Here is a 56588-nt window from a genome sequence, read left to right as displayed (position 1 = left end):
ACGGGAAATCAAAGACTTGCTCGGACGACGGTGGCGACCACGAGACATGGGTGTGAGTCCTCTCCCACGCCTACGAGGTTAGCTGTCGGATTCGGACTGGAGTTGCCCGGCCTTCCCAGGTGTGCAAGGGCACTTCAAGAAAGGCTTCACCCCAAGCCGGACCACGGAAAACACGCGGTCGCGGCACTTACTCGGTTTCCCCGCTCCTGCCATGGTCGGCTGCGCTCCCTCCACCGGCCGGGCGGCAGGACTCGGCGTCCCGGTGGTGGAACCCCCGCCATGCGGCGGGGGCCAGGACACATAAACACAACCAATTCACCAGAGACAAGACGCCGGAGGAGCAAGGCCCTTCACGCTGTGACCGAGCCGTGAACCACGACCACGTTCCGCACAGGATCCTGGCCGGCCCACGGCGCCCCGGTGCGGTCGAGTGCGAGTCAAATCTCCGGGTGGCACGGAGAATCCGGGAGGCGGGAGAATTCGATCTTCTCTCGAAGGGCGAGCGGTGCAATCGAAACTGTGACTCCGAACACACTCCCGGAAAGAGAGTTCTTTACATCGCCTCTTTCCACGCCAAGCAGCTTTAAGGCCCAGGAGTTCACAAGGGTGCCGATTCGCCGGATTCCAGCCCGCGTTCACCGCACGGCCGGAGCACTCCCCGACACCCCGGGGTGCCACGGACCGGGCACCGGCACCGGCAGCCGGGCGCTGGATCCCCTTCACCGCCACGAGCACGGCACGAGTGAGGAGGGGACACACCCCACCGGGCTGTGAACCCCGGATCCGCCGCCCGTGCCGGTCTCGTTCCCGGTCAGACCCGCTCCAGCTCCGCCGCTCCGAACGAGACATCGAAGCGGTCGCACCAGATGCTCACGCTGGTGAAAGCATCCGGGTCGACATCGGCGGGCAGCGCGTAGTTCTGGTCCCCCTTGTTGCCCTTCAGCCTGCCGAGGCTGACGTACTCCCCGTCGTCGAAGACGCCCCAGCCGGCCCGGCCCTCCTTGACCGGCGCGTCGGTCAGCCAGACGTGCAGGTCGGGCCCGTTGCTGGTGTCGAGGTCCTCCAGGCGCACCACGTGGGAGCCGTCGGCCAGCCGGATCAGCCGCACCGTCCCCGACGTCGCGTGCTCATGGGAGATCAGATCACCGTTGGCCAGTGTCCGCGGCCGGGGCTGCGCGGGCGACGCGGAGGCGGTCTCCCGGTCGGCCGCCGACGGGGCGGACGCGCTCGGGACCGGGGGCAGCGACTCCCGCACGGTCTCGTCCTGCCACAGCTTCCACGGCTGGAACCAGTACAGCCCCACACCGGCCGCCACCACGGCCACCACCGCGACCGCCGACACCAGCGGTCTGCCCACCACAGCGCGCAACGCGCACACCCCCGTCCGCTCGGAAAGTCCGCCGCCCCTCATTCAACGCCAACAGCGACTCCGGCGCACCATCCGGGACCTGACGGAACGTCCACGACCGCGCGCCCGCCCCGCGGCATGGCGGGCGCGCGCACCGCGGGGCGCGGAACTGTGGTGTCCCACCACATACGCCCGCGACCTGCCCTTCCCTACGGTGTGGCGGCACACGAACGTCCCCGTCGAGTGTCAGGAAGTGGTGCCGATGCCGTCGCCCGCAAGCGCCCCGCCCGCTCCCTCCAACCTCAGGCGCGTGGTCACCGCGTCCCTGATCGGCACCACCATCGAGTGGTACGACTTCTTCCTCTACGGCTCCGCCGCCGCGCTCGTCTTCGACAAGCTGTTCTTCCCCGAGTCCGACCCGCTGGTCGGTACGCTGCTGGCCTTTGTGACGTACGCGGTCGGTTTCGTCGCCCGCCCCGTCGGCGCGCTGGTCTTCGGGCACTACGGCGACCGGCTGGGCCGCAAGAGGCTGCTGGTGATCAGTCTGCTGATGATGGGCGGCGCGACCTTCGCGATCGGGCTGCTGCCCACCCACGCCCAGCTGGGTTCCGCGGCGGCCGTTCTGCTGACCGTGCTGCGGCTGGTGCAGGGTTTCGCGCTCGGCGGTGAGTGGGGCGGCGCGGTGCTGCTGGTGTCGGAGCACGGCGACGCGCGTCGGCGCGGCTTCTGGGCGTCCTGGCCGCAGACCGGCGCTCCGGCGGGCCAGCTGCTGGCCACGGCCGTGCTCGCGGTGCTGACGGCGGTGCTGTCGGAGGACGCGTTCGTCTCCTGGGGCTGGCGTGTGCCGTTCCTGCTGTCCGGGGTGCTGGTGCTGGTGGGCCTGTGGATCCGGTTGTCGGTCGACGAGTCGCCGGTCTTCAAAGCCGCACTGGCGAAGGCCGAGGCGCGCAGGGCCGCCGAGAGCGCCGGGGCCTCGGCGGCGAGGGCGGAGACCATGCCGCTGCTGGCCGTGCTGCGCCACCACTGGCGCGACGTGCTGATCGCGATGGGCGCCCGGATGGCGGAGAACATCAGCTACTACGTCATCACCGCCTTCGTCCTGGTCTACGGCACCAAGCACCTGGACATGGACAGGCAGACGGTGCTCAACGCGGTGCTGGTCGCCTCCGCCGTCCACTTCGCGGCGATCCCGGTGTGGGGCGCGCTGTCGGACCGGTGGGGCCGCAAGCCGGTCTATCTGCTGGGCGCGGCGGGAATCGGCCTGTGGGCGTTCCCGTTCTTCTGGCTGATCGACACCGAGAGCTTCGGTGCGGTGCTGCTGGCGGTGACGGTCGGGCTGGTCCTCCACGGTGCGATGTACGCCCCGCAGGCGGCGTTCTTCTCCGAGCTGTTCGCCACCCGGGTGCGCTACTCCGGGGCCTCGATCGGCGCGCAGTTCTCGTCGGTCGCCGCCGGCGCCCCGGCACCGCTGATCGCCACCGCCCTGCTGGCGGACTTCGGCGGCTCGACGCCGGTGGCGCTGTACGTGATCGCCGCCGCGCTGCTCACCCTGCTCGCGGTCGGGGTGGCCAAGGAGACCCGGATGCGGGATCTGGAGCGGATCGGCGAGCCCGGGGAGCCGGGGGACTCCGGGAGGATCCCGGCTCCGCACGGCGGTTCGGTGTCCGCGGACGGTCCCTGACATCCGGCCGGGCAAGGCCGCTCGCGCCCGTCGCCCGCCGGCCGCCCGTTCCTCCGGGCGGTCAGCGGGCGACGGCGGCGGACATCCGGTACAGCCGCAGCGCGAGCTGCACCTCCAGGGCCCTCTCCGGGCACTGCCAGTCGCTCCCCAGCAGCCGTCCGACCCGCTCCAGCCGCTGGGCCACGGTGTTGACGTGGACGTGGAGCACGTCCTTGGTGCGGGCCGGGCTGGAGCCGGAGGCGAAGTACGCCTCCAGGGTGCCCACCAGATCCGTTCCGCGGCGCTCGTCGTACTCCAGGAGCGGGCCGAGGGTGCGGTGGACGAAGCCGTCGACGTCCCGGCCGTCGGCCAGCAGCAGCCCGAGGAAGCCCAGGTCCCCGGCCGCCGCGCCCTCGCCGAAGCGGCCCAGCAGCCGGAGGGTGTCCAGGCAGCGGCGGGCCTCGTCGCAGGCGGCGGCCACCTCCGCGGGGTCGGCGGCGGGTGCGGGCACCGGCGGGGAGGCGCCGACGGTGACGGAGGCGTGGACGGCCGCGCCGAGCTGGGCGGCGATTTGCCGGGCCGTTCCGCCCGGATCTCCCGGAGCCCCGTGCCCCCCGGTGCCCTCACCGCCGGCCAGCGGCAGCAGCAGGACGGTGCCGCCCTCACGGGCGACCGCCAGTCCGCGCCGGGTGGCGGCCAGATGGGAGGCGGCCGACCACAGCCGCTGCCGGTCGGTGGTCTCCCGCCGCCCCGTGCCGCCGTCGGTGTCCAGCCGGGCGGCGAGGACGACATGGGGGACGTCGAGGTCGGCGCCGAGCCGGGCGGCGCGCTCGCGCAGCAGCCGGGGGTCGCGGTCGGCGGCGTCCAGCAGGTCGTCCAGGAGTTCGCCGCGCACCCGCTGCTCGGCCTCGCCCGCCGAGCGGCGGGCCAGCAGCAGCAGTGAGGTGACCATGGCGGCGCGCTCCAGGGTGCGCTGGTCGGTGGGATCGAGTTCGCGGTGGCCGCGCAGCACCAGCGCGCCCAGCAGTTCGCCGCCCGCGGAGACGGCCGCCACCCAGGCGTCGCCGTCGCGCACCGCGTGACCGTCGCGGCGGGAGCGTTCGACGGCCCGGGCGGGCGTGCTCCCGCCTCCTTCGGGGAGTTGCGCGAACTCCACGTCGCCGTCGAGGACCTCGGAGACGGCGGCGGCCACGTCGTCCACGCCTCCACCGCGCAGGACCAGTTCGGTGAGCCGGTCGTGGACCTCCGAGGAGCGTTCGACGGCGGCGCTGCGGTCGCGGATGATGGCGTTGGCGGCCTCCAGTTCGGCCATCGCCTCGCGGGTCTCGGCCAGCAGCCGGGCGGTGTCGATGGCCACGGCCGCGTGGGCGGCGAAGGAGGCCAGCAGCGCGACCTGCTCGCGGTCGAAGACACGGGGGCGGCGGTCGGCCGCGAAGAGCACGCCGATCACCTCGCGGCCGAGCATCAGCGGTACCCCGAGGATCGCCACCAGGCCCTCGTCGCCGACCCCGGAGTCGATGTTGCGGGTGTGCAGGAAGCGCTCGTCGCGCATGTAGTCGTCGGTGACGTAAGGGCGGGCGGTCTGGGCGACCAGCCCGCCCAGCCCCTCCCCCATGCCCAGGCGGAGCTGCTGGAAGTTCGCGGAGACCGATCCCTCGGTGACGCGCATGTAGGTGTCGCCGGCCTCGGGGTCGTTGATGGTCATGTAGGCGACCTCGGTCCCCAGCAGGGAGCGGGCGCGCTGGACGATGGCGCGCAGCACGTCGTCCAGCTCCCGCACCCCCGCCAGGTCGTGCGCCGTGGCGAACAGCGCCGTCAGTTCCGCCTCGCGTCTGCGGCGCCCCTCCAGTTCGGAGCGCACCCGCAGGGCGAGGAGCCGGGCGCGGTCCGCCGCGGGGGAGCCGTCCGGTCGTCCGGGCCGCTCGTACTCCTCGGCGGGCGCGCCGCGGGCGAGCAGTTCCAGGAACGCCAGGGGCGCGGATTCGGCGGCGGGCGTGACGGCCGGTTCGGTGACCGGTCCGGTGGCCGGTTCCGCGGCCGGTTCTGCGGCCGGCTCGGCCGCGTGGTGCTCGGGCATGGGCACAGGGATACCTGCCGGTGGTACGGGCGCGCCAGGGGCGGTGCGCGGGCGTGTGCGCCCGGTGCGCCGGGGCGCGGATCGGCTGCGCCGGGGCGCGGGTCAGTGCGCCGTCCAGCCGCCGTCCATCACCAGGGACGCGCCGGTGACGAAGGACGCCTGCGGAGCACACAGGTAGGCGACGGCCTCGGCGACCTCCTCCGGCTCGATCAGCCGCTTGACGGCGGCGTCGGCGAGCATGACCTCGGAGACCACGCGGTCGGCGGGGATGCCGTGGGCCTCGGACTGGTCGGCGATCTGCCGCTCCACCAGCGGGGTGCGCACATAGGCGGGGTTGACGCAGTTGGAGGTGACGCCGTGCGCGGCCCCCTCCAGGGCGACGACCTTGGACAGTCCCTCCAGCCCGTGCTTGGCGCTGACGTAGGCGGACTTGTAGGCGGAGGCGCGCAGCCCGTGGACCGAGGAGATGTTGACGATCCGGCCCCAGCCCCGGCCGTACATGTGCGGCAGGGCGCCGCGCACCAGCCGGAAGGGGGCCTCCAGCATCACCGTCAGCACGGTGCGGAAGACCTCCGGCGGGAACTCATGGACGGGGCGCACCAGTTGGAGCCCGGCGTTGTTGACCAGCACATCGGTGCCGGCGGCGGCCCGTTCGGCGGCGTCGAGGTCGGTGAGGTCGAGGTGGACCGGCTCCAGGGCGCCGGGCAGGCCCTGTGCCCGCTCGGCCAGTCTTCGCAGTCCTTCGGCGTCCCGGTCCACCGCACGGACCTCGGCGCCGGCGGCGGCCAGCCGCAGGGCGCAGGCCCTGCCGATGCCTCCGGCCGCGCCGGTGACCAGGGCGGTGCGCCCGGCGAGGTCGAGCGGCACGGCGGGGGCGCCCGGGGCCGGCCCGAAGGCGGAGGGCGGGGGGACGGTACGCGGGGTTCGCGGCGCGGTCATGGCCAGCACCCTAGGCAGCGGCCGTTCCTCCACCGATGTGCGTCGCGCCCATACTTCACCGCCCCGAGGTGGTCTGGAACCACGTGGGAGCGTCCCTGCCCGCCCTCTCGATGCGCGTCAGCGCGAACTCCTCCAGCGGGGGCAGTTCGTCCGGGCCGAACCACCCCACTTCCAGGGATTCCTCGTCGTTGACCCGCGCCCGGCCGCCGACCGCCCGGCAGCGGAAGGACATGTCCACGAACTGGCAGACGTCACCGTTGGGGTAGCGGACCGGGGCCAGTGTCTGCACCAGCGCCAGCCGCTCGGGCACGGCCCGCACCGCGGTCTCCTCGTACACCTCGCGCACCACCGCGTCGGCCGGCTGCTCACCGGGCTCGGGGATGCCTCCGATGATCGACCAGTGGCCGGTGTCGGCCCGCCGTACGAGCAGGACGCGGCCCTCGTCGTCGAAGACGACGGCGCTGGTGCCGGGCAGGAAGAGCAGCCGTCGTCCCACGTCGGCGCGCAGGTCGCGGATGAAGTCGGGAGTCGCCATGCCGCGAGCCTACGGACCCGTCGCCACCCGGCGCGGGCGGCCGTGCGGGCCCGGGGCGGACGCGTTCCCGCCGGGGCGTATCCCGGTGTCGGTCCCAGGGGCTACGGTGTGCCCCACGTCACGGCCCGCGGCGGGCGCCCGGAGGACCTCCGGGCCCGGCGGGCGGCCGTATGTCTCGGGGGGTCGCAGACGATGGCTTCACCGGCGCTCGGATCACTGTCCGCCGCACCGGAGCGAAGCGGCGTGCCGGATACCGCCGGCGCCGCGTTACTGGGCTGCTGCGCCGGCTGGGCGCTGCTGTGCGCGGCCGGGCGGGACGCCCGGCCGGAGGGGGTGCTGCTGGCGGTGCTGGCGGTGGCCGCCGGATACGCCTGCGGGCGGATCGGGGGTTCCCTGCTGCCGGCCGCCGCGCCCGCCGGGGCGGCGCTGGCCGGGCTGGGCTCGCTCCTGCTGTCCCCCGCCCTCCCGCTGCCGGATCCGTCGGCCACCGTGCCGGCCGGGCGGGCGGGTGCCGAGGCCGCGCTGGCGGTGCTGGCGGCGGGCGCGGCGTGCTGCGCCGCGTGGGCGGCGAGAAGCGCGCGGTCGCGGCGGCTGCTGCACACGCTGGCCCTGGTGGTCGCGGCGGCGGCGCTGGCCACCGGTTCACCCGCCGGGTGTGCCGCGGCGCTCGGGGTGCTGCTGTGCTCGCTGGCCGCGGGCCGGGTGCGCCGCAGGCTGCCGGCGCTGGCCGCGCTGGCGGTGGCGGCCGCGGCCGTGGTGGGCGCCGTCTGGGCGGTGGCCGGCGGCGCGCTGCCGCCGGCGCTGGAGAGGCCGCTCCAGGAGGCGCTCACCTCGCAGCGGATCGTGCTGTGGCGGGAGGCCGCGGCGCTCGCGGCGGAGCATCCGGTGCACGGCGCGGGGCCCGACCGGTTCGGCGCGCTGAACCGGGCCGCCGAGCAGGGTGCCGTCCCGGACGGCAAGCCGCACTCGGCGCCGCTGCAGACGGCGGCCGAACAGGGGGTGCCCGGTGTGCTGCTGATGGGCGCCGCCTTCGGCTGGGTGCTGCTCGCGCTGTACCGGTCGCCGCGCCCGACACCGGTGGTGCTGACGGCGGGCGTGGCGCTCACGGGGCTGGCAGCGGTGGCGAGCGTGGGCAACGCCCTGAGCTTCAGCCAGGTCACCATGGGCGCGGGGCTGCTGGTGGGGCTGGCGACCGCCGGGGAGGGCAGAGACGTCCCGTAGGGGGCCGCGCGGCGGGTCGCGGGGGACACGGGGGCGCGGGCGGGTGGCGGACGCCCGGCCGTCCCCGGTCGGCCGTCCCGCTCGGCCACCTCTCTCAGCCGGTCCGTACGGCGTGCTCCGCCGCCGGCAGCCGGCCCTCGGCGTAGCCGCGCGCGGGGCCGGACAGCCCGGTGGGCCTGCCGCTGTGGAGGACGGTCAGGGTGCCGGTGGGGGGCGCCTTCGGGTCCGGTTCCGCGCCGACGCGCCGCAGTGCCTGGGCGGCGACCGCGGCGGCCGAGCCGTACAGCACCGGCTCGGGGGCCGCCGGGGAGCGGACGGCGGCGCGGATGCGCTCGGCGACCAGCTCGTAGTGGGTGCAGCCCAGCACCACGGACCGCACCGCGGGCGGGGTGAGGGCGGCGGCCGCGGCGACGGCCGCGTCGACGGCGGCCTCGTCGCCCTTCTCCACGGCGTCGGCCAGCCCGTGGCAGGGCACCTCGGTGATCTCGGCGCCGTTGCCGAACCGGGCGATGAGGCGGCGCTGGTAGGGGCTGCCGGTGGTGGCGGGGGTGGCCCAGACGGCCAGGGGGCCGCCCGCGGCGGCGGCCGGCTTGACGGCGGGCACCGTGCCGACGACCGGCACCGCCGGCTCCAGCTCGGCGCGCAGCACCTCCAGGGCGTGCACGGAGGCGGTGTTGCAGGCGACGATCAGCGCGTCGGGGCCGTACGCGGCGGCCGCCCGCGCGCAGTCCAGGGCGCGGGCGGTGATGTCGTCGGTGGTCCGCGGCCCCCAGGGCATGCCGTCGGGGTCGGAGGACAGGACGAGGTCGGCGTCGGGTCTCGCACGCCGTACCGCGGCCGCGGCGGCCAGCAAGCCGATCCCGGAGTCCACAAGCGCGATTCTCACGGAGCACAGCGTACGGGCACGGACGGGCGCGGCGCCCGCCGGACGGCCCGGCCCGCGTCGTGCGCGGGAGGCCGCCCGGGGGAGATCACTTGCGGCCGGGTGTCCACCGCATGCCCCAGCCGTAGGCCTGGTCCACCGTCCGCTGCGGGCTCACCCCGCGCTCGGGCACCAGGAAGCGCGACTCGCGCCGGACCGTGAGATCGCCTCCGTCGTTGGTGATCAGCGCCAGGGCGCAGACGGTGGAGGGGAGGTCGCACTCGTCGAGGGAGAAGTCGACGGGCGCGCCGTGCTGCGGTGTGAGCGTCACCGTGGCGTGGAGGCCGGCGAAACTGCGGGCGCCCTCGTAGATCGTGACGAAGATCAGGAGCCGCCGGAATCTGTCCTTGTGGTCGAGGTTGACCGTGAGGTTCTCGCCCGTCTCCACGGCGCCGGTGCGGTCGTCGCCGTCGAGGTGGACGTACGGCGGCCGGTGCAGCGCGCCGAAGGCGTTGCCGAGGGCCTGGACGACTCCCTTGCTGCCGTCGGTGAGCTCGTACAGGGCGCACAGGTCCAGATCGAGGCCGGTCTGCGGCGCCAGGGCCCGGCTCAGCCTGCTCCCCCAGCCCCCGGACTGCCTGCGGGTCCGCCAGTTGAGGTTGACGCGCATCGCGCCGGAGGTGCCGCCCTGTTTGGCCAGGGAGACCGTGGGCGCCTCCTTGGTCAGGGTGACCTTGCTCAGCCGCACCGGCCGGGGCTCCGGCCGCGGCGTCGGCGTGGCGACGGGGGCCGCCGGTGCGGGGGCGGAGGGGGTCGGCGCCCGCGGCTCGTCGACGGTGATCCCGAAGTCGGTGGCGAGGCCGGCCAGTCCGCTGTCGTACCCCTGCCCGACGGCCCGGAACTTCCAGGCGCCCTGCCGGCGGTAGAGCTCGCCGAGCACGAAGGCGGTCTCGACGGTGGCGTCCCGGCTGTCGAACCGGGCGAGTTCGGCTCCGCCGGCCGCGTCGAGCACCCGTACGCACAGCCCCGGCACCCGGCCGAAGTCCCCGCCGTCCGCGGAGGCGGCGACGACGATCCTCTCGACGGCGGGCTCGACGCGGGCGAGGTCCACCGCGAGGGTGTCGGTCACGGCGCCGCCCGCGGGGCTCTTGCCCTCGTGGCGCACGGCGCCCGAGGCGTGGTGCGCCTGGTTGTAGAAGACGAGGTCGTCGTCCGAGCGGACCCTGCCCGAGGAGGCCAGCAGCAGCGCCGAGGCGTCCACGTCGGGCACCCCCGGCCCGGTGCGCCACCCCACCTCGACCCTGACCGAGTCCGCTGGAACCCGGACATTGGCGCCTTTGAGCATGGTCGTGCTCCCCTCTTCCGTGACCGGGCCGTCCGCGCCCGCCGCGCTCCGCCGGCCTCCCGGCCTCAGGACGGACGGGATGACCGTTTTCTCCGTCTTTGGCCGCAGCCGCGGCCGATGACCGCGCAGAGCCCGTCAAATGACCTTCTTTTCGCTCTCCCCAACCGGCACATCGTGGGCTTAACTTATGAGTATGACGTCCCCCCGCAGCACCTATGGCGGTGGCTACTACAGCGCGCCGTCCTTCGCTGACACCCCGATCTACGACAGCCTGGTCGCCGAGCGGGGTACCCCTCAGATCGCGCCCATACGCGTTCCGGCGTCCCCGTACGAGACCTCGGACCACCTGCCCGCCCTCCCGGCCGCGCTGCCCGCGCTGCCGTCGGGGCCCTCCTACCAGCCGCAGCCGGCGCGGAGTTACCCGGCCCCGGCCTACCAGCAGCCCGCACCGGTCCAGCAGCCCGCACCGCTGCAGCAGGCGCCCGCGCCGTACATCCCGCAGCAGGCCGCCGCGCCGCGCGGGGGGTACGGCTACCCGCAGCAGCCGCAGCCCCAGCAGATGCGTCCGGTCGCCGCCCGCCCGGTGCCCGCCCAGAGCCCGTACCCCGGCTCCTACGAGGAGTCATACGGCCACTCGTACCAGGGGCGTGGTTACTGACCCGCCGACTGTCCGACCCGGGTGGCAGGATGGGCGCATGACCACGTCCACACTGGCCGCGCTCAACCTCTACCCGGTGAAGTCGTTCGCGGGTGTCGGCACCGCCCGTGCCGTCGTGGAGCCATGGGGACTGTCGGGGGACCGGCGCTGGATGGCGGCCGGTCCCGACGGCGCACCGCTCACCCAGCGCGGGCATCCGCGCCTCGCGCGGGCCGCCGCCGAGCCGCTGCCCGGCGGCGGTCTCCTGCTGTCCGCCCCCGGGATGCCGCCGCTGACCGTCGAGGTGCCCGACCCTGCCTCGGGCACCGACGTGTTCGAGATGTGGAACACCAAGGTCGAGGCGGTGCCCGCGTCCGGTGAGGCGCACGACTGGCTGACGGCGTATCTGGGGACACAGGCGCGACTGGTCCACATGGACGCGCCCGAGCACCGGCGCCCGGTCACCTCCTCGCACGGCCGCCCGGGCGAAACGGTCAGTCTCGCCGACGCGTTCCCCGTGCTGCTCACCACGGTGTCGTCGCTGGACGCCCTCAACCTGCTGATAGAGCAGGGGGACCACCCGGACGAGGGTCCGCTGCCGATGGACCGCTTCCGGCCCAACGTGGTCGTCGAGGGCACCGCCCCCTGGTCCGAGGACGGCTGGCGCCGTATCCGGATCGGCGAGGTGTCCTTCCGGGTGGCCAAGCCCTGCGGCCGCTGCGTGGTGACCACGACCGACCAGGCCACGGCCGAGCGGGGCAAGGAGCCGCTGCGCACCCTGGCCAGGCACCGCCGCTTCGGCGATCGGCTGCTGTTCGGGCAGCTTCTCGTCCCCGAGAACACCGGCACCCTGCGCACGGGCGACCCCTTCGAAGTCCTGGGCTGAAGGGCGCGGGCGGCACGGCGGGGCGGGATGGGGCCCCGCGGACGCGGGGTCCCCACCGGACACCGTTCGTCCTGCTCGCCGTCAAGCAGGTCGTGCGGCCCCGCCGTGCCACCCTGGCCGTCCGGGAGAGGAGCGCCGCTCCACGCCCCGCTCCCGGATGCGCACCGCCCGAGCGCGGGCGGCCCCTCCCGGCGCCGGCGACCACGGGGCGATCGGCCCGGGCAGGGCCCGGACGCCGCCGGGCGGCCGGGAGCCTTTCCGAAGGCGTCCCCATGGAACGGAACACAGAAGGCTCCGCCGCGACGGTCCGCCCGTGGGCGGCCGAACGGCGAAGGCGCAGCGCCACGTTAGGCAACGGGGGGTTGCGGGAACGTTGCGTCCGGGCGGCGCGGGGCGCCCGAACCCCGCGGGGGGTCGATCCCGTAGGCGTCGCGCAGAGCCCGCAGCCGGGCGCCGGGCACCGCCCGGGCCTCCGGGGGCAGCGCGCCCGCCAGGGCCTCCCAGGCCTCCAGGTCGTCTTCCCCCCAGGGAGTGCGCACCCAGGTGTCCAGCAGTTCCGGATCCCGGCGGGCGAGCAGTGCCCGCCGCAGCCCGTCCTCCAGCATCCGCCGCGTCCGCACCACCCCGGGCGCCTCGGACAGCGGCAGCAGCGGACCCCGGTAGGCGGCCAGCGCGGTGGGCAGGTCGCCGGCGCCCACCGCCTCGGCGACCGTGTCGCAGTCGGTGCGCACCCGGGCGGTCAGCCGGTACGGGCGGGAGGCCAGCAGCGGGCCCAGCACCCCGCGCAGCCGGGAGAGTTCGGCGCGCAGGGTGACGGGGCTGACGTCGCGTTCGCCGTACAGCTCCAGGGCGAGCCGGCCGCCGGAGAGCCCGTCGGGGTGGGAGGCGAGCAGCAGCACGATCTCACTGTGCCGCACCCCCAGCCGTACCGGCGCCTCGGACCGGCCGCTGTGGAGCAGGGCGCCGTCGCGGCCCAGGACTTCCAGGAGACGGGCCGGGGCGCCGGCCGGGACGAGGGAGGCGAGTTGGGCCTCGGCCGCCCGGGCGGTGGCCTGGACGAGGGCGAGACTGTGCGGTGAGGCCAGACGGTCGCCGCCGGTGATGTTCACGGCGCCCAGCACCCGGTGGGTACGCGGGTCGTGGACGGGGGCCGCGGCGCAGGTCCAGGGCTGGACGGGGCGGCAGTAGTGCTCGGCGGCGAAGATCTGCACCGGGTGTCCGAGCGCGAGCGCGGTGCCCGGGGCGTTGGTCCCGGCGTGGGGCTCGGACCAGCGGGAGCCGGGGACGAAGTTCATCCGCTCCGCGCGCCGTCTGATGTCCGCGTGGCCCTCCACCCACAGCATCCGGCCCTGCTCGTCGCAGACCGACAGCAGATGGGCGCCGTCCTCGACGATGCCGCCCAGCAGTTCCCGGAACAGCGGCATGACCCGGCCCAGGGGGTGCTCCCGGCGGTGGGCCGCGAGATCGTCGTCGGCGAGGTCCACGGAGGCCACCCGGTCCACTGCGACCGACGCCCTGGCCGAACGCCGCCAGGAGTCGGCTATCAGGCCGCGCACGGGCGTGCCGACCGATTCCCCGGACAGGAACGCCTCGTGGGCGCGGCGCACCGCTCCGGCCCGTTCGGCCGGGTCCGCGCCCGCCTCCAGCGCCAGCCATTGTCTGAACACGCCGCCATCGTGCTGCCGGGGAGGGCGCCGCGGCAACCGGACGGCGGGGCGCGGAGTGTCGCCCGCGGGGGCCCGTCACGGGGCTCGGCACGGCGCGGCCCCCGCCCGGGCGGCGCGTACGGGTGTGGCCGACCGCGTGCAGGGGACACGGGCCACAGGCGCCGCATGTCCCGAAGGGCCCCGAAGCCCTTTGAGACCCGGCCGGTCCGCGGGCCGGGCGACGGGCCGGGCGACGGGCCGGGCGACGGGCCGGGCGACGGGCCGAGTGACGAGCCGAGTGACGGGCCGAGCGGCGACCCGAGAGACGACCGAGCCATGACCGGAGGTCCCATGCAGACGCACCCCCCGCTCACCGACCGCGAGTGCGCGGAGCTGGACGCGCACTGGCGCGCCATGAACTACCTGGCCGCGGGCCAGCTCTACCTCCGGGGCAATCCGCTGCTGCGTGAGGAGTTGCGGCCCGAGCACGTCAAACCGCGGCTGCTGGGCCACTGGGGCACCTGTCCGGGCCTGGCCCTGGTCTACACCCATCTGAACCGGATGATCGGCGCCCGCGACCTGGAGGCGCTGTGCGTGTGGGGACCGGGGCACGGTGCCCCCGCGGTGCTGGCGGGGAGCTGGCTGGAGGGCACCTTCGGGGAGCTGTGGCCCGGTATGGGACGCGACGAGGCGGGGATGGCGCGGCTGTTCGAACAGTTCTCCTTCCCCGGCGGGCTGCCCAGCCACACCTCCCCGGTGGTGCCCGGCTCGATCCAGGAGGGCGGGGAGCTGGGGCACTCCCTGTCCCACGCCTACGGGGCCGCCCTGGACAACCCGGACCTGGTGGCCGTCTGCGTCGTCGGGGACGGCGAGGCGGAGACGGGGCCGCTGGCCGCCTCCTGGCACTCGAACAAGTTCCTGGACCCGGTGCACGACGGCGCGGTGCTCCCCGTCCTGCACCTCAACGGCTACAAGATCGCCAACCCGACCGTCCTGTCCCGCATCCCCCACGAGGAGCTGGACGCCCTGCTGCGCGGCTACGGCCACGAGCCGCTGTACGTGACGGCCGCCCCGGACACCGACGCGGCCGAGGTCCACCGCGCCCTGGCCGCCGCCCTGGACACGGCGCTGGAGAAGATCGCAGCGATCCGGCGGGCCGCGCGTGAGGAGGGGGCGGCCGGACGGCCCCGCTGGCCGGCGATCGTGCTGCGCACCCCCAAGGGCTGGACCGGGCCCCGGGAGGTGGACGGCGCCCCCGTGGAGGACACCTGGCGCTCCCATCAGATCCCGGTGAAGGACGTGCGCGACGATCCCGGCCGGCTGCGTGCGCTGGAGCGGTGGCTGCGCTCGTACCGGCCCGGGGAGCTGTTCGACGGTTCCGGCCGCCCCCTGCCCGGGGTGCTGGCGCACGTACCGCGCGGGGAGAGGCGGCTGGGGGCCTCGAAGCACGCCGACGGCGGCCGGCTGCGGCGGCCGCTGCCGCTGCGCGGCCCGGACGCCTTCGCGGTGCCGGTGGACGGGCCCGGAGCCTCCTCCCACGAGCCGACCCGGGTGCTGGGCGGCATGCTGCGGCAGGTCTTCGAGGACACCGCCGGGCGGCGCGACTTCCGGCTGACGGCCCCGGACGAGGCCGAGTCCAACCACCTCCAGGACGTCCTGGAGGCCACCTCCCGCGCCTGGCAGGGCGACTCGCTGGCGACGGACCGGAACCTCGGAGGCGACGGCCGGGTGATGGAGGTGCTCTCCGAGCATCTGTGCCAGGGCTGGCTGGAGGGCTACACCCTCACCGGGCGGCACGGGCTTTTCACCTCCTACGAGGGCTTCTCCACCATCGTGGCGAGCATGGTCACCCAGCACGCCAAATGGCTGCAGAGCGCCCGCGAGGTGCCCTGGCGGGCTCCCGTCCCGAGCCTGAACTACCTGCTGACCTCTCATGTGTGGCGGCAGGACCACAACGGCTTCTCCCATCAGGATCCCGGCTTCGTCGACCATGTGCTCACCAAGAGTCCCGACGTGGTGCGCGCCTACTTCCCCCCGGACGCCAACACTCTGCTGTGCGTGGCCGACCACGTGCTGCGGACGACGGACACGGTGAACGTGGTCGTCGCGGGCAAGCAGCCCTGCTTCGACTGGCTCGGGCCGGAGCAGGCCCGCGAGCACTGCGAGCGCGGCGCCGGGGTGTGGCAGTGGGCCGGGACCGAGCGGCCGGGACGGGAGCCGGACGTGGTGCTGGCCTGCGCCGGGGACGTGCCCACCCAGGAGGCGCTGGCCGCGGCCTCGCTGCTGCGCGAGCATCTGCCCGAACTGGCGCTGCGGGTGGTGAACGTCGTGGACATCGCCCGGCTGATGCCCGCCTCAAGGCATCCGCACGGGCTGCCGGACGCGGAGTTCGAGGCGCTGTTCACCCGTGACCGGCCGGTGGTCTTCGCCTACCACGGCTATCCGTGGCTGGTCCACCGGATCGCCCACCGGCCCGGCCTCCACGACCGGCTGCATGTGCGCGGCTACCGGGAGAGCGGGGCGACCACCACTCCCTTCGACATGGTGGTCCGCAACGACCTGGACCGCTACCGGCTGGTCATGGACGTGATCGACCGGGCGCCGGGGTTCACGGAGCGGGCCGGGGAGCTGCGCGAGTCGGTGCGGGAGGCCCGCGAGCGGCACCACGGCTGGATCCGTGAGCACGGCACCGACCTGCCCGAGGTCGCCGACTGGCGCTGGCCGGGCTGACAGGCCGGGGCCGGACCGGGGCGGCACGGGGCGGTCAGGCCGCCGTGGGGACGAGCACCACGGGGCAGTGGGCGTGGTGCAGCACCGCGTGGGTGACCGCTCCCAGGCGCATGCCGAACAGGCGGTGGCGGCGGTGCGCCGCCAGAACGACCAGATCGGCGGCCGCGCTGGCCTCGACCAGCGCGTGGCCGGGCCCGGCGTACACCGTCTCGGCCCGGGCGTCGACGTTCGGGTACGCCTCGCGCAGCCCGGCGACGGCGTCCATCGGCACGCTCTCCTCGTAGCGGGCCTGCTCCTCGGCGATCTCCTCCAGCACCCGGGTCGGCGGCGGCACCATGACGCCTGGGTAGACCGGCAGTTCCCAGGCGTGCAGGACGAGCAGCGCCGCCGCCCGCCGTTCGGCCTCCTCGAAGCCGTAGCGCGCCGCGTCGGTGTCCGTCCCGTACTCCACGCCGACGACCACGGTGTGCCGGGGGCGTTCGTTGTCGCCGCGCACGACCATCAGGGGGCCTTCGATGTGCGCCGCCACCCGCAGGCTCACCGAGCCCAGCAGCAGTCCGGTGAAACCACCGTGGCCGCGGGTGCCGACCACGGTGAGCGCGGCCCGGCTCCCGGCACGCACCAGCGCGGCGACGGCGTTCTCGTCCACCGCCGACGGCTCCACCTCCAGCCCCGGAGCGCTCTCCCTGGCCCGCTCGGCGGCCGACTCGGCGATCTGCCGGGCCTGTCGGGCCAGCGCCCGCCGGCGCTCCTCGTCGGCCGCCTCGGCCGCCTCGGCCTCCCCGGCGGCGCCAAGGACACCGGAGGCGCCGGGAGCGCCGTCGGGCGCGAGCCGGTGGGCGGACGCGCCGCACAGGACCTCCAGCGGCGCACCCCGCAGCACGGCCTCCCCCACCGCCCGGTCCAGGGCGCGCAGGGAGTGGTCCGAGCCGTCGACGCCGACCACGACGGGGAGCTGGGCGGAGCGGTTCACTGTCCTCACGCCTCCATGGGCGGGCGGTCCGCTCGGACCGCGGCGGGTGTACGGATCCCGGCCTCCGCCACGGGCGGGCCGGGATCCCGGTGCCCCCCGGAGGGCGCCGTGCCGGACCGGGGGCGCCCGGGTACCCTCCCCACCTCCTCCTTTCACTCCTTGCGGGCCTGCTGGGCGGCTGTGCAGTGCGCTCCGGTGCCGATAAGCTCGCCCGTGGAAGAGGGACGACGTCACCGGCCGCCCCGGCCTGCGGCCCGCGCGGTTTCCGTGCCGTCGTCCTCACCCCGTCCACCCGCTGCCGCGCGAGACCGGGCGGACGGCGACCGGTGGCGGCGAGGGGGGTGAGCGATCGTGCGAGCGATCGCCGGACTGTGGCGGTGGCGGGTCAACCCGCTGTACCGGACCACCGACCGTGTGGAGGGCTGGCTGGCGCTGGCCGCCGTCCTGCTGATGACCCTGGGCGCACCCGCCGTCGCGCTGTGGGGTACTCGGACCGCGCACGAGACCCTGATGGGCGTCGTGCGCGAGCAGCAGCGGCAGCGGCACCAGGTGTGGGCGACGGCGGCCCAGAGCACGCCGCCCGCGGCCGACGGCCCCGAGGCCGAGTCCGGCCACCGGGTGAACGCCACCTGGACGGCGGTCGACGGCCGCACCCACTCGGGCACGGTCGTCGCCGACCGCCCGACCGAGCCCGGTGACCGGCTGCGCGTGTGGGTGGACGCCCACGGCGAGATCGCCGCGCGTCCGATGGACGCCGCCACCGCGTCCTCGCACGCCGCCCTGGCCGGATTCGGTACGGCGGTGGCGGCGGCCGGCCTGGTGGAGAGCGTACGGCGACTGCTGGTGCGGCGACTGCTGGCCCGGCGCTACGCGCGCTGGGCACAGGAGTGGGCCCGGGTGGGCCCCGACTGGGGGCGTACCGGAAGGTCGAACTGACGCCAATCCGGCCCGAATCGGGCCAGGGCAGGCACACGGTCCGCCCGCCTCCGCCGTGGCGGGCGGACCGGTCATCCCATCGGTCCGGCACACGCTACGGTGGTGCATCCGGATGCGCGCGGCAGCGCGATCGAGGTTCGCACGAGGTTTGGGGCAAGGCGGTCCATGGCACAGGGCTTGGTCCAGGTGACGCACACCAGCTCGTCGCGGTGGCGGCGCCGAACGGGAGACTACGCCACCATCTCCGCCGCCCTCCTCGCCGCCGGCGACGGCGATGTGCTGACCGTCTCCCCCGGCACCTACCGCGAGAACCTGGTGATCGAACGCGCCGTCACCCTGCGCGGTCCCGAGCGACCCGACGGCGGCTCGGTGCGCCTGGCCCCCGCCGACGGGGTGGCGCTGACCGTACGCGCCGCGGCGGTCGTACGCGACCTGCAGATCGAGGGCCAGGACGCCGCGGCGCCCGCGCTGCTGGTCGAGGACTGCGTGGCCGAGCTCTCCGGGCTGCGGGTGGTGACGCGGTCGGCCTCCGGCATCGAGGTGCGCTCCGGGGCCCGGCCGACCCTGCGCCGCTGCACGGTGGACAACCCGGCCGGGGTGGGCATCGGCGTCGGCGGGGGCGCGGGCGGACTGTTCGAGGAGTGCGAGGTGGTCGCGGCCGGGCAGTCGGGCATCGCGGTGCACGAGGGCGCCCATCCCCGGCTGGAGCGCTGCCGGGTCCACCACGCCTCGGGCGCGGGGCTGTCGCTGTCCGGGGAGGGCAGCGCGGTGGACGCCGTGGGCTGCGAGGTGTACGAGATCAAGGGCGCGGGGGTGCGGGTCGCCTCCCGGGCGGTCGGGAACCTCACCGAGTGCCGGGTGCACCGCACCTCCGCCGACGGCGTCACCCTGGACACCGACGCGGTGCTCACCCTCGCCGACTGCGAGATCCACGACATCCCGGAGAACGCGGTCGACCTGCGCTCGCGCTCGGTGCTGACGCTCACCCGCTCCACGGTGCGCCGCTTCGGCCGCAACGGCCTGTCGGTGTGGGACCCGGGCACCCGCGTGGACGCCAACGGATGCGAGATCCAGGAGAGCACGGGCGACTATCCGGCGGTGTGGGTCAGCGACGGCGCCTCGGCGCTGCTGGACTCCTGCCGGGTCCACGACGTGCCGGACGCGTTGTTCGTCCTGGACCGGGGCTCGCGGGCCGACGTCCTCGACAGCGATCTGGCGCAGGTGCGCAACACGGCGGTGTCGGTGAGCGACGGCGGGACGGTCCAGCTGGACGACTGCCGCATCCGGGAGGCCGCCACCGGCGCCTGGTTCCGCGACCACGGCAGCGGCGGCACGCTGGCCAACTGCACGATCGACGCCGCCGGGACGGGGGTGATCGTCACCAAGGGCGCCGATCCGGAGGTCGACCGCTGCACCGTGACCGATCCGGCGGAGGCGGGCTTCTACGTCTCCGCCGAGGGGCGCGGCACCTTCTCGAACTGCCGGGTGACCGGCTCCGGCGGCTACGGCTTCCATGTGATCGACGGCTGCCGCACCACGCTGCGCCGCTGCCGCACCGAGCGCTGTGCGCGCGGGGGCTACGAGTTCGCCGACGGAGGGCCCGTCGCCGAGGACTGCACCAGCGACCGGAGTTCGGCGCCGGTCACGTCCGAGCCCGAGCCGCCCGCCTCCCCGGCCGTCCGGACCGCGGGCCTGCTGGGCGGCATACCCCAGCAGTCGGCCGCCACGGCGCCCCCCGCCGCCGCGGCCCCCGCGTCCGCGGCCGGCGGGGCTTCCTCCGGCGAGGCCTCCGGCGGGCCGGCCATGGAGGCGCGGCCGGCGAAGGAGGTGCTGGGCGAGCTCGACGCGCTGGTCGGCCTGGAGAGCGTCAAGCGGGAGGTGCGCGCCCTCATCGACATGATCGAGGTGGGCCGCAGGCGCCGGGAGGCCGGTCTCAAGGCGGCCTCCGCGCGCAGGCATCTGGTGTTCACCGGGTCCCCCGGCACCGGCAAGACCACGGTCGCCCGGCTCTACGGGGAGATCCTGCACTCCCTCGGGGTCCTGGAGCGCGGTCATCTGGTGGAGGTCTCCCGGGTGGATCTGGTCGGCGAGCACATCGGCTCGACGGCGATCCGCACCCAGGAGGCGTTCGACCGGGCGCGCGGCGGCGTGCTGTTCATCGACGAGGCGTACGCCCTCTCGCCCGAGGACTCCGGCCGGGACTTCGGCCGGGAGGCGATCGACACCCTGGTGAAGCTGATGGAGGACCACCGCGACGAGGTGGTCGTCATCGTCGCCGGCTACACCGCGGAGATGAAGCGCTTCCTGGAGACCAACCCGGGTGTGGCCTCCCGCTTCTCACGGACCATCACCTTCGGCGACTACACGCCCGGGGAGTTGCTGCGGATCGTCGGTCAGCAGGCCGAGGAGCACGAGTACCAGCTCGCCGAGGGCACGGCCGACGCGCTGCTGAAGTACTTCGCCGGGCTTCCCAAGGGGCCGACGTTCGGCAACGGCCGCACCGCGCGGCAGACCTTCGAGGCCATGGTCGAGCGGCACGCGGGCCGGGTCGCCCAGCTCGACGACCCGGACACCGACGATCTGACGCTGCTCCACCCCGAGGACCTGCCGCGGGAGCCGCGGCACTGACCGCCCCGGCCGGCCCGCGCCAGGTCCGGCCGACCCGTCCGGCCCGTCCGCGGGCCGGTACGGCACCGGTACGGCTAGGGCGCCGCCGGGCCGGCTTCGGTACGGCGCCCGGGCCGCGGCTCGGGCCCCCGTTCGGGCTGGGCCGGTACGCAGGGCGCCTCGTCCCCCTCGGACAGCCGGTCCAACCGGTCCAGCAGGGCCGCGCGTTCGGCGTCGAAGGCGGGGTCGGCCTGGTAGTCGCCGTGGCCCAGGATCGGCGCGGGCAGCGGGTGCTCGGGAGTGCGGCCGTAGTGCAGCGGATCCCTCAGCGGGCCGCGGTCCACCTCCTGTCCGCCGTCCTCGCCCGCCATCACCGGGCCGCCGATAGGGTCGGTCAGGCGCCACAGGTTCCGCCAGCAGTCCACCTCCTCGCTCAGCGCGCGCAGCGGGGCGGGGCCGAAGCAGGCCGGGAACCAGCGCCCGTAGAGCCGCTCCAGCGGGGAGCCGTAGGTGAGCAGTGCGACCCGTCCGCGGGTGTCGGGGTCGAGCTGCCAGACGGCGGCGGCGGCCAGCACGCTGCCCTGGGAGTGCCCGGAGATCACCAGTCGGCCGCCGGTGCGCGCGGTCCAGGTGCACATCCGCCAGGTGAGGTCCGGCACCGCGCGCTCGGCGTAGCAGGGCGGCGCGAAGGGGTGGGCGGCGCGCGGCCAGAAGGTGCCCACGTCCCACAGGATGCCGACGGTGCGGCGGGCGGCGGCGTCCCGGTAGGCGCGGCGGCCCATCGCCACCAGCAGCACCACCATCGCGCCCATCAGCCAGGAGCCGAGTCCCTGGACGGCCTGGGCCAGGGCGGGCAGCGGGCCGGGCCAGGCGGCCGCGGCCGGCCCCGGGGGCAGGCCGGTGCGGGCCGCGCCCGCCAGGGCGCCGGCGCCCAGCAGCACGGTGGCGACGGTGACGGAGGCGATCAGGGCCGGCGCGGAGTCGGTCAGCCGCGCCCAGGCGACGACGCGGGCGATCCGGCGGCTGCGGGACTCCAGCTCGCGGGGCTCGCCCTCGTAGGAGTCGACGATCTGAGGGGTGAGCCGTCTGCGTGTTCGCCCCGCCCGCACCGCGGCGCCCAGCACGAAGACCGTCACGACCAGTAACAGGACGGGGATCGCCGCGGCCTGCCAGCTCAGCAGCACCGGTGGCCCCGCTATGGCGCCCCCGGCCACGCCCGGGGTGCCGTCCTTGTCCAGCCAGTCCGCCACGCGCTGGGCCACTCCGCCGGTGAGCACTCCGCCGAGCGCGCAGGCCAGTAAGGCGACCGCGGCGCCGCCCAGTCCGCCCATGGCGCACCGTCCGGCGCACGAGCCCGGGGGCGAGGCCCGGTGCAGGAGGTACGCGGTGACGGCGATGGCGGCGGCCAGTGCGCCCTGGAGGAGCGCGAGCCAGGCGAACACGCCGGTGCCCGGCAGTTGGGCGGAGGAGGTCCAGCCGGGACGCGGCCAGGCCGCGTACACGGCGGTCAGCGCCAGCGCGCCCAGCGCGGCGCCCGGCAGGACTGTGGAGGCCCACCGGTCGATCCGCTCGTCCGGCTCGGACTCGGTGCGGCCCTTGCGGACCGCGACCAGTACGGTCGCCGCCCAGCCCGCCGCGAGGACGGCGGCCAGCGCCCGCCCGGAGGCCTGCGCCGCCGTGCCGCCGCCGGGTCGCAGGTCGTGGGCGGCGGTCGCGGCCAGCAGGGCGGTGGCGACGGTGAGCAGCCCGGCGGCGGTGTGGGCGGCGCGCAGCCGGGAGACCAGGCGGCGGCCGTACCAGAAGCCCGGCAGGGAGAGCGCGGGCCGCTCCCCGCCGGGCAGCGGCCGGGCCGGCCCCGGCGGGCGCGGGGGCGGCGAGGCGGACTCGTAGGCGCTCCAGGTGCGGTGCGACAGCCACCACAGCAGGGCGGTCAGCGCGGCGGGCACCAGCGCGGCCAGGACCAGGCGGCGCCCGGGCTCCGCCCACCAGCCCTCGGTGAGCGGCCCGAGCCAGGACTTGCCGCGCGCGCAGCGTTCGGAGGCGGCGCACTGCCAGGCCACCAGGTCGAGCGCGACCTCGCAGGCCGCGGCGGTGAGCAGCACGGTCAGGGAGAGCGCCACCAGCCGCACCAGGACGTCGTAGACCCGCTGGCCGCGGTGGCGGGCGGGAGCGGCCGGGCGCATCCAGTGGGCGAGGTTGGCGACCATGAACGGCAGCAGGAGCAGCCACAGGGCGCGGGCGCCGTTGCCGGAGGTGAGGTTGGACCAGCAGTACGCCTCGGGGATCGGCCGCTGCCGGACACGGTCGGCCGGCGGCCCGGTGCGGGGGTCGGCCGACCGGTCGGCGGCCAGGCCGCCCGAGTACTTGTACTCCCCGAAGCGGCTCTCGGCGTCCGCGTCCTCGGTGCGGCGGTGGATGCCGGCGGTGTCGTCGCCGGTGATCCGCACCGTGCGCGGGTCGCCGAGCATCTCCTGCGGTGTGGTGCCGCCGACTCCGTGCACCAGGAGTTCCAGTGCCGGTTCCCCCTGGCCGCCGCGCTGTCCCGCCGGCGGCGCCGGCCGGTTCTCGGGCATGCTGCGCTCCCCCGATCCGGTGTGTGTCCCCGTTTCCCGCGGGGTTCCCCGCGGCGGCATCCAGGATGGCGGCTGCGGGGCCCTGTGCGCAGCCCGACCGGCCTGCCGGGCGTCACGATCGCGCCTCGGGGCGCGCCGCGGCCGCGTGGAAGGATGGGGCCGAACAGATGCCCGTATCCGCGCACACGGCCGCGCGGGCGATCGCGTGTGCGGCCGCCGGTGGACGAGAAGGGACGGACCAGCAGGTGGGCGACAACCAGAACCTCCTGGCGGAGCAGCGGCGCGCGCTCATCCTGGAGGAGGTCAGGCGCCGCGGCGGGGCGCGGGTCAACGAGCTGACCCGCAGGCTCAACGTCTCGGACATGACCGTGCGCCGCGATCTGGACGCGCTGGCGCGGCAGGGCGTGCTGGAGAAGGTGCACGGCGGGGCGGTGCCGGTGTCGGGGACGAGCACGCACGAGCCGGGTTTCGAGGCGAAGTCGTCGCTGGAGCAGCACGCCAAGGAGGACATCGCGCGGGCCGCCGCGGCGATGGCGGCCCCGGGCGGCGCGATCGCGCTCTCCGGGGGCACGACGACGTACGCGCTGGCCCGGTGCCTGCTGGATGTGCCGGATCTGACGGTGGTCACCAACTCGCTGCGGGTCGCGGACGTCTTCCACACCGCGCAGCGCGCGGACGCCTCGCGGGGCGGCCGCCCGGGGGCGGCGACGGTGGTGCTCACCGGCGGGACGCGCACCCCGTCGGACTCCCTGGTGGGGCCGGTGGCGGACGCGGCGATCGGCTCGCTCCATTTCGACGTGCTCTTCCTCGGTGTGCACGGCATATCCGCCGAGGCCGGGCTGTCCACGCCCAATCTGGCCGAGGCGGAGACCAACCGCCGTCTGGTGCGTTCCGCACGGCGGGTGGTGGTCGTCGCCGACCACACCAAGTGGGGGACGGTGGGCCTGAGTTCGTTCGCCTCCCTGGCGGAGGTGGACACCCTGGTGACCGACGGCGGCATGCCGGAGCGGACGCGTGCGGAGATCCGCGAGGCGCTGCCGGAACTGGACCTGGTGGTGGCGGACGGAGAGCCCGGCGGGTGGGAGGGGCACGGCGGCGGGAACCTACCGGAGGAGCGCTCATGACACGCGAGCCGGAGCGGGTCGGCGCCGGCTTCGTCCGTACCGCCCCCGTGCGGCTGGTGTTCACCGCGCGGGCCGCCGCGCCGCCGGAGGCCGTCTGCGCGGCGGCGGCCGCTTCCTGGAGACGGTCGTGGCCGCGGAGCCCGCCGAGCGCTACGCCTACCGCGTCGACGCGGTGGGTGTCCCCGGTGCGCGGGCTGGACCGGCGGGCCGGACGCGCGTAGCGCTTGCGGGGCGCGTGCGGCGCGCCGCACGTACCGCAGTGCGCGTAGTGCGGTACGCACACCCTGGCGTGTCGGGCCCGGCGGGTGCAGACTTCATGGCAGGGCAGGACAGGACGGACAGGGCAGCACCCGGTGGGGGTGGCGCCGGCGGCGGCCCGGCCGTGGCGGCGGGCCGGCGGTGACGAAGGTGGGAGGCGTTGCGCTGTGACAGAGCCCGATTTCAGTGCCACCGGAGTGCGGATAGCGCGGTGGCTGCGGTCCCTCACCCGGGCCGGGCAGATCGTCGTCCGCGACGGGCGGATGGTGCTGCTGACCAGTTACGGCCGGGAGATCGACAGCGCGCCGGTCGAGCAGGTCCGCGTCAGCGAGCCGTGGTACGCCGCGCGCGGACAGGCCCTGGCGGCCGTCAACGGCACCTGGTACGCGCTGCGCCTGAAGGGACAGACGAGCGACGGCCTGGTGGCCGCGCTGCGCGGTGCCCGCGCCCGGTCGGGCGGGGCGCCGGGGAGGTCCGGCGCTCCGAAGATCGCGGTGGAGCGGCGCGCGGCCCCGGCCGACGGCTGAGACGCCCGGGGTCCGGTGGGCGCCCGCCGGGCACACCCACCCGGAAAGATTGCCCGATTTGCACCTTTTGTTGGTCTGAATCACGCTGATGTCTGTGCCGTAGCGGCCGTCAGTGCGCCTGACGCTCTCTCCTCCGTCGTCCGGACACCCCCAACCCTCCCAGGGAGCCGCAGTCGTGATCAGTCACCCCAGCACGTCCGGCCGGCAGCGGACGGTGGAGTTCCAGGCCCTTCCCTCCCGGGCCGGCCAGATCCGCCGCATCGTGTCGGCCCTGCTGCGTTACTGGAAGCTGGACCCGCTCGTCGGCCCGGCGGCCGACGGCGTCGCCGAACTGCTGGCGGGGGCCCGCCGGCAGGCGGGCCCGGACGGGCGCTGCACCGTGGAGATCGCGCTGCTGCTGGACCGGCTGACGATCTCCGTGCGCGACCGTCCCCCGCAGCCCTCCCCCGCCCACGCCACGGGGGCGCTCCTGGCGGGCGGACCGCGGCCGGCACCGCGCGACCTCGCCGCCGACGGCGGGGCCGCGCGGATCACCCTGCCGGTACCGGTGCCCGCCGCACCGGCCGCTCCGGCCCCGGAAGCGGCCCTCCCTCCGGGCCGCGCGGCCCTGGCCGAGCCCCTGCAGCACGCCTGACGGGCGCCGGGGCCCCGGCGTCGCCACCCGGGCCCCGGCACCCCGGGCAGACCCGGATCAGCCCCGCGCCGCCGTCATGGGGTCGTCCAGGACCGGCTGCCAGGCCAGCTCGGCGGCGCCCACCAGGCCGCTGTAGTCCAGTTCGCAGGCGAGTACCGGCACCTTGCCGCTGCGCCCCCACAGACTGCGCTCGGCGATGACGCTCCGCAGCCGCTCGGCGTCCGCCTCCAGCAGGGCGCGGTGCAGCCCGCCGAGGATGATCCGGTCCGGGTCGAGGATGTTGACCAGACCGGCCAGGCCCAGGCCGAGCCGGTCGATGAGCAGGTGCGCGGCGTCGCGTACGGCCGGATCGGTGGCGTACTCCGTGCGCAGCAGCTCCAGGGCGCGCTTGAGCAGACCGGTCTCCGGGCCGGGCTCCCGGCCGGCGGCCTCCAGGAAGGCCAGCGGGTCGGTCTCCACGTCCAGGCAGCCGCGCCCGCCGCAGTGGCAGGGCCTGCCGTCCGGGTCCACGGTCAGATGGCCGACCTCCAGGGCCAGCCCCGAACTGCCGGTGTGCAGACGGCCGTCGAGGACGAGCGCGCCGCCGACACCGCGGTGCCCGGTGGCCACGCACAGCAGGTCGCGGGCGCCACGGCCCGCGCCGTGGCGGTGCTCGGCCAGAGCGATGAGATTGACGTCGTTGGCGGCGAATCCGGTCGCCGGCGCCTCGCCGGACGGCCCGGTGACACCGGCCTCGGCCAGGCAGCGGGTGAAGATCTCCCGCACCGGCGCTCCCGGGGGCCAGGCCAGGTGCAGCGGGTTGAGGGCGGTGCCCTCCGGCTCGGCGACCGCGGAGGGCACCGCCAGGCCGGCGCCCAGGCAGCGCCGCCCGGTCTCGCGCAGCAGCCCGGCCCCGGCGCCGACGACCTCGGTGAGGACCTGGGCCGGATCGGCCTCCACGGTCACGGCGCCGGGCACGGTGGCGACGATCCGGCCGCCGAGCCCGACGAGGGCGGCGCGGAACCCGTCCGCGTGCACCTGGGCCGCCAGGACGACCGGGCCCCCGGGGTCGACCGACAGCCGGTGGGAGGGGCGGCCCTGGGAGCCGGCGGCGACGGCCGGCCGGGAGTCGACGGTGATCAGCCCGAGCGCCTCCAGCTCCGCGGCCACGGCTCCGGCGGTCGCCCGGGTCACACCGAGCTCCGCGGTGAGCACGGCGCGGGTGGGCGCGCGTCCGGTGTGCACGAGTTCCAGCGCCGGGCCGAGGGCGCCGCGGCCTCTCTCCAGCTTTGTTGTACGCGTCGGGGTCACCGTCCCATTCTGGCTTTGTATCCACCACGAACAAAGCGGGGTGGTCCGACCGCCGCGAACGGGCCGGAGCACACCCTGGCACACTGCCTCCAGCCGGGTGCGTTCCGCCCTCCCCCGCGGGCGGCGGCTCGGGGGTTCGCCCCGTGGGCCCCCCGCCTCGCGCCGCGGAGCCGGCCGCCGCGGGCAAGCGGGTCACCGCCGGGGGAAGGCGCAACCCGCCCGCCCGCGGCACACCGGCCTTCGCGGGAAGATCCACTGGAAAACCGTCCAGGACGTAGGCTCATTCGGGGCGGTGAGGGAGGGCACATGGCTGAGGGTCTGCGATTCGAACTGCTCGGTCCGCTGCGCGCCTTGCGCGGGGGCGACGAGGTGCCGCTGGGACCGCCCCGGCAGCAGGCGGTGCTCGCCGTCCTGCTGCTGCAGGAGGGGCGGCCGATGTCGTACGACGCGCTGGTGAGCGCGGTCTGGGGCGGCGAACCGCCGTCGCACGCGAGGAACCTGGCCCAGAAGTACGTCTCCGGTCTGCGCCGGGCCTTCGCGGCGGCGGGCGGGGGCGGCTCGTCCCCGGAGCTGGTGTGGACCGGCAGCGGCTACCGGATCGAGAACGCCGGGATCGACGATCTGGCGGAACGGCGGACGCTGCTGCGCGAGGCGCTGTCCGCGCGCGAGTCGGGCGACCTGCGCCGGGCGGGCGCACTGGCGAGACAGGCGGAGGAGCTGTGGCGCGGCGAGTTCGCCGAGGGGCTGGCCGGCCCCTACCTGGACGGTGAGCGGCGTCGCTGGGCGGAGAAGCGGCTGATGGTGCTGGAGACCCGGCTGGAGGGCGATCTGGAGCTGGGCCGGTACCGCGAGTGCGTCCACGAGCTGGCGCGGCAGGTGGCCCGGCACCCGCTGCGCGAGCGGCTGGTGGGGCTTTCGATGCTGGCGCTGTACCGCTGCGGCCGCCCCGCGGAGGCGCTGGCGGCCTACGAGGAGGCCCGGCGCCGGCTCATGGACGAACGGGGGGCGGAGCCCGGCCCCGCGCTGCGGGAGCTGCACGCGCGGATCGTGCGCCAGGACCCCTCGCTGCTGCCGGAGTCGGCGCTGGCGTCCTGAGCCCGGCACGGCCCGGCCCCCGGGGAGGGAGCGTGAGCTCTGGCCGCCCGCGGCCAGGAACCCTCCTCGGGGCCGGGCAGGCCGAACAGCTGGGCCCAGGCCGCGATGAGCCCCGCGGCCACGGGGCGGGCAGGTCGAGGCCGAGCAGTCCCATGGGCCGGTCGGCGTCCTCGGCACCGGGCCGGCCTCCAGCGGCGGGGAGCTGCCGGCCGTGGCCGACCGGCACCCCGTCTTCCGGATCACCCGGTGGGGACGAACCGGCGACCGGGGTGCCGGGAGGCGGCACTCGGCACTCAGTGGCCCATTCTCTCCAGGGCCCGCTGAGCCAGGGGGTGGGTGCGGACGAGCTCTCCGAGGCTGGTCGTCCCACGGGTGACCCTCGCGAAGGCGTTCCACGCCGGGCGGAAGCCGGTGAGCACCGCGTGCAGCAGCTTCGGGCGGCGGGCGAAGACGGCGTGCATCCGGCTGCCCACGCCCATCTCCACGCCCAGCCCCGACTTGACGGCGAAGGCGTAGTTGAGGGCCTGGCGGCGGGCGTCCACCGCGTCGTGCGCCTCGGCGACCCGTACCGCCCACTCCCCCGCCAGCCGCCCGGAGCGCAGGGCGAAGGAGATGCCCTCACGCGTCCAGGGCTCCAGCAGCCCGGCCGCGTCGCCGCAGACCAGGACCCGGCCCCGGGTCAGCGGGGAGTCCGCCGAGCGGCAGCGGGTGAGGTGGCCCGAGGAGATCGCGGGCTCGAAGCCGGCGAGCCCGAGGCGGGCGATGAAGTCCTCCAGATAGCGCTTGGTCGCCGCGCCCTCGCCACGGGCGGAGATCACCCCCACCGTGAGCGTCTCCCCCTTGGGGAACACCCAGCCGTAACTGCCGGGCAGCGGGCCCCAGTCGATGAGGACGCGGCCCGCCCAGTCCTCGGCCACCGACGGCGGCACCGGGATCTCCGCCTCCAGCCCCAGGTCCACCTGGTCGACCTTCACCCCGACATGGGCTCCTATCCGGCCGGCGCTGCCGTCCGCGCCGACCACGGCACGGGCCAGGACGGTGCGGCCGTCCGCGAGGACCACGGCCACGGTGCGCCGGTCGGGGACGGCGGGGCCGTGCTGCTCGACGCGGGTGACGGCGGCGCCCGTCCACAGCTCCGCGCCGGCCTTCTGCGCGGACTCCACCAGCGCGTGGTCGAACTCGGGCCGGTTGACCAGCCCGAACAGCATGTTCCGGGAGCGCCGGGTGCGGGCGAACCTGCCGTCCAGCGAGAAGGTCACCGCGTACACCCGGTCGCGCAGGGGCAGTTCGAAGCCGGGCGGCAGGGCGTCCCGGGAAGGCCCGATGATGCCTCCGCCACAGGTCTTGTAGCGGGGGAGTTCCGCCTTCTCCAGGAGCAGGACCCGGCGTCCGGTGACGGCCGCGGCGTACGCCGCGGAGGCTCCGGCCGGCCCCGCTCCCACCACCACCACATCCCACACCGGGTTCTGCCGGTCCGTGCCCTCGGCGCCCTCGGCGCTTTCCCTGCTCACGTGTGTTACCGCTCCCGCTCGGCCGCTTCCGGTTATCGCCGCATCCTAGTGCCGCGTCCCCCCGGATCCCCTGTGGGATCATCGGCACCACACATCCGCCTGTACGTACGGTGATCCCGCCCACAGGCACACAACGCGGTACCACGAAGGAGCGTTCCCATGGCGCACGACGCATTGGCAGCCACCGTAGCCTCGCTGATGCCCCGGGCCCGTACCGAGCTCGGCGAGCTGGTGGCCTTCAAATCGGTCGCCGACCCGGCCCAGTTCCCGCCCGAGGAGTGCGCGGGAGCGGCCCGGTGGGTGGCGGACGCGCTGCGCGCCGAGGGCTTCACCGACGTGGCGCTGCTGGACACCCCGGACGGCACGCAGTCGGTCTACGGCTTCCTGCCCGGTCCGGCCGGCGCCCCCACCGTGCTGCTGTACGCCCACTACGACGTGCAGCCGCCGCTGGACGAGGACGCCTGGCTCTCCCCGCCGTTCACGCTGACCGAGCGTGACGGGCGGTGGTACGGGCGCGGCGCCGCCGACTGCAAGGGCGGCTTCATCATGCATCTGCTCGCGCTGCGCGCCCTGAAGGCCGACGGCGGGGTGCCGGTGAACGTCAAGGTGATCGCCGAGGGCTCCGAGGAGATGGGCATGGGGGGCCTGGAGCTCTACGCCGAGGCGCACCCGGAGCTGCTGACCGCCGACGCCATCGTCATCGGAGACTCCGGGAACTTCCGCGCCGGTCTGCCGACCGTCACCGCGACGCTGCGCGGGATGACCATGCTGAAGGTCCGGGTGGACACCCTGGAGGGCAATCTGCACTCCGGGCAGTTCGGCGGCGCCGCCCCGGACGCGCTCGCGGCCCTCGTCCGGATGCTGGACTCGCTGCGCGCCGAGGACGGCTCGACGACCGTCGACGGGCTGTCCTCGGACGCCTCCTGGGAGGGCCTGCAGTACCCGGAGGAGGACTTCCGCAGGGACGCCAGGGTGCTCGACGGGGTGGAGCTGATCGGCTCGGGCACCGTCGCCGACCGCATCTGGGCCCGCCCCGCCGTCACCGTCCTGGGCATCGACTGCCCGCCCGTGGTCGGCGCCACCCCGTCGGTACAGGCGAGCGCCCAGGCGCTGATCAGCCTGCGGGTGCCCCCGGGCACGGACGCCGCCGAGGCCACCGCGCTGCTCACCGCCCACCTGGAGTCCCACATCCCCTGGGGCGCGCGGCTGGCCGTGGAGCAGGTGGGCCAGGGCCAGCCGTTCAGCGCGGACACCACCAGCCCGGCGTACACCGCGATGGCCGAGGCGATGCGCGAGGCGTACGACGGCGCCGAGATGGCCACCGCCGGCATGGGCGGCTCGATCCCGCTGTGCAACACCCTGGGCAGGCTCTACCCCAAGGCGGAGATCCTGCTGATCGGTCTGAGCGAGCCGGAGGCGCAGATCCACGCGGTCAACGAGAGCGTCTCCCCGGACGAGCTGCGGCGGCTGTCGGTGACCGAGGCGCTTTTCCTGCGCAAGTACGCCGAGGCCGCGCTCGGCTGACCGGCCGCCGGTGCCGGGCGGCCGGACCCGCGCGATACGCGGTCCCGGCCGTCACGCGCCGACCGGTGTGCCCGCCTCCAGGTTGAGCGTGACGCCCCGCTCGCGCGCCCGCAGCGCCCAGCGCAGCCGCTCCATCCGCACCGGGGGCAGCATTCCGGCGGCCTCCCGCTCGGTGGCGAAGCGCCAGCCACGCAGTTCCGAGCCGGGAAGCAGCAGGCCGCGGGCGGCCTCGGTGGTCAGCCGGCCGCCGTCGAAGAGCAGCCGCAGACCGCCGTAGCCGGGCGGGCGGGGCGGCTCCCAGTCGACGACGAGCAGCCGGAGCGCGGTGTCCAGCCGCAGCCCCAGTTCCTCGGCCACCTCGCGCAGCCCGGCGCGGGCGGGCGGTTCTCCGGGCTCGACCACGCCGCCGGGGAACTCCCAGCCGGGCTTGTAGGTCGGGTCGACCAGCAGCACCCGGTCCGTCTCGTCGAAGAGGAGGACCCCGGCGGCCACGGTCTCCGCGGTCGGTTCCGGGGTCTGCACGATGTCGCAGGCGCCTTCCCCGGCACGTACCGCCTCCGCCACCTTCTCGGCGGTCCGCCGGGGGGTGAGGAAGGTGGCGTCGACGGTGTGCGCGTCGGCCCGGAGCCAGTCCGGCACCCGGTGGTGGGCCGCCGGGTGCCGGACCGGCTCCGGGCACCGGTCGTCCGCCGCGGCACCGGAGATGCCGTCCCCGGATGTCTCCCCGGCCTCCCCGCGCCGGGCGGCCCGCTCGCGGAGGATCGTTTCCTCTACGTCCAGGAGCACATGCCGCACGGGGATGCGGCGGGCCGCCAGCCCGCCGAACACCTCGTCGCGGTACTCCTGCCGCAGCAGCGTCATCGGCACCACCAGGGTGCCGCCCACCTCACCGTGGACGGCCGCGGCCGTGTCCACCACCAGCCGCCGCCAGGCGGGCAGGTCCTGGTGGTCCTGCACCTCGTCCAGACGTTTGCGCGGCAGGAGCGCGCGCAGCCCCGCGCCGATCAGGCCGGGGTCGAAGAGGTTGCTGTCCGGGAGCAGCTCGACCAGCTCACGGGCCGCCGCGGTCTTGCCCGCGCCGAAGGCGCCGTTCAACCAGACGATCACGGTTCCCCCCATTCCGTCGTCCCCGGTTCACTGCCCGCTCCACCCCGCCCCGGAAACGCGCCCCCGCGCCCCGTCCCACGCGCCGTCCCGCACGTTCCGTCCCACGCGCCGCACCGCACGCCCCGCCTCACGCGGGCCGGGGCTCTCACACGGGCCGGCCCAGCGCCTGTCGGCAGGCCGCTGCGGCCCCGACGAGGCCGGCCCCGGTGCCCGTGCCGGCGGGGACGACCTCCAACCCCCGGACGTAGGAGAGCGTGGCGTACTCCCCCAGTGCCCGGCGCAGCGGCGCGAACAGCACCTCGCCCGCCTGGGCCACTCCCCCGCCGATCACCGCGATCTCGATCTCGGCCAGCGCCGCGGTCGCGGCGATCCCGGCCGCCAGCGCCCGTGCGGCGCGCTCGAAGGAGGCCACGGCCACCGGATCCCCGGCCCGTGCGGCGGCGGCCACCCCGCGGGCGCTGGCGTCGCCGTCCGGTCCGGGCCGCCAGCCGTTCGCCAGGGCCCGGCGGGCGATGTTGGGCCCGCTGGCCAGGCCCTCCACACAGCCGCGCGCCCCGCACGGGCAGGGGTCGCCGTCGAGGTCCACGCTGATGTGGCCGATGTGGCCGGCGTTGCCGGTCGGTCCGGGGTGCAGTCTGCCGTCCAGGACCAGCCCGCCGCCCACTCCGGTGGAGACGACCATGCACAGGGCGTTGTCCCGGCCTCGCGCCGCGCCCTGCCAGTGCTCGGCGGCGGTGATCGCCACTCCGTCGCCCACCAGTGTCACGGGCATCTCCCCGACGACGGCGCGCACCCCGTCCACCAGCGGGTAGTCCCGCCAGCCGGGGATGTTGACCGGGCTCACCGTGCCCCGCCGGGCGTCCACCGGCCCGGCGCTGCCGATCCCCAGAGCCGCCACACGCGGCCACCGGGCCGCCGCCCTCAGCTCGCGGAGCACCCCGGCCACCGCCCGCATCACACCGTCGCCGGGCTCCCGCGCCGGGGTGGGGCGCCGGGTCCGCAGCAGCAGCCGCCCGCCGTCGTCCACCAGCGCGCCTGCGATCTTGGTTCCGCCGATGTCGAGGGCGGCGAGAAGATCCTGATCCATGGCCGGAGAGTCTCACCTATTTCTGACAACGTTGTCCACTCCGTCGGCCGGCTCTATGCTCTGAGGCCACCGACGCACGGGGACGTGCCGCGTGCGACCGTGTCACCGACCGCCGACCGCCGACCGCCGACGACAGGACGAGACTTCAAGTGGCCGACACCGCCCGCCCCGCCCGCGACCCCCGGCGCCGCTACGGGCTGCGGCCGACGATGAAGGACGTGGCCGCCCGCGCCGGGGTCGGCCTCAAGACCGTCTCCCGGGTCGTCAACGGCGAACCCGGCGTCACCCCCGACACCGAGCGCCGGGTGCGGGAGGCCATCACCGCCCTCGGCTTCCGCCGCAACGACAGCGCCCGCATCCTGCGCAAGGGCCGCACCGCGAGCGTCGGGCTGATCCTGGAGGACCTCGCCGACCCCTTCTACGCCCCCCTCAGCCGTGCCGTCGAGGAGGTCGCCCGGGCGCACGGGGCGCTGCTGATCAACGGTTCCAGCGCCGAGGACGGCGAGCGCGAGAGGGAGCTGGCGCTGGCCCTGTGCGCCCGGCGCGTGGACGGACTGGTGGTCGTCCCGGCCGGCGACGACCACCGCTATCTGGAGCCGGAGATCTCCGCCGGGATCGCCACCGTCTTCGTGGACCGCCCCGCCGCCCGCATCGAGGCCGACGCGGTGCTCTCCGACAGCTTCACGGGCGCGCGCGAGGGCGTCGCCCACCTCATCGCCCACGGTCACCGCAGGATCGGTTTCATCGGCGACCTGCCGCGCATCCACACCGCCGCCGAGCGGCTGCGCGGCTACCGGGCCGCGATGGCGCAGGCCGGGCTCGCGGTGGACGACTCGTGGGTCGCGCTCGGCCCCACCGACCCCGGACGCGTACGGGCCGACGCCGAGCGCATGCTGGCGGGGCGGGGGTCGGCCGCGGGACCGGTCACCGCGCTGCTGACGGGCAACAACCGGGTGACCGTCACCGTGGTGCGGGTGCTGGCCGGCCTGGAGCGGCGCGTGGCGCTGGTGGGCTTCGACGACTTCGAACTGGCCGATCTGCTGACCCCGCCGGTCACCGTCATCGCGCAGGAGCCCGCCCTGCTGGGCCGCAGAGCCGGCGAGCTGCTGTTCCGCCGGCTGGAGGGCTCGGGCGGGGAGCCGCGGCGCGTGGTGCTGCCCACCCGGCTGATCCCGCGCGGCTCGGGGGAGGTCCCTCCGCACTCCTGACCACGCCCGGAGCCGGTACGGACACGGCCGGGGCCGCGCGGGTCGGTTCACGATCCGCGCGGCCCCGGCCGCTGTCCGCCTTCCGCGGAGGGTGTCAGCCCTTGCGGGCCTTGACCTCCTCGGTGAGCTTCGGGAGGACCTCGAAGAGGTCGCCGACCACGCCGTAGTCGACCAGGTCGAAGATCGGGGCCTCCTCGTCCTTGTTGACGGCCACGATGGTCTTCGAGGTCTGCATGCCGGCCCGGTGCTGGATGGCGCCGGAGATGCCCGCCGCGATGTACAGCTGCGGCGAGACGGACTTGCCGGTCTGGCCGACCTGGTGGGTGTGCGGGTACCAGCCCGCGTCCACCGCGGCGCGCGAGGCGCCGACGGCCGCGCCGAGGGAGTCGGCGAGGTCCTCGATGACGGAGAAGTTCTCGGCGCCGTTGACGCCGCGGCCGCCGGAGACCACGATCGCGGCCTCGGTCAGCTCCGGGCGGCCGGTCGACTCGCGCGGGGTGCGGGAGACGACCTTGGTGCCGGTGGACTTCTCGCCGAAGGTCACCGACAGCTGCTCGACCGTGCCCGCGGCCGGGGCGGCCTCGGGGGCGGCGGAGTTGGGCTTGACGGTGATGACCGGGGTGCCCTTGGTGACGCGGGACTTGGTGGTGAAGGCCGCGGCGAAGACCGACTGGGTCGCCACCGGACCGGAGTCGCCGGCCTCCAGGTCGACGGCGTCGGTGATGATGCCCGAGCCGATGCGCAGCGCCAGGCGGGCCGCGATCTCCTTGCCCTCCGCGGAGGAGGGGACCAGCACGGCGGCCGGGGAGACGGCCTCGTAGGCGGCCTGGAGCGCGTCCACCTTCGGCACGACGAGGTAGTCGGCGAACTCGGGGGCGTCCGCGGCGAGCACCTTCACCGCGCCGTACTCGGCCAGCGTGGCGGCGGCGCCGTCGGCGCCGGCGCCCAGGTGCACGGCGACCGGGTCGCCGACGCGGCGGGCCAGGGTCAGCAGTTCGAGGGTGGGCTTGCGGACGGCGCCGTCCACGTGGTCGACGTAGACAAGGACTTCAGCCATGGGAGTTGCTCTCCTGCGAGGATTGCGAGGGCGGAAAGGAGTGAGGGGTGCGACGGGCCTTCGGGCTCAGATGAACTTCTGGCCCGCGAGGAACTCGGCGAGCTGCTTGGCGCCCTCGCCCTCGTCCTTGACGATCGTGCCCGCGGTGCGGGCCGGGCGCTCGGCGGCCTCGTCGACCTTGGTCCAGGAGCCCTCGAGGCCGACCTCGTCGGCGTCGATGTCCAGGTCGTCCAGGTCCAGGGACTGAACCGGCTTCTTCTTGGCCGCCATGATGCCCTTGAAGGAGGGGTAGCGCGCCTCGCCGGACTGGTCGGTCACGGACACGACGGCCGGAAGCGCGGCCTGAAGCTGCTCGGTCGCGGCGTCGCCGTCGCGGCGGCCGGTGACCTTGCCGTCCTCCACGGAGACCTCGGACAGCAGCGTGACCTGCGGCACGCCCAGACGCTCGGACAGCAGCGCGGGCAGCACGCCCATGGTGCCGTCGGTGGAGGCCATGCCGCAGACGACCAGGTCGTAGCCGGTCTTCTCGACGGCCTTGGCCAGCACCAGGGAGGTGCCGATCGCGTCGGTGCCGTGCAGGTCGTCGTCCTCCACGTGTACGGCCTTGTCGGCACCCATGGACAGCGCCTTGCGCAGCGCGTCCTTGGCGTCCTCGGGGCCCACGGTCAGCACGGTGACCTCGGCGTCATCGGCATTCCCGGCGATCTGCAGGGCCTGCTCGACGGCGTACTCGTCGAGCTCCGACAGCAGACCGTCCACGTCCTCGCGGTCGACGGTCAGGTCATCGGCGAAGTGCCGGTCGCCGGTGGCGTCGGGCACGTACTTCACACAGACAACGATCCTCAAGCTCACGCCGGCTCTCCTACATGCGTCGTCATTACTGGCTGCCTTGTCTCACAGGCAGCATAGGCGCCTGATCGGGCGGAATCCGGTCCGGTGGGGCCGGCCCTCCATCCAGGATATTACTCGTCAGTACACCCAGGCCCTTACCCGGAGGCAAGGCCGGTGAACTGTGACCTTTCCAACGGCTCAGGAGGGCACTGTGCCCTCTCCCAGCGCGTTGTAACGCCCCGCGTGGTACAGCAGCGGGCGGCCCGTGCCGGAGGAGTCCCCGGCCACCACCTCCGCCAGGACCACCCGGTGGTCACCGGTCGGCACCCGGGCCACCACCGCGCACACCGTCCAGGCGAGCACGCCCTCCAGCACCGGCACCCCGTGCGGCCCCGGGCGCCAGCGGGTGGGCGGCGCGAAGCGGTCCGCCCCCGGGCGGGCGAAGGTGGCGGCCAGCTCGCGCTGGTGCTCGCCCAGTATGTGCACTCCCACGTGCTCCGCCTCGGCGACCACCGGCCACACCGAGGAGGCCGTGGCGATGTTGAAGGAGACCAGCGGCGGTTCGGCGGCGACGGAGGCCAGGGAGGTCGCGGTGAACCCGGCGGGGCGGCCGTGCCCGTGGGCGGTGATCACGGCGACCCCGGCGGCGTGCCGCCGGAAGACGGCACGCAGCAGGGCGGGGCCGGCTTCGGCCGCCTCCGGTGCCCGCCGGATGCCGTTCGGTGCGCTCATCTGAGATCCCCTGCCCACGGCAGGCCAGGCTGTCCACCGCGGGCGGTCCGCGTCAAGTTCGCCTGCGCGGATGGGACCAGGGTCACGCGGCCGGCCGTCCTCCCGGCCGCCGCGGCCCTCCCGGCCTTCACACGGCCTCCCCGAGCGCGGCGATGACATCGGCCCTGCGCGGCTGCCCGCTCGCCCGCCGCGCGATCCGGCCCCGCGCGTCCAGCACCAGGACGGTGGGGGTGCGCATGATTCCCAGCCGCCGCACCAGATCCAGCCGGGACTCGGCGTCCACCTCCACATGGACGACGCCCTCCACCATCTGCGCCACCTCCGCCAGAATCCGCCGGGTGGCCCGGCAGGGCTGGCAGAAGGCGCTGGAGAACTGCACCAGCGTGGCCCGCTCCCCAAGCCGCTCGGCGCCCACCTCCTCGGCGGTCAGCCTCTCCTCCGCGTCCCGTCCGCGCACCGTCATCCTTCCGTTCCGTCTGCTGTGCGCCATCCCGAAGGCGCCGGCCAGCGCCAGCACCGCCAGGCACACGATCAGTCCCGTCGTCCCTGTCATCCCCGCCCCCGTCGTTCCATCGCCTCTGCCCGCTCCCCGCATCGTCTCCCACAGCGCCAGGGGCCATGCCGCCGATTCCCGCATCCGGCCGCCACCGCCCCCCTGGGTGCGGAATGCTGTCGCCATGAGGGTCGACATACGGGGAACGAGGTTCGCCGCCGCCGTGACCACCGCGGTCCTGGCCGCCGTGCTGGTCAGCGGGAGTTTCCGGCTGCTGGCCGCGCAGGCGCTGGTGTTCGCCGCCGGGGCGGTGCTCGGCGTGGCGCGGTCGCCCTACGGTCTGGTCTTCCGCCATCTGGTCCGCCCCCGGCTGGGGCCGCCGGCCGGAGTGGAGGACGCGGCGCCGCCCCGTTTCGCGCAGGGCGTGGGCCTGGCCTTCGCCCTGGTGGGTCTGGTGGGGTACGGCGCCGGTCCCCTGTGGCTGGGCATGGCGGCGACCGCGTGCGCGCTCGCGGCGGCCTTCCTCAACGCCGCCTTCGGCTACTGCCTGGGCTGTGAGATGTACCTGGCGCTGCGCCGGGTCACGGGGTGAGTCGCCGGGTGGTGTCCGAACGTGACGAGGATCTCCCGGCCCCGGAACTGGCCAGGGAAGTTACGGCAGCGTAGGTTCGGGTAGACCAGCCGGGAGAACCCTCCCCAGGCAGCCTCCCAGAAGGGTCCTCCCCGTATGGCAGAACTGGTGTATCCGCCCGTGATCGGCGCAGCCCGCACCCTGTTCAGGGCGCTCGACCTGCGTTTCGACATCGACGGCACCGAGCACGTCCCGCGGCGCGGCGGCGCCGTGCTGGTCAGCAACCACATCGGCTACCTCGACTTCGTCTTCGCCGGGCTGGCCGCCCGGCCCGCCAAGCGGCTGGTGCGCTTCATGGCGAAGGAGTCGGTCTTCCGGCACAAGGTCTCGGGACCGCTGATGCGCGCGATGAAGCACATACCGGTGGACCGCTCGCAGGGCGAGCACGCCTACCGCCACGCGCTGACGGCGCTGCGCTCGGGCGAGATCATCGGTGTCTTCCCCGAGGCCACGATCTCGCAGTCGTTCACCCTGAAGAACTTCAAGACCGGGGCGGCCCGGATGGCGCAGGAGGCGGGCGTGCCGCTGCTGCCCGTCGCGCTGTGGGGCACTCAGCGGCTGTGGACCAAGGGCCACAAGCGGGACTTCGGCCGCAACCACTTCCCGATCACCATCCGGGTGGGCGAGCCGCTGCGGCCCGCCGAGGGCGAGTCGGCGGCCGGGCTCACCGAGCGGCTGCGCGACCGCGTGCAGGAGTTGCTGGAGGCGGCCCAGCGGGCGTACCCGGTGCGGCCCAAGGGGCCGGAGGACACCTGGTGGATGCCCGCGCACCTGGGCGGCACCGCCCCGACCCCGGCCGAGGCCGGCTCTCTGTAGCAGGGCGGACAGGGGACCGCACGCGGCCGGAAGGCGGTTTCGACCGCTCCGGCCGCGTGCGGTCCCCTGTCCTCTCCTCGACCGGCTCCCCACCCCCGCCGCCCCCGGGAAAGCCCGCGAAGGCAGACAGAAGCGGCCCGCCGCGCTTTTCCGGCCGGCGGGCCGCCCGCACGCGCGGTCAGCGGGCCATCTCCTCCCGCAGCGCGGCGACGAAGCCGTCGACGTCCTCCTCGGTGGTGTCGAAGGAACACATCCAGCGCACGTCGCCGGCGGCCTCGTCCCAGAAGTAGAAGCGGTGGCGCTTCTGCAACCGCTCGCTCACGTCGTGGGGGAGCCGGGCGAAGACGGCGTTGGCCTGGACGGGGTGGAGGATCTCCACACCGTCGACGGCACGCGCGCCCTCGGCCAGCCGCCCGGCCATGGCGTTGGCGTGGGAGGCACTGCGCAGCCACAGGTCCCCTGCGAGCAGCGCCTCGAACTGCGCGGAGACGAACCGCATCTTGGAGGCCAGCTGCATCGACAGCTTCCGCAGGTGCTTCATCGCCCGCACCGCGCCGGGGTTCAGCACGACGACGGCCTCGCCGAAGAGCATGCCGTTCTTGGTGCCGCCGAAGGAGAGCACGTCCACGCCGGCGTCCGTGGTGAACGCCCGCAGCGGCACGCCCAGCGCGGCCGCCGCGTTGGCGATGCGGGCGCCGTCGAGGTGGACGGCCATGCCGCGCTCGTGGGCCGTCTCGCAGATCGCCCGGATCTCCTCGGGCGTGTAGACGGTGCCCAGTTCGGTGTTCTGGGTGATCGAGACCACCTGCGGCATCGCCCTGTGCTCGTCGTCGAAGCCGTACGCCTCGCGCTCGACCAGCTCGGGGGTGAGCTTGCCGTGCTCGGTGGGCACGGTCAGCAGCTTCAGCCCGCCGACCCGTTCGGGTGCGCCGCACTCGTCCACGTTGATGTGGGCGCTCTCGGCGCAGACGACCGCGCCCCAGCGGTCGGTGAGGGCCTGCAGGGCCACGACGTTGGCGCCGGTGCCGTTGAACACCGGGAAGACCTCGGCCGCCGGCCCGAGGTGGGCGCGGAAGACCTCCTGGAGGTGGGCGGTGTACTCGTCCTCGCCGTAGGCGGTCTGGTGACCGCCGTTGGCGAGGGCGAGCGCCGCCAGGATCTCCGGGTGCGCGCCCGCGTAGTTGTCGCTGGCGAAGCCGCGCACCCGCGGGTCGTGGCGGCGCCGGGCATCCGTCGGAGGGGATGCCGGGGGTGCCTCGGTCGGGTGGGCCTCTACGGTTGCGGGGTCAGCCACAGGCGGTGTCCGTTCACTTCCTCGGCGGGCTTGTCCCAGACACCGGCGATGGCCTCGGCCAGCTCCCCGACGTCGGTGAAGCCCGCGAACTTGGCGTTCGGGCGCTCGGCGCGCATCGCGTCGTTGACCAGCGCCTTGACCACCAGGATGGCAGCCGCGGCCGGCGGCCCCGAATCCGACCCCTTGCCCGCCTTGCGGAAGGCGTCGGCCAGGGCCAGGGTCCAGGCCTCGGCGGCGGCCTTGGCCGCGGAGTAGGCGGCGTTGCCGGCAGTGGGGCGGGTGGCGCCGGCGGCGCTGATCAGGACGTAGCGGCCGTTTCCGCTGCGGCGCAGGGCCCCCTCGAAGGCCAGGGATGTGTGCTGCACGGTGCGTACCAGCAACTTCTCCAGCAGGTCCCAGTGGGACAGGTCGGTCTCGGCGAAGGCGGCCGAGCCGCGCCAGCCGCCCACCAGGTGCACCAGCCCGTCGACGCGGCCGTGCTCCTTCTCGGTGCGGGTGGCCCACTCGCGGGTGGCCTCCAGGTCGAGCAGGTCGACGGTGTCGCCGGTGACGGCGGCGCCCCCGTGCGCGAAGCGCGCCCTGTCGACTGCCTCGGCCAGCCGCTCGGCGTCCGCGTCGGCGGCGACGACGGTGGCGCCCCGTTCGGCCAGGCTCAGCAGCGCGGCCTGCCCGGCGGGCCCCGCCGCGCCGGCGACGGCGACGACGGCGCCGTCCAGGGGGCCGCCGTTGCCGTTGGGTGTGCTGGTCATGGTGATCGCCTCTCTGTGACGTCCGGTGGTCACGCCGCGGCCGGGACGGCGGACTCGGCGGTGATGCCCTTGGTCGATGCGATCACGTTACGCAGCTTCTTGGCGAGGGCCTCGTAGAACATGCTCAGCGGGAACTCGTCGGGGAGCACCTCGTCCACCAGCTTGCGCGGCGGCAGGCTCAGGTCCAGGGCGTCGGGGCCCTTGGCCCAGGTCGAGCCGGGGTGCGGGGCGAGGTAGGTGGAGACCAGTTCGTAGGCCTTGAACCAGTGGACCAGCTTCGGGCGGTCGATGCCCTCGCGGTAGAGGGTCTCGATCTCCTCGCGCAGGTGCACGGTCACCTCGCGGGCCCGCTGCCAGTCGATGCTGAGCTTGTTGTCCGTCCAGCGCAGGGCGTCGTGCTTGTGGAGGTAGGCGAACAGCAGCTGGCCGCCCAGCCCGTCGTAGTTGCGGCTGCGCTCACCGGTGACGGGGAAGCGGAACAGGCGCTCCAGCAGCACGGCGTACTGCACGTCGCGGCCCTGCTCGAAGCCGTCGGCCTCCAGCTTCACGGCCTCGTGGAAGGCGGTGAGGTCGCAGCGCAGCTCCTCCAGGCCGTACATCCAGAACGGCTGGCGCTGCTTGATCATGAACGGGTCGAAGGGCAGGTCGCCGTGGCTGTGGGTGCGGTCGTGGACCATGTCCCACAGCACGAAGGTCTGCTGGGCGCGCTTCTGGTCGGCCAGCAGGCCCCGGGCGTCCTCGGGCAGCTCCAGCTTGGTGACCTCGCAGGCGGCGTCGACGACGCGGCGGAAGCGGGCGGCCTCGCGGTCGCAGAAGATCCCTCCCCAGGAGAACCGCTCGGGCGCCTCGCGCACGGCGACGGTCTCGGGGAAGAGGACCGCGGAGTGGGTGTCGTAGCCGCTGGTGAAGTCCTCGAAGGTGATGCCGAGGAAGAGCGGGTTGTCGTAGCGGGTGCGCTCCAGCTCGGCCAGCCAGTCCGGCCAGACCACGCGCAGGACGACGGCCTCCAGGTTGCGGTCGGGGTTGCCGTTCTGCGTGTACATCGGGAAGACGACCAGGTGCTGGATCCCGTCGGCGCGGCGGGAGGCGGGCCGGAAGGCCAGCAGGGAGTCCAGGAAGTCGGGGACGCCGAAGCCGCTCTCGGCCCAGCGGCGCAGGTCGGCCACCAGGGCGCGGTGGTACGCCTCATTGTGCGGGAGCAGCGGTGCGAGCTCCTCGACGCAGGCCACGACCCGCTCGATGTGCCGCTCGACATCGGCCCGCGCGGGGGCGCCCTCGGCCTCGAAGTCGATGGAGCCGTCCTTGGACTGGGCGGGGCGGACGGCCTCGACGGCCTCCTTGAGCACCGCCCAGGCGGGGTGCTCCACCACACGGCCGGCGAACGGGCCGTCGGCGGTCGGAGCGCCACCCGTCATCACCGCGGGCGAAAGGATTTCCGTCATTACTACCCCTCCACAGAAGAAACTCTCGTACCAGCACCGTAGCTGCGCAGACTTCCTCGATCAACCCGAGGGGGAGAAAGTTCTTCCGTCCACCACCCGCTATACGGATGTTTTTCCTGTGGACACCTCCCGAAGCGGAAGAGAAGGCCGTATTACGCGCCGCAGGCGCCGATCCGGCGAGCTCCGCGCCCGGCCGCCGGGGGCCGCCGCCGCCCCGCGTCCCGGGCGGTGATCGTCCGCGGCTACCCTTGCCGCGCGTACGCACCGACGCTTCGAGACACCGCAGGAAAGCGAGAACGCGCCGTGCCACTGCTGACCGTCGGCCACCGCGGGGTGATGGGCGTCGAGCCCGAGAACACCCTGCGCTCCTTCGTCCGGGCCGACCGCGAGGGCTTCGACGTCATCGAACTGGACCTCCACCTGAGCCGGGACGGCGCACTGGTGGTGATGCACGACGCCGACGTGGACCGCACCACCGACGGCTCCGGTCCCGTCGCGGACAAAACCCTCGCCGAGCTGCGCGAACTGGACGCCGGCCTCGGCGAGCGCGTCCCGGTCTTCGAGGAGGTCGTGGAGGCGGTCTCCGCACCGCTCCAGGCCGAGATCAAGAACCGCGCCGCGGCGCGGGTGCTGGCGGAGGCCGTCGAGCGGCTCGGTCTTCACCGGCGGGTCACGGTGATCTCGTTCCACGACGACGCCCTGCGCGAGACCCGCAAACTGCTGCCGGACATCCCCATCGCACTGGTCACCGGCTCCTCCACGCCCACCGCCCCCGAGCGCGCCGTGGACCTGGGGGCCCCGATGGTCTCCTGCGAGCTGCGCCGGCTGGACGCGGAGGTCGTCGGGCGCTGCCGCGCCGCGGGCCTGAAGGTGATCTCCTGGACGGTCAACACCGACCAGGACCTGGCCCGCGTCCGCGAACTGGGGCTGGACGGTGTGGTCACCGACCTGCCCGACGTCAGGAGGGCGGTCGGCGAAGCGACTTGACCAGCAGCTCGAACTCCAGGTCGTCGCGGAGCGGGGCACCGAAACGCTCGTCGCCGTACGGGAAGGGGCTGGTGCGCCCGGTCCGGGCGTAGCCGCGGCGCTCGTACCAGGCGATCAGGTCCGCCCGGGCGGTGATCACCGTCATGTGCATCTCGCGGGCGCCCCAGCGCTCCCGCACCGTCCGCTCGGCCTCCGCCAGAACCGCCCTGCCGAACCCGCCTCCCTGGAGGACCGGCCGGACGGCGAACATCCCGAAGTACGCGACGGTCTCCCCCGCCCCGCCCTCGCGGCGCTCGAGCTGGCAGCAGGCGACCGGCTCCCCGTCCCGCTCGGCGATCAGCATCAGGCTGCCGGGGGTACGGACGACGTCGGCGACGCCCTCGGGGTCGGTGCGCTGCCCGTCCAGCAGATCCGCCTCGGTGGTCCAGCCCGCCCGGCTGGTCTCGCCCCGGTACGCCGACTCCACCAGGGCGACCAGCGTGGGGACGTCGTCCTCGCGGGCGGTCCTGAAGCTCAGGCCGGAGGCGGTTTTGGAAGCCGTCCGGGGGGTGGCGTCGGAGGCCGGGGAGGCGGGGTCGTTCACGGCGTTCGGGGCGTTCATGGGGCCGAGCCTAAACCTCCGTCCGCGCGACCCGGCGGCTCGGCCCGTATGCCGGACAGCGCCCCGGCCACGGCCTAGGCTCGGTGCCATGGTTCAGGTACTGAGCAGCCGGGTCCTGCTGCGCCCCACCGACCCCGACCGTTCGCGGGCCTTCTACGGTGACGCCCTGGGGCTGGCCGTGTACCGGGAGTTCGGCACCGGGCCGGAGCGCGGGACCGTCTACTTCCTGGGCGGCGGTTTCCTGGAGGTCTCCGGCCGATCCGAGGTCCCGCCCGCGCCCGGCCTGAGGCTGTGGCTCCAGGTCGCCGACGCGGCCGGGGCCCACCAGGAGCTCACCGCCCGCGGCGTGGAGGTGCTGCGGGAGCCCAGGCGCGAGCCGTGGGGGCTGGTGGAGATGTGGATCAGCGATCCGGACGGGGTGCCGATCGTCCTCGTCGAGGTTCCCGGGGACCATCCGCTGCGCTACCGGCCCGGTATCTGAGGCCTGCGTGGCGAGCCCCGGGGGCGGTACCGCACCGCCGGGAGCGTGCGCCTGGGCCGCACTCCCCCACTGCCTCCACACGCTCCCGTACACGCGCCCTGCGCCGGGCATCCTCCCCGCGGAACCGGCCGGAGCAGCCGGCCGGGCGAGCGGTGGGGAGGCGGGGTGCACGGACCGGAACCGGTCGGCTGGATGCTGGTGGCCCTGTGCGGCGCCGTGGGCGCGTACTGCCTGCGGCGAACGCGCGGCGGCACACCCGGGCAGCGGCGGGAGGCCGCCGGGGAAGCGGTGATGGGGCTGGGCATGGCCGTGATGGCACTGCCCGCTTCGGCGGTGGACCCACCGCCGCCGGCGGTCTTCGTGGCACTCTTCGGCGCCACCGCGGGGTACGGGCTGGCGCTGGTCCTGTTCGACGGGGAGCACCGGCTCCACCATCTGCACCACACCGTCGGCGCCCTGGCCATGCTGCACATGGCACTCGCCATGGCCGCCGCTCCCGCCCCCGCCCACGGGCACCATGCGGCGCCGTCCGCGCATCCGGCCTCCGCGGCGGCGACCGGAGCGCTGCTGGTCTACTTCGCGCTGTACACGCTGCTCGCGGGGGCCCGGCTGGCGCCCGCGCCGGACTCCCTCCGCCTGCCGGAGACGGCCGCCTCCGGCGTCCGCGGCGGTCGTGGCGGTCGTGGCGCCGGGCCGCGGCGGGCACCGGAGGTGGCCGCCGCCTGCCGACTGGCGATGGGCATAGGGATGTTCGCGATGCTGCTCACCGTCTGAGCCCTCGCGGGGAGCGGGGAACACCATGCCGGTGAGGCGTGCGTCACTTCCCGTTTCCCCCCGGACGCGCAAGCGGCCGCCGGCTCATAGGCTGTTCCTCATGATGGTCGCGCTCGCACTGATCGTCCTGGGCGCACTGACCGCGGCGACGGCGCCGCGCGTGCTGGCCCGCGGCTCCTGGCCGGACCGCGAGCCGGTGCTGGCGCTGCTGGTGTGGCAGTGCGTGGTGGTCGCCGTGCTGCTGTGCTGCGTGCTCGCCATGGCCCTGTCCGGCGCGGCGGCCTGGCAGGCCGTGCGCGGCCACGTCTTCGCCCCGGCTCCGAGCCGGGTCGTCGAGGCGTACGGACTCAGCGCGTTCGGCGAGTCCTGGCCCGCGGTGGTGGCGGTGGTGCTCGCCTGCGGCGGCCTGTGGACCGCCGCGATGCTCACCCGGGAGATCCGCCACGCGCGCGCCCGGCGGCGCGCCCGGCGCGCCGAACTCCTCACCCGCGCCCCGCTGCTGCCCGGCGAGGAGCCGGCCTTGGGGGAGCGGCTGGTGGTGCTGGAGAGCGAGCGCCCGGACGCCTGGTGGCTGCCGGGGAGCACACCCCGGCTCGTGGTCACCACCGCGGCGCTGCGCCGGCTGGGGGGACGCAGGCTCGACGCCGTCCTCGCCCATGAGCGTGGCCATCTGCGGGCCCGTCACGACTGGCTGCTGAACTGCTCGTCCGCGCTCGCCGCCGGTTTTCCGCGGGTGCCGGTCTTCCGCGCGTTCCGGGACCAGGTGCACCGGCTGGTCGAGCTGGCCGCCGACGACGTCGCCTCGCGACGCTGCGGACGGCTGGCGGTGGCCCTGGCGCTGGTCGAACTCAACGAGGGGCGCGGGGTCTTCGACCCGTACGCCTCGCACTCCGGCGCACAGGTGCCGCAGCGGGTGGACCGGCTGCTGAGGGCCGCTCCCCGGCTGACGGTGGTCCGGCGGCTGCGGATGACCGCGCTGGCGGCCCTGGTGCTGATGGTGCCGTTGCTGGTGGCCTTCGCCCCCGGGCTGAGAGCGCTGGGCTGAGAGCGCTGGGCCGCCACCCGTGCGCCGCGGCGCGCGCCCCCTCGACCGGCCAACCCGCCGACCGGACGGTTGGACCGCATTCCCGTGGCGATTCTCTCCACCATGGCCCCCTCCCTCCGGCGCTCCTCCCGGCGCTCCTCCCGGCTCTCCTCCCGGCGTTCCCTTCCGCGGTCCTTCCCGTGCCTCGCCGCCCCGCTGTGCACCGCTGTCGCCGCCGTGCTCACCGTGCTCGTCCTGGCGGGGTGGGACCCGCTGCTGGACCTCGACGCGCACGTCACGGCAGAACTGCACCGCACCGCGGTCACCGAACCCGGCTGGACACGGCTCAACCGGGTGCTGACCGACTGGGTCTGGGACCCGTGGACGATGCGGGCCGTACTGCTGGTGACGGTCGTGTGGCTGGTGCTGCGCGGCGCGCGCCGGCCGGCGCTCTGGTTCTCGGCCGCCGCGCTCGCCGGCACCGTCCTCCAGCAGGCCCTGAAGGCGCTGGTCGACCGCGACCGCCCGCGCTGGAGCGACCCGGTGGACTCCGCGGGCTTCGCGGCCCTGCCCTCCGGCCACGCCATGACGGCGGCGCTCACCTGCGGTCTGCTGCTGTGGCTGGTGCGTCTGCGCCGAACGGGTCGCCCTGTGCGCCTGGCCGTTGCGTGGGTGGGCGCGGTGAGTGTCGCCGGGGTGGGCTTCACCCGGGTCTACCTGGGTGTGCACTGGCCCACCGACGTGGTCGTCGGCTGGCTGCTGGGCTTCGCCGTGGCCGCCGCCGCGGCGGCGCTGTGGAGCGGACGCGGTGCCCGGCCCTCTCGACCGGAGCTGCGCGGACCGGGAGGATCGGATCCCGGATGATCGGAATATGGTCAGAGGGCCCTCGCCGGCCTCCCCCGGGCACCGCTGCGCGGCGCGTCGTGCGGGAGCGCCGGAGGAGGGCCGATCTCGGGCGATCCCCCGCGTCGCCCGAGATCGGCGTCCGACCGGACACCGCCGTGACTCGCCGGTCGGCGTCCGGAGACCGCTGAGTATATTGGCCCTGAGCCAGTCAACGCAGGAGTTAACAGGATGTCCCCTCGCAGCGCATCGGTCAATGAGGAGTTGCGCCGGCGTTCCCGCGAGCGGCTGCTGCAGGCGACGGTGGAACTCGTCGACGAGCGCGGATACGAGGCGACGACTCTGGGGGACATCGCGGACCGGGCCGGGGCCGCACGGGGTCTGGTGTCGTACTACTTCCCGGGCAAGCGGCAGCTGCTCCAGTCAGCCGTCCACCGGTTGATGCATCTCACCCTGGCCGAGGCGCTGGAGCGCGAGCCGCGGCCCTCGGGCCCGGACGCCGGGCGGGAGACGCTGGCCCGCGCGATCGACGCGATCCTGGGCCTCGCCCGCGACCGGCCGACGCTGATGCGCACCCACATGGCCGGGATCCTGCAGCACGAGGGCTTCGTCCAGTGCGACGAGCAGCAGCGGCTGGCCTGCCTGCTGCGCGACACCGTGGCCGACTACGGCTCGCCCGATCCGGACACCGACTATCCGCTGCTGCGCGCACTGCTCATGGGGGCGGTGGTGGCCGTGCTGCTGCCCGGGGCGCCGATGCCGTCGGCGAGGCTGCGTGCCGAACTGTTCGCCCGGTACGGGCTGGACTGGGAGCTGGGGTTCCCTCCCGACGTCCCCCGGAAGGGGTGTTCCGGGCAGGTCCCGCTGCTGCCGCTGCCGGACCCGCTCTGACGGACCCCGGCGGCGACGGGAGCGGACGGGCGGGCCCCGGCGGCACGGCCGATGCTGTTGGTCAATTCCGGGGCCTATGCGGTCTTCGCCCCGTCGATCGTCTGGTCGGCGGGGCGGAGTCGTGCGAAGTGGCTGGTGCGGGTGCGGGCTCGGGGTGTGCCGGTGAGGTGAGCGTCGATGCGGGCAAGGTTGATCGCGGCGCCGGTGAGCTGGTGCTGGAGGCTGGTCTTGGCCAGGCCCCGGTAGCGGGATCTGCGCAGGCCGCAGCGTCCGGCGGCTTGGGCGATGGTGTCCTCGGCCCCCGCCCGGACCTTGTAGCGGTCCTTCCACGCATCGCTCTTCCGCTCGGCTCTGGCCGCCTGGAGTGCCTGGTGTTCGCCGTGATGCCGCAGCCGCAGCCGCAGCCGCAGCTCACGGTTCTTGCCGGAGGGCGAGTTGATGCACTCCCGCCGCACCGGACAAGGCCGGCAGTCCAGCGCGGAGAACCGCACCCGCAACACGGGCTGCCCCCTCCGGGAGAGGCGCTCGCTCCAGTTGATGCTGGTCCTGCCGCCGGGGCCCGCGTCCACGGCGTCAGCCGACGGGGGTGGCGACGGCCCGCATGTCGAGGAAGTTCCGCTTGTAGGCGTCATGCGGCACCGCGCCCTCCAGCCGGAGCAGGGCCTCGTCGTTCTCCCGGAGCGAGGAGTGGTCCAGATTGTGCGAACCGGTGAAGGTCCACTTGGTGTCCGGGTGGCCCGCGTAGTTGCCCTCGACGGTCAGGTACTTCGAGTGCACCAGGTAGCCGTCCGCGGTGTCGAGCCGGTACAGCTTCAGCCGGCGGTGCCCCTGCATGATCCCGACGTCGTTGCTGTCGGCGTACACCACCTCCACCCAGCAGTCCTGGTCCGCCAGCGCCCGGAGCTTGCGCGCCACCGCGTCCCGGTGCAGGGCGAAGGCGCTGACGCGGATCACCGTCTTGTGCGACGCCGAGCCCACCGAGGTGTTGCCCGTGCAGGTCACGTTGTCCAGCACGTCGACCACCACGTCACCGGTGGCCTGCGGGAAGAAGTAGTACTTCTCCGTGCCCACCTTCCCCTGCCGGAAGTAGTCGCCGTCCTTGCGCATGGCCGCCAGGTCGTCGAAGTACGACACGTAGGCCGAGTAGAGACCGGTGTTGCCGACGACCGTGTAGGCGTTGTTCCAGTACTTCTCCACGTTGAGGGAGGTCTGGTTGGCGGAGGTCTGGATCACCACGTCCTCCGCCTCGCCCGCGCTCCCGATCCGGGAGAAGGTGAAGAACTTGTTGTGGTTGATCGGGTTCACGTCCGCGGGGGCGTCGGCGATGCAGGCCCGGCCCTCGGTGCACACCCGCGCCCACGAACCGCCCGAGGTGTCGCCGCCGAGCGCGGTCCGCACGCTCCGCGCCGCGGACCGGTCCGCGTACTTGGAGTCCAGTACGACCCTGACCTGGACGCCCCGGTCGTGCGCGGCGATCAGCGCGTCCGCGTAGTCCTGGTCGGCCAGCGCGTACAGGGCGGCGCGGATGGTCCGCCCGCTCTGCGTGGCGTTGACCGCGCCGATGATGTGGTCCTTGACGGCGTTCTTCCGGGCCGTGGTGCCCTGGGGGTCGTTGAAGACCGCCCCGGTCGTGACGGGCGCGGCGACCTCCCCGTCCGCGGCCGCGGCGCCGGCCGGGGCCAGCAGAGCACCGAGCAGCAGGGCCGTCGTGACGATGCGTCCGGTGATGGGGTTCATCCTTCCTGGTTCCGGTGGACTGTTCACGGGAGGGTCAGAAATCCCTCATCACGTTCTCGATCCACGTGAGGCTGGTGGGCGTGCTCGCGAAAACGAAGTTGGAGTCGTCGGGGCAGTACTGGGTGCCCCCGGACACGACCCCCACCTGGTAACGCTTCCCGTCCACGAGCTTGAACAGCGGTCCGCCCGAATCCCCGTTGCAGGTGCGCCCGTTGAGCCCCGACGTGCGGATGGCCCGGCCGCCGTACACGTCGTTGGCGTTGATGCTCTCGACCCGCATGGTGGCGCGCTTCAGCAGAATGCTGGACCCGCAGTTTGTCCCGCAGGTCACGCCCCATCCGAACACGTAGGTGGTGGCGCCGACCTTGGGGTTGGCGGTGGCGAGGCGGACCGGCTCGGCGTTCGCGGAACGGTTGAGCTTCAGCATCGCGATGTCGTGGTTTGCCCTGACCTTCGAGTCGGATATCCCCACGACGCCCCCGCCGCTGGTGCGGTTCAAGCTCTTGACCCGGACGGTGAGCTGGGAGTCCGGGATCCTGTCGCCGTTGACGTACAGGCAGTGCTTGGCGGTCAGCACCCACCGGTTGTCGACGATCGATCCGGAGCACCGGAAGACCCCGTTGCGGTGGAGAGCCGCCATGCCCCGGGAGGAGTCGGCGGTCTCGCCCCCGATGATGCCCTCGGGGCCGTCCTTCCCCACCACCGTGGTCTTCCCGACGTCGGCGACCGGTGCGGAGTCCGCGGCGGCCGGGCCGGCGGCCCCGATTCCCAGGGAAATCGCGGAGACAAAAGCCAGGACGATTTTCCCGATTCTCTTTGAACGCACTTATTCCTACCCTGTCGACGAAATACTCTCCGGGAACCTATCCTCGAAAACGTGTCCGCGCAATCGGTTTCAGGCCACTCCGGACGCGGAAAAGAATGGTTTACAAAACCGTGGAAAACCTACTGGAAGTCGACATAAGCTCGCTGCGATCACGCCACTGAGCGGGGCCCTCACCCCCCTCTATATACGGGGAACGAGGAGGGGAGCCTCTGGCGCATCACCCCGTCGGGGTTTTCCCGCAGCACCCGGATCCGGAGAAAAGAAACCCAGATGCATCGCGGCATCCGCACCCACCCCATACGACAACGTCGGCCTTCAGGACCACAACGGGTCTTGAAGGCCGACGTCACGCACGGGCCCCGGAATTGGCCAACAGCATCGGCACAGCCGCCGGGGCCCGGTGTTCAGCGGTTCGAACCGGCTCGGGCCGACCCGGACCGGCCCGGACCGGCTCAGCGGTAGTCGGGCTGGGTCTGCGGGTTGAGCTCGTCCAGCCGGACGCGCTCGGCGCCGGCGGTGCGACGGTCCCGGATCCGCAGGACGTCGAAGCCCATCTGGATGTCGTTCGAGTAGACGTGGCCGTTGTAGTAGTACGCCGACCACGAGCCGCCGATGGTGTCGGGGTCGGAGTACGGGCCGCGCTCGAAGTACCCGATCTCCCGGGGCCTGGTGGAGTCGGTGAAGTCCCAGAAGGAGACTCCGCCCTGGTACCAGGCCTGCACCATGACGTCCCGGCCCTTGACCGGGATCAGCGAGCCGTTGTGGGCCACGCAGTTCTCGGTGTCGGCCTGGTGCCGGGGAATCTTGAAGTAGCTCTTGAACACCAGCTTGCGCTGATCGCCCTTGCCGGTGATGTGGTAGATGCCGTTGGCGCCGCGCTTGTCGCCGACCTCCGCGTTGCAGGTGGCGCCGACACCGCCGCCGAGCTCGTCGGTGAAGACGACCTTCCGGCCGTTCTCGTTGAAGGTCGCCGAGTGCCAGAACGCGAAGTTCTCGTTGTCCTGGACGCGGTCGATGACGCGGGGAGCGGCCGGGTCCGAGATGTCCATCAGAATGCCGTCGCCCATGCACGCGCCCGCCGCGAGCCTCAGCTCGGGGAACGCGGTGATGTCATGGCAGCCGGTGGTGGGCACCATGGCGACCGGGTTCTCCGGCGGGCCCGGGTTGCCGCCGTCCGGGAAGAGGACGGGGAAGTCGATCACCGCCGCTTCCCCGGGAGCCTGGCGCGGCACCTTCACGATGGAGATCCCGTCGTGCGGAGGCCGGCAGTCGGGGAAGGAGTCGTCCGGGAGGTAGGACGAGACGTAGACGTAGACGTCCCCCCGGTCGGGCACCAGCGTGTGGGTGTGCGAGCCGCAGGCGGTCTCGACGGCCGCGACGTACCGCGGGTTCCGCTTGTCGCTGATGTCGAAGACCTTGATGCCCTCCCAGGAACTCTTCTCCGTCGGCGACTGGGCGGTGCTGTTGCAGGAGTCGTCGCTGCGCGAGGAGTCCGTGGACAGGAAGAGCAGGTCCCCGGAGACGGAGATGTCGTTCTGGCCGCCCGGGCACAGGACCTGGCTGACGACCTTGGGGGACTTCGGACGGCTGATGTCGTAGACGGTGAAGCCGTCGTAGTTGCCGGCGAAGGCGTAGCGGCCCTGGAAGGCCAGGTCGGTGTTGAGGCTCTTGAGCGCCCCCTTGGGCAGGTTGGTCAGATGGGAGACGTTCCTGCTGTGGACGACCTCGTCCACACCGGGTATCTTGCCGCTCCCGATGGCGGTTCCGGCTTCCGTGCGGTCCTGCTTCGACACCTTCCCGGACGTGGCCGGCGAGTCACCGGGGTCGGGGATCGCCACCGCCGGTCCGGCGGCCAGGAGCGTGGACAGCAGGCCGAGTACGGCCGCGGCCGCGCCGAGGTGTCTGCGCCGCGCACGGGGTCTGGGCAACGACGTCACTGCTTCCTCCCTGTCGATCCGCTTGGCACCGCTCCGAGTTGGGCGGTTCACGGACTCGGGCAGTATGACTCCTTACACCCCTGCGTCGACAGGGGAATACGAGCACGGCGCCGGGTCCCTCCGTGTCAGGATTCGGGCGCGCCGGAGCGTCCCGTGCCAGGATCGGGGAACTGGCGTACCCCGTGCCACAGGAGGAAGAGTGACAGACCGTCACAGATCCCGGTTCTCCGCCCGCGTGTTTCCGTCCGCGCCGGCGGCACTGGTCGCACTGACGGCGCTGGTCGCACTGACGGCGCTGACCGGCTGCGAGGACGGCTCCGACCAGGCGGCCCCCGGCAGCGGCCCCTCCGTGATCGCGCCCGGCAGGCCGGGCGAGGCCGCCGAGACGCTCTCCGCCGAAGAGGCCCGGAAGGCGGGGGAGGCACACAGGGGCAGACCGAACGCCGCGGACTTCTCCTACGTCACACGGATGATCGAGCACCATCAGCAGGCGCTGGTGATGACCGATCTGGCCGAGCAGCACGCCGGATCGGGCAAGGTGCGCCGGCTCGCCGACCGGATCGCCGCGGCCCAGGGGCCGGAGATCTCGGCGATGCGGTCCTGGCTCAAGCGCAACGGCCGCGACGGGGGCGGCCAGGAGGACCGCACGGACCACGGCGGCCACGACGGCCACGGCGGCCACGACGGCCACGACGGCGCACCGATGCCCGGCATGGCGACCGAGGAGCAGCTCGACGAGTTGCGGCGGGCCCGCGGCGAGGGCTTCGACCGGCTCTTCCTGAAGCTGATGATCGCCCACCACCAGGGCGCCGTGACGATGGCCAAGGACGTGACGGCCGACGGCCGTGACACCCAGGTCCAGGAGATGGCCGGGGACGTGGCCGTCCAGCAGACGGCCGAGATCAACCGGATGCGCTCGATGTCCTGACGGGTCACCCGAAAGGCCACCCGAAAGGCCGCCGCGGGAGATGCCCCGGGAGCAGATCGACGACGCGGTCGGACGGTTCACCGACGCGGCACGGCGGGCACCGGCGGCCGGGTTCGAGGTCGCCGGGATCCACGGCGCGCACGGCCGGCCCCGCGGACCGCGGCCGGTGGGCGCGACCGGCTGAGAGGCACCGGGCCGACCCAGTAGAGTGACCGCCCGTGGCAGCACGACCGTTGAGTGAACTTGTCGAACCGGGCTGGGCCAAGGCGCTGGAGCCGGTGGCCGGACGCATCGCCGCGATGGGCGACTTCCTGCGCGCGGAGATCGCCGCGGGGCGCACCTATCTGCCCGCCGGGCCGAACGTGCTGCGCGCCTTCCAGCAGCCCTTCGACGACGTACGGGTCCTCATCGTGGGCCAGGACCCGTACCCCACGCCGGGCCACGCCGTCGGGCTGAGCTTCTCGGTCGCCCCCGACGTGCGCCCGCTGCCCGGCAGTCTGGAGAACATCTTCCGGGAGCTGCGGGCCGACCTCGGACTGCCCCGGCCGTCCAGCGGCGATCTCACCCCGTGGACGCGGCAGGGCGTCCTGCTGCTCAACAGGGCGCTGACCACCGCGCCGCGCCGGCCGGCGGCGCACCGCGGCAAGGGCTGGGAGGAGGTCACCGAGCAGGCGATCCGGGCGCTGGCGGCGCGCGGCAAGCCGCTGGTGGCCGTTCTGTGGGGCCGGGACGCCCGGAATCTGCGGCCGATGCTGGAGGCGTACCCGGCGGTGGAGTCGGCCCACCCCTCCCCCATGTCGGCGGACCGCGGCTTCTTCGGTTCGCGCCCGTTCAGCCGGTCCAACGAACTGCTGGTGCGGCAGGGCGGGGAGCCGGTCGACTGGCGCCTGCCGTGACGGGCCGCCCGGCCCCCTGGGTCCTGGGGGTCGACTCGGGCGGATCCGGACTGCGCGTCGCCCTCGCCCGGGCCGTCGGCGACGGCCCCGCGGCGGCGCCGGCCCCGGTGGGCACCGCCGTGTCCGAACGCCCGGTGCGCACCGGCCCCGCGGGCATCGAGGCGGACCATCTGCTGGAGCTGGTACTGCCCCGGGCCCGTGCCCTGCTGGCCGCCGCCGAACCGGATGCCGCCGGGACGGACCCGGCCGGACTCCGGATCGACACCGTGTGCGTGGGGGCGGCGGGGATGGCGACGCTCGGCGGTGAACTGCGCGCCGTTGCGCCGGAGGCGTTCGCCCGGGAACTGGGTGCCCGGCGCGTGGCGCTGGCCGCCGACGCCGTGACCGCGTACGCCGGCGCGCTGGGCGAGCGTCCCGGCGCCGTGGTCGCCGCCGGGACCGGGATGATCGCGACGGGTACGGACCTGCGTTCCTGGCGGCGCGCCGACGGCTGGGGCCACCTGCTGGGCGACTGCGGCGGCGGTGCCTGGATCGGCCGGGCCGGCCTGGAGGCGGCGATGCGGGCCCATGACGGCCGGCCGGGCGGATCGGCCGCGCTGCTCGCCCGCGCCGAGGCCGTCTTCGGCCCGGTGGCCTCCCTGCCGGGGAAGCTGTATCCGCGTACCGACCGCCCGGCGGTGCTCGCCTCGTTCGCCCCGGAGGTGACCGGGTGCGCCGAGCGGGATCCGGTGGCGGCGCGCGTCGTCGAGGAGGCGGCCGTCCACATCGCCGAGAGCGCCGCCGCCGTCTGCCCCGGGTCCGGGGGCAGCCTCGTCGCCCTGACCGGCGGGCTCTTCAAGGCCGGCGAGCCGCTGCTCGCGCCCCTGCGCCGGGAGCTGGCCGTACGGCTGCCGCACGCCCGGACCGTCCCGGCGGCGGGAGACCCCCTGGCCGGAGCCCTGTTCCTGGCCGGCCGGCTGGCCCGGGACTCACTGCGGCTGCCGCGGGACCCGGCCCTCCTCCACATCCGGTGAGACGGACGCGGAACCGGGCTTGCCGACCGGCCATGCCTGGTAACACAGCGAGATGGGGCCGTCACCGCGACGCGCGGGACGAAAGGGGACAGACCGGCACTCCTCCGCCCCGCCCGAACAGCCGAACCCGCCAAGGCATTAGCATGCGGCGCCATGAGCACCCCCACTGGCCCCGCAAACGGCCTGCCCGTACGAATGCCGCGTCCCCGACAGTCCGGACGGCACCGCCGGCCTCAGCCCGCCATAGCGCCCGAGGGTGCGCCCGCTCTGGTGCTGGCCGTCCCCGGCGTACCCTCCGGCACCTCCCGGAGCCTTGCCGAGGAGATCCTGAGCATCGCCCGCTCCGAACTGCCGGGGCTCGACGCCCGGATCGGTTTCGTGGACGGCGAGGACGGTGAGTTCCCCGCCCTCCAGGGCGTGCTGACGCAGGCCGCGGCCGACCGCGCCTCCCGGGCCGCCGCGGCGACGGCCGCCGTCGAGGCCGCTGCCGCCGAGGCGGTGGAGGCGGGCGCGGAGGCCGCCGAGGTGGAGGCCGAGGCCGAGGCGGCCCGCCGCCGGATCGAGGAGGCCCCGCTCGCGGTGGTCGTCCCCCTGCTGGCCGGGCCCGACGGAGCGCAGATGCGCCGGATACGCCAGGCCGTGCTCGAGAGCGGTTCCGGTGCCGAGCTGACCGATGTACTCGGCCCGCACCCACTGCTGGCCGAGGCCGTCCACGTCAGGCTCTCGGAGGCGGGGCTGGCCCGGGCGGACCGCGCCCGGCTGTTCACCGTGGCGACCGCCGCCGACGGCATCATCCTGGCCGCCATGGGCGGCGAGGAGGCCGTGCAGGCCGCCGGTATCACCGGAATGCTGCTGGCCGCGCGTCTGACGGTGCCGGTGCTGTCCGCGGGGCTGGACGAGGAGGGCGCCGTCACCCGCGCCGCCGAGCAGCTCCGCGAGGCCGGTTCCCAGCAGCTCGCCCTGGCGCCCTGCCTGATCGGCCCCGAGGTTCCCGAGGGCCTGCTGGAGTCCGCGGTGCGGGAGGCCGACTGCCAGGCCGCCGAGCCGTTGGGCTCCTACACGGCGGTGGGCAGGCTGGTGGCCTCCACCTACGCCGCGAAGCTCGGCATCGCCCAGCGGTCGCCGCAGGGGGCGCAGGCCCACTGACCCGGGCCCTCCCCCCTGCGGCCCGCCGGGTCGCGGGCCGCACGGCGGCCGGACGGCGGGCCGGGCCCCGGCCGGCCTCTCGGCCGGTCTGCCGGCCGAGCCCTCAGCCGAGGACGACG

52 protein-coding genes, 2 pseudogenes and 1 riboswitch (2 of these 55 running past the window's edge) are annotated in these 56588 nt (G+C 74.5%); of the genes and pseudogenes, 27 read left to right on the top strand and 27 right to left on the bottom strand.

Going from position 1 to position 56588, the window contains the following annotated elements; translation table 11 throughout:
- Positions 1–48, bottom strand: the start of a protein-coding gene (locus BM237_RS15095; protein ID WP_093850154.1) for a transglycosylase family protein. Its footprint begins 1005 nt before the window's first position; the window shows 48 of its 1053 coding nt (coding positions 1–48); it begins with the start codon at positions 46–48; its stop codon lies off the left edge, out of view.
- 6 nt (positions 49–54) lie between these two features.
- Positions 55–231, bottom strand: a riboswitch (cyclic di-AMP (ydaO/yuaA leader).
- Between the two features lie 580 nt (positions 232–811).
- The gene (locus BM237_RS15090; RefSeq protein ID WP_093850153.1) at positions 812–1411 is read right to left on the bottom strand and encodes a DM13 domain-containing protein; all 600 of its coding nucleotides are present in this window, start codon (positions 1409–1411) and stop codon (positions 812–814) included.
- A 199-nt stretch (positions 1412–1610) separates the two neighbouring features.
- Between BM237_RS15090 and BM237_RS15085 the strand changes: the two genes are divergently transcribed.
- Positions 1611–3029, top strand: a complete 1419-nt coding sequence (locus BM237_RS15085; protein ID WP_175541018.1) for an MFS transporter — start codon at positions 1611–1613, stop codon at positions 3027–3029.
- 61 nt (positions 3030–3090) lie between these two features.
- Here BM237_RS15085 and BM237_RS15080 read toward each other — a convergent pair whose 3' ends face one another.
- From BM237_RS15080 to BM237_RS15070, 3 genes are all read right to left on the bottom strand, one after another.
- Positions 3091–5085 carry a helix-turn-helix domain-containing protein gene (locus BM237_RS15080; protein ID WP_093850151.1) on the bottom strand — a complete coding sequence of 665 codons (1995 nt, stop codon included), beginning with the start codon at positions 5083–5085 and terminating at the stop codon, positions 3091–3093.
- A 102-nt stretch (positions 5086–5187) separates the two neighbouring features.
- On the bottom strand, positions 5188–6024 hold the full coding sequence (locus BM237_RS15075; RefSeq protein ID WP_093850244.1) for a 3-hydroxybutyrate dehydrogenase: 837 nt from the start codon (positions 6022–6024) through the stop codon (positions 5188–5190).
- A gap of 55 nt (positions 6025–6079) precedes the next feature.
- The gene (locus BM237_RS15070) at positions 6080–6559 is read right to left on the bottom strand and encodes an NUDIX hydrolase (RefSeq protein ID WP_093850150.1); all 480 of its coding nucleotides are present in this window, start codon (positions 6557–6559) and stop codon (positions 6080–6082) included.
- A gap of 243 nt (positions 6560–6802) precedes the next feature.
- Between BM237_RS15070 and BM237_RS15065 the strand changes: the two genes are divergently transcribed.
- Positions 6803–7780: an O-antigen ligase family protein gene (locus BM237_RS15065; protein WP_245793633.1), complete on the top strand. Its 978-nt coding sequence runs from the start codon at positions 6803–6805 to the stop codon at positions 7778–7780.
- 94 nt (positions 7781–7874) lie between these two features.
- Here BM237_RS15065 and BM237_RS15060 read toward each other — a convergent pair whose 3' ends face one another.
- Positions 7875–8666, bottom strand: coding sequence for a glutamate racemase (locus BM237_RS15060; protein WP_175541016.1), 792 nt, complete (start codon positions 8664–8666; stop codon positions 7875–7877).
- 85 nt (positions 8667–8751) lie between these two features.
- Complete coding sequence (locus BM237_RS15055; RefSeq protein ID WP_093850148.1) at positions 8752–9987, bottom strand: TerD family protein; 1236 nt, start codon at positions 9985–9987, stop codon at positions 8752–8754.
- A gap of 193 nt (positions 9988–10180) precedes the next feature.
- Here BM237_RS15055 and BM237_RS15050 point away from each other — a divergent pair, with 193 nt between their 5' ends.
- Positions 10181–10645, top strand: a complete 465-nt coding sequence (locus BM237_RS15050; protein WP_093850147.1) for a DUF6643 family protein — start codon at positions 10181–10183, stop codon at positions 10643–10645.
- A 37-nt stretch (positions 10646–10682) separates the two neighbouring features.
- Complete coding sequence (locus BM237_RS15045) at positions 10683–11510, top strand: MOSC domain-containing protein (RefSeq protein WP_093850146.1); 828 nt, start codon at positions 10683–10685, stop codon at positions 11508–11510.
- A gap of 347 nt (positions 11511–11857) precedes the next feature.
- Here the strand turns inward: BM237_RS15045 and BM237_RS15040 are convergent, their stop codons facing one another.
- Positions 11858–13177, bottom strand: coding sequence for a helix-turn-helix domain-containing protein (locus BM237_RS15040; RefSeq protein ID WP_093850145.1), 1320 nt, complete (start codon positions 13175–13177; stop codon positions 11858–11860).
- A gap of 330 nt (positions 13178–13507) precedes the next feature.
- On the opposite strand from BM237_RS15040, the gene BM237_RS15035 reads away from it, so the two are divergent.
- Entirely contained in the window at positions 13508–15886 is a 2379-nt protein-coding gene (locus tag BM237_RS15035; RefSeq protein WP_093850144.1) for a phosphoketolase family protein, read from the top strand.
- Positions 15887–15920: 34 nt separating this feature from the next.
- Here BM237_RS15035 and BM237_RS15030 read toward each other — a convergent pair whose 3' ends face one another.
- Positions 15921–16868 carry a universal stress protein gene (locus BM237_RS15030; RefSeq protein ID WP_093850143.1) on the bottom strand — a complete coding sequence of 316 codons (948 nt, stop codon included), beginning with the start codon at positions 16866–16868 and terminating at the stop codon, positions 15921–15923.
- 342 nt (positions 16869–17210) lie between these two features.
- Here BM237_RS15030 and BM237_RS15025 point away from each other — a divergent pair, with 342 nt between their 5' ends.
- Positions 17211–17795, top strand: coding sequence for an Rv1733c family protein (locus tag BM237_RS15025; protein ID WP_093850142.1), 585 nt, complete (start codon positions 17211–17213; stop codon positions 17793–17795).
- A 165-nt stretch (positions 17796–17960) separates the two neighbouring features.
- Positions 17961–20423, top strand: a complete 2463-nt coding sequence (locus BM237_RS15020; RefSeq protein ID WP_093850141.1) for a right-handed parallel beta-helix repeat-containing protein — start codon at positions 17961–17963, stop codon at positions 20421–20423.
- A gap of 74 nt (positions 20424–20497) precedes the next feature.
- Here the strand turns inward: BM237_RS15020 and BM237_RS15015 are convergent, their stop codons facing one another.
- On the bottom strand, positions 20498–22975 hold the full coding sequence (locus BM237_RS15015) for a hypothetical protein (protein WP_245793632.1): 2478 nt from the start codon (positions 22973–22975) through the stop codon (positions 20498–20500).
- Positions 22976–23220: 245 nt separating this feature from the next.
- Here BM237_RS15015 and BM237_RS15010 point away from each other — a divergent pair, with 245 nt between their 5' ends.
- The 4 genes from BM237_RS15010 (at position 23221) to BM237_RS29340 (ending at position 25518) form a co-directional block, all read left to right on the top strand.
- Entirely contained in the window at positions 23221–24099 is an 879-nt protein-coding gene (locus BM237_RS15010) for a DeoR/GlpR family DNA-binding transcription regulator (protein ID WP_093850139.1), read from the top strand.
- Entirely contained in the window at positions 24096–24320 is a 225-nt protein-coding gene (locus tag BM237_RS30430) for a hypothetical protein (protein WP_425443699.1), read from the top strand. Before BM237_RS15010 ends, BM237_RS30430 begins: the two co-directional genes overlap by 4 nt.
- A 204-nt stretch (positions 24321–24524) precedes the next feature.
- Positions 24525–24884: a hypothetical protein gene (locus BM237_RS29960; RefSeq protein WP_245793631.1), complete on the top strand. Its 360-nt coding sequence runs from the start codon at positions 24525–24527 to the stop codon at positions 24882–24884.
- Positions 24885–25059: 175 nt separating this feature from the next.
- Positions 25060–25518 (top strand): ATP-binding protein, encoded by a 459-nt coding sequence (locus BM237_RS29340; RefSeq protein ID WP_175541015.1) that lies wholly within the window; start codon positions 25060–25062, stop codon positions 25516–25518.
- Between the two features lie 57 nt (positions 25519–25575).
- Here BM237_RS29340 and BM237_RS14990 read toward each other — a convergent pair whose 3' ends face one another.
- Complete coding sequence (locus tag BM237_RS14990) at positions 25576–26808, bottom strand: ROK family protein (RefSeq protein WP_093850138.1); 1233 nt, start codon at positions 26806–26808, stop codon at positions 25576–25578.
- Positions 26809–27114: 306 nt separating this feature from the next.
- On the opposite strand from BM237_RS14990, the gene BM237_RS14985 reads away from it, so the two are divergent.
- Positions 27115–27903 carry an AfsR/SARP family transcriptional regulator gene (locus BM237_RS14985; protein WP_093850137.1) on the top strand — a complete coding sequence of 263 codons (789 nt, stop codon included), beginning with the start codon at positions 27115–27117 and terminating at the stop codon, positions 27901–27903.
- Positions 27904–28196: 293 nt separating this feature from the next.
- Here BM237_RS14985 and BM237_RS14980 read toward each other — a convergent pair whose 3' ends face one another.
- Positions 28197–29363, bottom strand: coding sequence for a geranylgeranyl reductase family protein (locus tag BM237_RS14980; protein WP_093850243.1), 1167 nt, complete (start codon positions 29361–29363; stop codon positions 28197–28199).
- 210 nt (positions 29364–29573) lie between these two features.
- Here BM237_RS14980 and BM237_RS14975 point away from each other — a divergent pair, with 210 nt between their 5' ends.
- Entirely contained in the window at positions 29574–30938 is a 1365-nt protein-coding gene (locus tag BM237_RS14975; RefSeq protein WP_093850136.1) for a dipeptidase, read from the top strand.
- A gap of 51 nt (positions 30939–30989) precedes the next feature.
- Here BM237_RS14975 and BM237_RS14970 read toward each other — a convergent pair whose 3' ends face one another.
- The gene (locus tag BM237_RS14970; protein ID WP_093850242.1) at positions 30990–32045 is read right to left on the bottom strand and encodes an NUDIX domain-containing protein; all 1056 of its coding nucleotides are present in this window, start codon (positions 32043–32045) and stop codon (positions 30990–30992) included.
- A 145-nt stretch (positions 32046–32190) separates the two neighbouring features.
- Positions 32191–33132 carry an ROK family protein gene (locus tag BM237_RS14965; protein ID WP_093850135.1) on the bottom strand — a complete coding sequence of 314 codons (942 nt, stop codon included), beginning with the start codon at positions 33130–33132 and terminating at the stop codon, positions 32191–32193.
- A gap of 209 nt (positions 33133–33341) precedes the next feature.
- On the opposite strand from BM237_RS14965, the gene BM237_RS14960 reads away from it, so the two are divergent.
- On the top strand, positions 33342–34340 hold the full coding sequence (locus tag BM237_RS14960; RefSeq protein WP_093850241.1) for a LacI family DNA-binding transcriptional regulator: 999 nt from the start codon (positions 33342–33344) through the stop codon (positions 34338–34340).
- A gap of 94 nt (positions 34341–34434) precedes the next feature.
- Here BM237_RS14960 and BM237_RS14955 read toward each other — a convergent pair whose 3' ends face one another.
- The 4 genes from BM237_RS14955 to BM237_RS14940 all read right to left on the bottom strand — a co-directional run bounded on the left by BM237_RS14955 (position 34435) and on the right by BM237_RS14940 (position 37513).
- Positions 34435–35397: an electron transfer flavoprotein subunit alpha/FixB family protein gene (locus BM237_RS14955; RefSeq protein WP_093850134.1), complete on the bottom strand. Its 963-nt coding sequence runs from the start codon at positions 35395–35397 to the stop codon at positions 34435–34437.
- Between the two features lie 66 nt (positions 35398–35463).
- Positions 35464–36249, bottom strand: a complete 786-nt coding sequence (locus BM237_RS14950; protein ID WP_093850133.1) for an electron transfer flavoprotein subunit beta/FixA family protein — start codon at positions 36247–36249, stop codon at positions 35464–35466.
- A gap of 177 nt (positions 36250–36426) precedes the next feature.
- Entirely contained in the window at positions 36427–36960 is a 534-nt protein-coding gene (locus BM237_RS14945) for a flavin reductase family protein (protein WP_093850132.1), read from the bottom strand.
- A 127-nt stretch (positions 36961–37087) separates the two neighbouring features.
- Positions 37088–37513 carry a TlpA family protein disulfide reductase gene (locus tag BM237_RS14940; protein WP_093850131.1) on the bottom strand — a complete coding sequence of 142 codons (426 nt, stop codon included), beginning with the start codon at positions 37511–37513 and terminating at the stop codon, positions 37088–37090.
- A gap of 124 nt (positions 37514–37637) precedes the next feature.
- Between BM237_RS14940 and BM237_RS14935 the strand changes: the two genes are divergently transcribed.
- Together BM237_RS14935 and BM237_RS14930 are read left to right on the top strand one after the other, a co-directional pair.
- A complete protein-coding gene (locus BM237_RS14935) occupies positions 37638–38045 on the top strand; it encodes a DUF4395 domain-containing protein (protein ID WP_093850130.1) in 408 nt (135 codons plus the stop codon).
- A 135-nt stretch (positions 38046–38180) separates the two neighbouring features.
- Positions 38181–38900 carry a lysophospholipid acyltransferase family protein gene (locus BM237_RS14930; RefSeq protein WP_093850129.1) on the top strand — a complete coding sequence of 240 codons (720 nt, stop codon included), beginning with the start codon at positions 38181–38183 and terminating at the stop codon, positions 38898–38900.
- 178 nt (positions 38901–39078) lie between these two features.
- Here the strand turns inward: BM237_RS14930 and BM237_RS14925 are convergent, their stop codons facing one another.
- From BM237_RS14925 to BM237_RS14915, 3 genes are read right to left on the bottom strand one after another with little or no spacing between them, the layout of a single operon-like run.
- Positions 39079–40194, bottom strand: coding sequence for a threonine aldolase family protein (locus BM237_RS14925; protein ID WP_093850128.1), 1116 nt, complete (start codon positions 40192–40194; stop codon positions 39079–39081).
- Positions 40173–40943, bottom strand: a complete 771-nt coding sequence (locus BM237_RS14920; protein WP_093850127.1) for an SDR family NAD(P)-dependent oxidoreductase — start codon at positions 40941–40943, stop codon at positions 40173–40175. Before BM237_RS14920 ends, BM237_RS14925 begins: the two co-directional genes overlap by 22 nt.
- Positions 40944–40972: 29 nt before the next feature.
- Complete coding sequence (locus BM237_RS14915) at positions 40973–42385, bottom strand: DUF6421 family protein (RefSeq protein ID WP_425443698.1); 1413 nt, start codon at positions 42383–42385, stop codon at positions 40973–40975.
- 303 nt (positions 42386–42688) lie between these two features.
- Between BM237_RS14915 and BM237_RS14910 the strand changes: the two genes are divergently transcribed.
- Positions 42689–43372, top strand: a complete 684-nt coding sequence (locus tag BM237_RS14910; RefSeq protein WP_093850125.1) for a glycerophosphodiester phosphodiesterase — start codon at positions 42689–42691, stop codon at positions 43370–43372.
- Here BM237_RS14910 and BM237_RS14905 read toward each other — a convergent pair.
- On the bottom strand, positions 43344–43973 hold the full coding sequence (locus BM237_RS14905) for a GNAT family N-acetyltransferase (RefSeq protein ID WP_093850124.1): 630 nt from the start codon (positions 43971–43973) through the stop codon (positions 43344–43346). The two genes, BM237_RS14910 and BM237_RS14905, sit on opposite strands and share 29 nt — an antisense overlap.
- An 88-nt stretch (positions 43974–44061) precedes the next feature.
- On the opposite strand from BM237_RS14905, the gene BM237_RS14900 reads away from it, so the two are divergent.
- The 5 genes from BM237_RS14900 to BM237_RS14880 all read left to right on the top strand — a co-directional run bounded on the left by BM237_RS14900 (position 44062) and on the right by BM237_RS14880 (position 47986).
- Positions 44062–44454, top strand: a complete 393-nt coding sequence (locus BM237_RS14900; RefSeq protein ID WP_093850123.1) for a VOC family protein — start codon at positions 44062–44064, stop codon at positions 44452–44454.
- 165 nt (positions 44455–44619) lie between these two features.
- Positions 44620–45228 (top strand): DUF5134 domain-containing protein, encoded by a 609-nt coding sequence (locus tag BM237_RS14895; RefSeq protein ID WP_093850122.1) that lies wholly within the window; start codon positions 44620–44622, stop codon positions 45226–45228.
- Between the two features lie 100 nt (positions 45229–45328).
- On the top strand, positions 45329–46273 hold the full coding sequence (locus BM237_RS14890) for a M56 family metallopeptidase (protein ID WP_093850121.1): 945 nt from the start codon (positions 45329–45331) through the stop codon (positions 46271–46273).
- Between the two features lie 102 nt (positions 46274–46375).
- Positions 46376–47116, top strand: coding sequence for a phosphatase PAP2 family protein (locus BM237_RS14885; RefSeq protein ID WP_093850120.1), 741 nt, complete (start codon positions 46376–46378; stop codon positions 47114–47116).
- A gap of 210 nt (positions 47117–47326) precedes the next feature.
- Complete coding sequence (locus BM237_RS14880; protein WP_093850119.1) at positions 47327–47986, top strand: TetR/AcrR family transcriptional regulator; 660 nt, start codon at positions 47327–47329, stop codon at positions 47984–47986.
- A gap of 74 nt (positions 47987–48060) precedes the next feature.
- Here BM237_RS14880 and BM237_RS14875 read toward each other — a convergent pair.
- From BM237_RS14875 to BM237_RS14860, 4 genes and pseudogenes are all read right to left on the bottom strand, one after another.
- A pseudogene (locus tag BM237_RS14875) lies at positions 48061–48549 on the bottom strand (transposase); the annotation flags it as partial.
- A gap of 10 nt (positions 48550–48559) precedes the next feature.
- Complete coding sequence (locus tag BM237_RS14870) at positions 48560–49723, bottom strand: phospholipase D-like domain-containing protein (RefSeq protein WP_093850118.1); 1164 nt, start codon at positions 49721–49723, stop codon at positions 48560–48562.
- Positions 49724–49757: 34 nt separating this feature from the next.
- Entirely contained in the window at positions 49758–50549 is a 792-nt protein-coding gene (locus BM237_RS14865) for a S1 family peptidase (protein WP_139238113.1), read from the bottom strand.
- A 452-nt stretch (positions 50550–51001) separates the two neighbouring features.
- A complete protein-coding gene (locus tag BM237_RS14860; protein ID WP_107415234.1) occupies positions 51002–52486 on the bottom strand; it encodes an LVIVD repeat-containing protein in 1485 nt (494 codons plus the stop codon).
- 199 nt (positions 52487–52685) lie between these two features.
- Between BM237_RS14860 and BM237_RS14855 the strand changes: the two genes are divergently transcribed.
- The 5 genes and pseudogenes from BM237_RS14855 (at position 52686) to BM237_RS14840 (ending at position 56469) form a co-directional block, all read left to right on the top strand.
- The gene (locus tag BM237_RS14855; protein ID WP_245793629.1) at positions 52686–53414 is read left to right on the top strand and encodes a DUF305 domain-containing protein; all 729 of its coding nucleotides are present in this window, start codon (positions 52686–52688) and stop codon (positions 53412–53414) included.
- Between the two features lie 52 nt (positions 53415–53466).
- Positions 53467–53559 (top strand): annotated as a pseudogene (locus BM237_RS29955) (hypothetical protein); the annotation flags it as partial.
- A 73-nt stretch (positions 53560–53632) separates the two neighbouring features.
- A complete protein-coding gene (locus tag BM237_RS14850) occupies positions 53633–54310 on the top strand; it encodes a uracil-DNA glycosylase (RefSeq protein WP_093850114.1) in 678 nt (225 codons plus the stop codon).
- On the top strand, positions 54307–55323 hold the full coding sequence (locus BM237_RS14845; protein WP_093850113.1) for an N-acetylglucosamine kinase: 1017 nt from the start codon (positions 54307–54309) through the stop codon (positions 55321–55323). The genes BM237_RS14850 and BM237_RS14845 overlap by 4 nt, the downstream gene beginning before the upstream one ends.
- A 153-nt stretch (positions 55324–55476) precedes the next feature.
- A complete protein-coding gene (locus BM237_RS14840) occupies positions 55477–56469 on the top strand; it encodes a sirohydrochlorin chelatase (RefSeq protein WP_175541014.1) in 993 nt (330 codons plus the stop codon).
- 103 nt (positions 56470–56572) lie between these two features.
- Here the strand turns inward: BM237_RS14840 and BM237_RS14835 are convergent, their stop codons facing one another.
- On the bottom strand, positions 56573–56588 hold the 3' portion of the coding sequence (locus tag BM237_RS14835; protein WP_093850111.1) for a lactonase family protein. It continues 1040 nt past the right edge of the window; 16 of the gene's 1056 nt are visible here — the last part of the coding sequence; its start codon lies beyond the right edge, outside the window; the stop codon is at positions 56573–56575.

The sequence above is a fragment of the Streptomyces mangrovi genome (assembly GCF_900114215.1).
Classification (GTDB): Bacteria; Actinomycetota; Actinomycetes; order Streptomycetales; family Streptomycetaceae; genus Streptomyces; species Streptomyces barkulensis.
The sequence above is the reverse complement of the archived record's forward strand: the minus strand, read 5'-3'. Positions and strand labels throughout refer to the sequence as shown.

Coding starts and splice junctions, on each gene's coding strand:
- BM237_RS15090 (WP_093850153.1), bottom strand. CDS start 1,411: ATGAGGGGCGGCGGACTTTCCGAGCGGACGGGGGTGTGCGCGTTGCGC.
- BM237_RS15085 (WP_175541018.1), top strand. CDS start 1,611: ATGCCGTCGCCCGCAAGCGCCCCGCCCGCTCCCTCCAACCTCAGGCGC.
- BM237_RS15080 (WP_093850151.1), bottom strand. CDS start 5,085: ATGCCCGAGCACCACGCGGCCGAGCCGGCCGCAGAACCGGCCGCGGAA.
- BM237_RS15075 (WP_093850244.1), bottom strand. CDS start 6,024: ATGACCGCGCCGCGAACCCCGCGTACCGTCCCCCCGCCCTCCGCCTTC.
- BM237_RS15070 (WP_093850150.1), bottom strand. CDS start 6,559: ATGGCGACTCCCGACTTCATCCGCGACCTGCGCGCCGACGTGGGACGA.
- BM237_RS15055 (WP_093850148.1), bottom strand. CDS start 9,987: ATGCTCAAAGGCGCCAATGTCCGGGTTCCAGCGGACTCGGTCAGGGTC.
- BM237_RS15050 (WP_093850147.1), top strand. CDS start 10,181: ATGACGTCCCCCCGCAGCACCTATGGCGGTGGCTACTACAGCGCGCCG.
- BM237_RS15045 (WP_093850146.1), top strand. CDS start 10,683: ATGACCACGTCCACACTGGCCGCGCTCAACCTCTACCCGGTGAAGTCG.
- BM237_RS15035 (WP_093850144.1), top strand. CDS start 13,508: ATGCAGACGCACCCCCCGCTCACCGACCGCGAGTGCGCGGAGCTGGAC.
- BM237_RS15020 (WP_093850141.1), top strand. CDS start 17,961: ATGGCACAGGGCTTGGTCCAGGTGACGCACACCAGCTCGTCGCGGTGG.
- BM237_RS15015 (WP_245793632.1), bottom strand. CDS start 22,975: ATGCCCGAGAACCGGCCGGCGCCGCCGGCGGGACAGCGCGGCGGCCAG.
- BM237_RS30430 (WP_425443699.1), top strand. CDS start 24,096: ATGACACGCGAGCCGGAGCGGGTCGGCGCCGGCTTCGTCCGTACCGCC.
- BM237_RS14985 (WP_093850137.1), top strand. CDS start 27,115: ATGGCTGAGGGTCTGCGATTCGAACTGCTCGGTCCGCTGCGCGCCTTG.
- BM237_RS14975 (WP_093850136.1), top strand. CDS start 29,574: ATGGCGCACGACGCATTGGCAGCCACCGTAGCCTCGCTGATGCCCCGG.
- BM237_RS14965 (WP_093850135.1), bottom strand. CDS start 33,132: ATGGATCAGGATCTTCTCGCCGCCCTCGACATCGGCGGAACCAAGATC.
- BM237_RS14960 (WP_093850241.1), top strand. CDS start 33,342: ATGAAGGACGTGGCCGCCCGCGCCGGGGTCGGCCTCAAGACCGTCTCC.
- BM237_RS14955 (WP_093850134.1), bottom strand. CDS start 35,397: ATGGCTGAAGTCCTTGTCTACGTCGACCACGTGGACGGCGCCGTCCGC.
- BM237_RS14945 (WP_093850132.1), bottom strand. CDS start 36,960: ATGAGCGCACCGAACGGCATCCGGCGGGCACCGGAGGCGGCCGAAGCC.
- BM237_RS14940 (WP_093850131.1), bottom strand. CDS start 37,513: ATGACAGGGACGACGGGACTGATCGTGTGCCTGGCGGTGCTGGCGCTG.
- BM237_RS14935 (WP_093850130.1), top strand. CDS start 37,638: ATGAGGGTCGACATACGGGGAACGAGGTTCGCCGCCGCCGTGACCACC.
- BM237_RS14930 (WP_093850129.1), top strand. CDS start 38,181: ATGGCAGAACTGGTGTATCCGCCCGTGATCGGCGCAGCCCGCACCCTG.
- BM237_RS14920 (WP_093850127.1), bottom strand. CDS start 40,943: ATGACCAGCACACCCAACGGCAACGGCGGCCCCCTGGACGGCGCCGTC.
- BM237_RS14915 (WP_425443698.1), bottom strand. CDS start 42,385: ATGACGGAAATCCTTTCGCCCGCGGTGATGACGGGTGGCGCTCCGACC.
- BM237_RS14905 (WP_093850124.1), bottom strand. CDS start 43,973: ATGAACGCCCCGAACGCCGTGAACGACCCCGCCTCCCCGGCCTCCGAC.
- BM237_RS14900 (WP_093850123.1), top strand. CDS start 44,062: ATGGTTCAGGTACTGAGCAGCCGGGTCCTGCTGCGCCCCACCGACCCC.
- BM237_RS14890 (WP_093850121.1), top strand. CDS start 45,329: ATGATGGTCGCGCTCGCACTGATCGTCCTGGGCGCACTGACCGCGGCG.
- BM237_RS14885 (WP_093850120.1), top strand. CDS start 46,376: ATGGCCCCCTCCCTCCGGCGCTCCTCCCGGCGCTCCTCCCGGCTCTCC.
- BM237_RS14880 (WP_093850119.1), top strand. CDS start 47,327: ATGTCCCCTCGCAGCGCATCGGTCAATGAGGAGTTGCGCCGGCGTTCC.
- BM237_RS14870 (WP_093850118.1), bottom strand. CDS start 49,723: ATGAACCCCATCACCGGACGCATCGTCACGACGGCCCTGCTGCTCGGT.
- BM237_RS14840 (WP_175541014.1), top strand. CDS start 55,477: ATGAGCACCCCCACTGGCCCCGCAAACGGCCTGCCCGTACGAATGCCG.